This window comes from Haloferax chudinovii (assembly GCF_042663345.1).
Classification (GTDB): domain Archaea; phylum Halobacteriota; class Halobacteria; order Halobacteriales; family Haloferacaceae; genus Haloferax; species Haloferax chudinovii.
The window spans coordinates 1-56,643 of sequence record NZ_JBHTAB010000015.1 but is presented as its reverse complement, the minus strand read 5'-3'; the positions used below and the strand labels follow the sequence as shown (position 1 = coordinate 56,643).

Below are 56,643 nucleotides of genomic sequence, written 5' to 3'. Positions count from 1 at the left end.
GACGGGTGACGACATCCCTGGTCAGCCCAAGATTCGCTGGACCCTCTTCACTCCCAGTGTAGACACCGAGGAGGTGGTTCTTGACGCGGCCGAGACGTGACGTCGCGGCACCGTAGCGCTTGTTCTTCGCCGTGATCCCGAGGACGAACGCGAGTTCTTCGGGCGTTGCATCACGGAGCGTAATGACTGACGGGAATAGTGTTCCGGGTTCAAAGAAATCAGGTTCGCGGATCGTCGCTTCTGCGGTCTTCGCGTAGTCGTCGCCCGGCGCGTTCTGGAACTTCTCGTCAATCGTCACGGTCGCGTCCCGAAGCGTGTATGCGGTATCGTACATCACTCGCGACGTTATTGAAAGCTGTTGGTCGGCATCGTCGCTCGCGGCGCTCCCATAGAGGATACACTCAACGCAGTCCTGGCACATGCCGTTGACCTGCATCGTACACTCCGTCTGGAGGAGATCACGCTGCAGGGACTTCCCGAAGCGTCGGTCGCTTCCCGTCTGCTTGCGCATGAACATCAGGCCGGGTGAGTATGTCTCACGATCATCTCCTAATCCGACCGCGACGTTGGCGAGGTCGGCGCTCTGCCCGTCAGTTGTGAAGACTGCGTGGCTCTCCAGCTCACGTAGAACGAGGACATTTGTGAAATTGTTCTTCGGGGCGATCGTCATCTCGTCTCGGGAAACGGTGCCGCGCTCCAGTTCGGGGTAAGTGTCGTGGTCAAACATTGTCAGTTGGTCTCCGTCGTGTCGTTGATCGTCTCGCGCTGCAGTCGGATCGTCGCCGCGTAGAAGCCGTCCGCGAGATTGTTCGCTCGCCGTTTCAACAGGGACGGCTTCCCCTCGCATCGATCAGCGAGGAGTCGCTGTGCGAATTCGCCTGCGTACCGCTCGATGCGTTCGTTCAGTTGATCTCCACTTCTGCTTTTCTCGGCAGGAACTGGCCACACCTGTTCACTTCGCTGATGGAGCTTTTCGAGTCGGCCGGCGACGAGTAGTGCCGCCTCGTCGGCGCTCAGCCGGAACTCATTCGAATCTTTCACCGCTTTCACCGACTCGCGGAATACTCGTTCGATAGCGTACGGCTTGTCGTTCCCGTACGCGGGACGTATCGCATCGTAGGCGAGTTCCGCGAGTGCGGTCACATCGTCTTTCGTTGTGTTCGTCATTTGTTGATTGCTGTTGTTGTATCCGCGTCGTTTGTCAGGTTTCCATACCGGTCGAGGTAATCTGCTTCTTCGAGCAGGTACCGCGAAGTCCCACCGTCATCGGAATCCAGTACTGCCCGCTTCAACAGGTACGATCCCGGAAGCGGCTTGTTCCGGACGGTCCGAAGATACTTCGCGAATCGGGCATCGTCGCGGGCGAGTGCATAGCCGAGTTGGATTAGGGCAGCAGCGGCACCGAGTCGGGTCCGAAGCTTCGAAAGTGGGATCTCTCGTCCGTAGAACTCGTTTACCGTCGTGAAACCAGCGTCGAGCCTCACCATCTCAGAGTAGTCACGACCCCGAACCTCCGGAATTGGGGACTGTGAGACGTACGCTCGCAGTCCCATCGTCGACGCAACCGCAAGTCCGACAAAGACGCCAAAGAACTGGAATTCTGTCTCGTTATCCTTGGGCTTATAAAATGAGAGCGTCTGCGACCCGAAGCCAGCACTGGGGTCAAACCCGTTCTGGAGTTGCTCGATCATCGAACGCCCGCCCCCATCTTCAGCACGTGTCGCCTCGCGGAGGACCGTCGATACTGACTCGGAAATCTTCGTCTCCACCCTTCGGTCACAGTCTTCCTCGGCAGTTGCGATATCAAACATCGCAGAGGCGAGACGACCAATCCGGGTCATTGCCTCACCCGTGAATCGTGCGAAGATTTCATCCGAGTAGAGATCCCACATCGTTGGCGTGTAGAAGTAATCCGGCACGAGATGAACGAATATTCGGCCAGCATTGCGTCGACTCGAACCGGTCTCGCGGAGGGAAAACTCGATCTGACACGGTGTACAGACGAGGAGTTTTTCGGGCTGGCCAGCGTCGGCGGGGATCCGGTTCGAATAGCCCGCTTGGAGCGTCGTGAGCGACTTTGGAGCCTTCATATCGCTCTTCCGGTTACTCGTTGTCCCACGATTACAGAATGTACACGTCTTTCCCCGGCGAGTGGCGTGATGTTCTTCGAATGGGTCGGAGAGTTCGTCCATCTCTGCCGTCGGAGGAGATGCATTCCCACTAATTCGAAGGGTGTCGCCGATATACGCCCGGATTTCGGTCTCAAACTGTCCCGTGTGTGCGTCCATGACGATATCCTCCCACCCCTCGTCGAGCGCGTCGAGGTTTGTGATCAGGAGCTTCGCGACTTCGCCCGGAACATCCTGCCAGTGGTCACGACGCGCTCGGTCTGCGACGTGCTGACCGACTGCGTACGCGTAGTCCCACTTCCCGCCAGCCGTGAGATCAATGTTCTCGTCATCGCGTGTCTCCTGAAGTCTGTCGAGGACACTTCCATCGACATCGAAGAGCCGACACGTGACGGTGAGGGCATCTTCGTCTGTCAAGCCGGCATCGACGAGTGGGTCAACAAACGCGCGTTTGAACGTGTACACCAGCCGGGCGTATCCCGGAGCGACTCGAGTCGTCGCATCGATATCGATTGGAAGGCGCTCATTCAGTGATTCCATCGTCTCCGCCATACTATCTGTCGGGTCTGAATCAGGATCGGCATCCTGTTTCGCCTTCACCGCAACCGCGTAGAGAAGGTTCCGCGCCCCTGCGTAGAAGAAGTCTTGATCGTTAATCGTGTAGAAACCTTGCGACTGCGTCGAGAGGTTATCCGCGAGCGCGTCATGGTCGTCATATGCAGGGTGTGAGTCCCCAATTTCGGACTGTAGGCGATCATAGACATCGCCGATCAACTCGTCGTCGATTGTCACCTCAGTATACCCACTAGTCAGATAAACGCAACCATCTTGGTAGATGAGAAGTCGCTCGTACCCGAAGCGCTCTTTGAGGACGTTGCTGACCGCACCGCTAAGGAGGTTCGTGAACACACCTTTCACGTCGTCAAGCGTGTGGTGTTGAAGCTCGAGGTCGGTTCCGGGGTATGCCACTTCCAACCCCTTCTGGTTCCGCTCGACTGTCGCTGATTCCGGCGTTTGGCAAGACGCAAACGCATCGGCGAGGCGAACGTAGGGCCGGAGTTGGTCATACGTCCGCGTGGAGTGCTCTGGATTTGAGTTCCACGTATTCGCATGGTCGACCGCGCACGCGTGGAACGTCTCAATTCGAAGATCAGGGGCAAACGAACCGACACCGAGCGCATCGACGAGAGTAGCTACCTCATCCACGTTGATATCATACTCCTCGTCAATCCCCTGCTTATCTCGGAGCTTGTGGAGGTCGTGAACGGTGAACAGCGCGACGACCTTCCGAAGCTCGTCATCGCTCAGCTCGTGAGCACCAAACGAAGGTGCAATATCGTTCAGTCGTACGATAGCGAACACGCCGTTCCGGACGTGGTTGAGCATTGACTGGTCGGTCAGGCCATACTCAACGCTTTTCGCTGACTCGAAAGACCACCCGATGTCGAGAAGGTAGGGATCGAGGTCAACAAGATACTGCGCGAGGACTGGATGGGTATCTCGATTTCCCCAAATCGATTCGGGAGTAGACATTACCGTCCAACCTCCACAGAGACTGTCCCACACCCTCTGGAGACGAATCCACCAACGCCGGCATAGTCGCTGAAAAGTGCAAGTGCCGTGACTGCGGTCCGGGTGGCTTCGCTCGCATCCTTGAACTTGTACGTACAGTCGATTGTGAATCCCTGACGAAGGATTGGTCCGCCGTCTTCACCACGATTAACGAGGACACTGTGTGTCTCGTACGTGCCCGCATCGGGTTTCTCAATAAGATTTGCCTCGAAGTCTTCGCGCGTCATTGCGAGTTCGAGTTCGTCGGCCCGCTTATCTGGGATTGTCGAGGACCACTTTCGCAAGAGTGAGCGAAAGACGCTCCCACGGTGGGGAAACATCGTGGTGATTTCTCCACTCTCCTTGACACAGGTCGGTGTCTCAAAGCGAACCTCAATCTCGAAGGTATCGTCGTGCTGTGTGACGATCTCTGAAGCATCTTCGAGGATTTCCGCGTGGGTCGTGTTCGTGCTCGCGAAGTCTCGCACCCGAAAGTCACCGTCCGCAAGTTCGAGTGTATCATCGCTGAAAACAAACGCATCGGCAAGCGCTTGGAAGACCTCTTGGTCGCGAGAGTCAGCGACACCCATCTTGAGGTTGTACGTCTCGTCGCAGATTACGCGTTTGTGGTGATCACGACGGCTCCCGTCAAATGTTCCGAGGAGGCCGCTGTTCGTCAGACTCCCAATCGAGGAATCATGGACACGTGTGCTGATGTCCTTATTGACGTCATCGAGTGCTGAGAGGATCGCACTGTAGATCTGGTAGCCATTCGCCGTCGGTACCGGGAATGAGCCCTCTGGCTCAAGCGTCAAGTCGACCCGACGCATAACACCTCACAACCGTAGGCTTTGGTATGTCGGTTCACAATCACATTTGCGTTGGTTACCCCCTTGAATCTTTTTACGATTTTGGAGATGTATTCAGTTATCCGCAAATATACAGGGACAATAACACGAAAACGAAGCCAAACCATTTAGTCGAACTCGACTGCAATCGGATACATGCGAACGTACGTCTCCACAATTGGGCACTACAGCCCGCGGGTGATGCGTCCAATACTCGATAATGGCCTCAACGCCAACGACGTCGTCGTACTCCTCCGACCGCACGGCGATACAAGCGATAGAGCCAAAAGTGCGATCCAAGACGTCAACCAGACTGTCAACGAGCTCGGTCCCGGATCAGACATCGTTATCGAAAAGATCAGCTACAAGTCGTTTGAATCTGCAGTCGTTGAATGCGTCGACATCCTTGAAGCCGCCGAAGGAACGGTGGTACTGAACTTCGCAGGGGGTCCACGGGAAATTTTCCTCCCGCTGACCATCGCTGCAATTGCGCGGTCAGACATTGTCGATCTCGCACTCCAGTTCAGGGACATTGACGAAGAAATTGAAGAAATCACTCTCCCGAACCTGATGAGTCGCCCGTCCGACGCGACCCTCGACACACTCCGGTCCCTCGTCACTATCAACGGAAATACGACACTCCCTCAAATCGCCGACGAGACGGGGAAGTCGAGAAGTACTGTTGGACGACATCTTGATGCGCTGGAATCCGATGGTGCCGTCAAAACGTGGAAGGAAGGCAAAACCCGCCACGTCGAACCAACACTCGCCGGTCAGCTTCGTGTGTGAGTGTAACTCTTCATCGACCTTTTTCAAAGCTGTGTACAGCGGGGGTCCACGAACGACACCCGCGTTCTTGTTCCACCAGAGAAAGATATAGATGCTCTCGACGAATATACACCCCCTGTCGCGATGCGGTAGAAACCCAGAACGGGATTGAAACACATGAGCTCGAGGCTCTGGCGGAGTGTGTGGATAAGGTCGCGATGCGGTAGAAACCCAGAACGGGATTGAAACAAGAAAAGGGATTAGTGAGAGTGCCGCCGCTAGGGTCGCGATGCGGTAGAAACCCAGAACGGGATTGAAACGCCAAGATTTCGCTGGTTTCGATTTCAGTCGTGCGTCGCGATGCGGTAGAAACCCAGAACGGGATTGAAACTCACGTCCCCTTTTTCGAGCTCGTCGGAGGCCCGGACGTCGCGATGCGGTAGAAACCCAGAACGGGATTGAAACCGATGACCATCGGTCAACTGGAGACCGAACTCGGGGTCGCGATGCGGTAGAAACCCAGAACGGGATTGAAACGTCAGTGCGCCCGCGCCGCCGGGGAGTTGCGCCGCGGGTCGCGATGCGGTAGAAACCCAGAACGGGATTGAAACGAACGGTAGATGTCGTTCAGACCTCTGATGTCTACGTCGTCGCGATGCGGTAGAAACCCAGAACGGGATTGAAACTAGTGGACCGCGGGGTCTGTACTGGAGGTCTGCGGGTCGCGATGCGGTAGAAACCCAGAACGGGATTGAAACTCGAGTTCCCCCGTCTCGGGGTCGATGCCGATGTCTTGTCGCGATGCGGTAGAAACCCAGAACGGGATTGAAACAGGACGAGAATCGCCGTCCAGTTCGGACCTCCCGGCGTCGCGATGCGGTAGAAACCCAGAACGGGATTGAAACGAGACGGGGGCACTGGCTGTCACGGTGTGCGTTCTGTCGCGATGCGGTAGAAACCCAGAACGGGATTGAAACAGGGCGAACTTCTTGCCCGAGCCAGAGGGGTCGTCGGGTCGCGATGCGGTAGAAACCCAGAACGGGATTGAAACATGACTGTCGCGGAGTGAGACTCACGGGAAATTGGTCGCGATGCGGTAGAAACCCAGAACGGGATTGAAACAGTACGGCCTGATGGTGATTGGCCTTGCAGACGGGTCGCGATGCGGTAGAAACCCAGAACGGGATTGAAACATGGTCCCGGCGTCGCTATACGTCGCCGCGCCGGGTCGCGATGCGGTAGAAACCCAGAACGGGATTGAAACCTGTAGCTCGTCCCGACGCTGTTGGTCGCACCGATGCGGTCGCGATGCGGTAGAAACCCAGAACGGGATTGAAACAACCATGTTTTGAGCTCGTCGGAGAGTTCGCTCCGTCGCGATGCGGTAGAAACCCAGAACGGGATTGAAACGCGTCGGCGGCCGCTCTCAAGGTGTTCTGGCAGTCACGTCGCGATGCGGTAGAAACCCAGAACGGGATTGAAACTTGGCGATGAGGTCCTCGTCGAGGTCGTCTTTCGCGTCGCGATGCGGTAGAAACCCAGAACGGGATTGAAACTCCATCACTTGTCGGTGCTCCGTCTCGGTTACTCCGCGTCGCGATGCGGTAGAAACCCAGAACGGGATTGAAACTTCTCGAGGCTCTCGAGGACCGACGGCCACCGCCGCATGTCGCGATGCGGTAGAAACCCAGAACGGGATTGAAACGGTACCTGCCGCGTTGTGTTGCCCTCCGAGACGGGTTGTCGCGATGCGGTAGAAACCCAGAACGGGATTGAAACACCGTTGCGTACACCGTCGAGAGCGGCTATGGCGCGTCGCGATGCGGTAGAAACCCAGAACGGGATTGAAACTGAAGGTCGTCATCGGTTCGCAGGACCCGCAGGACTGTCGCGATGCGGTAGAAACCCAGAACGGGATTGAAACTCCCAGTCGGCTTTCATCGCCTGCCGACCGAGGTGTCGCGATGCGGTAGAAACCCAGAACGGGATTGAAACACGGTGCAGACGGTGACGGCACGACCGCGTCCGGGCTGTCGCGATGCGGTAGAAACCCAGAACGGGATTGAAACACGACAACGTTATTGCCATGCAACAGGCCGAGGACGGTCGCGATGCGGTAGAAACCCAGAACGGGATTGAAACACTCGTCGAGCGGCCTGCTCGCGATGGGCGCGGCCGCGTCGCGATGCGGTAGAAACCCAGAACGGGATTGAAACATTACTGCCGCGGTGTGCAGTCTGTCGACTCGTCAGTCGCGATGCGGTAGAAACCCAGAACGGGGTTGAACCTCAAAGATCTCCGACTCGACGGCACCGATTGACTCGATCGCAACCACTAGATCGGGATACCCATTAAAGTGAATTTGTAACTTGCTAGCGTTCTACTCTAACTATGCTCCTGCAGCCCCTGCTGAGTGTAACTTCTCTCAGTCGTAGTTGAGCAACTGATTTACGAGAGCTGTGAGTTCTGCCGTCTCATCAACGGCCGCCGTCCATGGTCGAGGAAGCTGTGACTGACCAAATCGAGCACCTGCGACTGCCCCAGCGATGGCACCAATCGTATCCGCGTCACCACCGCGGTTGACCGCGGTTACAATCGCGTCCTCAAGCGTCGCTGCACCAAGTGCGTCGTGAAGTGCAGTCTGCAGCGAAGACACGACGTATCCAGGGGTTTTCAATGCGTCCGGAGACTCTCCACAAGCAATCGGTTCGAGCGCATCAGTAAGCGCCACAGGAGCATCACTACCAACGAAGTCAAGTGCGTCACGTAGCGGTGTCTCAGCGTCTTCAAGAAGGCCAGCGATTGTGAGGTTCAACACGGCACATCCCCACGTACATCGGGGATCAGCGTGTGTGATTTGGGAGGATTGTCGGCTCACATCTACGAGAGTGTCCCAATCAGCCGCATACCGAATTGCTAGTGGTGGACATCGCATCACGCTGCCGTTCCCAGCGTTTTGCCCTTCCGGGCTCAACTCCCAGACTGCTTGCCCGGCCTCGTCCCATGCTGCACCGTGTTTGAGTCGGCTTAGTGCCCGGAGTGTCATCCGTCCAATGTCAAATGGTTCGCTATCGTACCACGCTACAAATCGGTCAGCGATGTCTCCTGGAGAGAACCCGCCATGTTCTGCAAGACTTCGTGCGATACACAAGGCCTGCTCAGTGTCATCAGTAATTGTCCCGGCTGGTTGGTTCCAAGTTCCGTACCCAACCATGTCGGTCAGGCGTCCGTGCTCAGCAGCAATCGCCTCTGCAGACGTGAACTCGACTGGCCGACCCAGTGCGTCCCCACACGCGAGTCCCAGCAACACACCACCGGCCCGATTAGAATCCATGTCCAAGGCTCCGGTGCAAATCAGAAATATTTTCGCACAGATGCCGTCACTGGCAAAGACCTTGCCATCGGAATTGATCCTCACACAACGTCGTGGGGATGTACGATCCACTTCTCTTTGGAGACGTCTAACAGCGCAACACCGTGTTTTTCGAAGCTTGCCTTCATCATCTCGTATTCAATTCTAATACTCCCGACGGCTAATACAGGGATTACTCTTTGTTCAGTTGCGATTGATGGGTAGTCCTCAATAAAACAGTCCGCGTAAAATAGAGATTGGCCGAGGTGCTGGTAGACATCAGAAACAGACCGAATAGGTTGACTCCCGGTCTTTAACTCGGTTACATAGACTGTTTTTGGCCCAGCGATAACAAGGTCGACCTGAGCAGCACCAGAGGAAGTCCCAGAGCCGAAACTCTGTGTGATTTCTGCTTCCGTCCAGAACCCCTTCGGAAGTTTTCTGCGTCCGCTTGGCTTGAGTACTTCCGAAACCGTTCGATCGGTAATAATCTCCCTATCTAAAGTCGCCGCAGATCGCTGTATTCCAACTGGAACCTCCTGTTGAGCGAACACAAAGCCATTCTCTTGCGTCTCTAACCATCTGAGCAACCTCCCAGCCAATGCGTCCTCCTCAGCAGTGGTTCCAGAGGCTGCACGGACTGTGATGTCACGTTCTTCAGGCGTGAACTCGCTTTGTCTTTGTTCGTATCGCTCAATTAGTGCAGTGTCGAGAGAATCTACCTCTGCGTCTCGCTGAATCAGGTATTCTAGCAATTCACGTGCTTGTCCCAACCGTCCGTCTACAGCCTGAGTAAACGCAACATCACAATTGAGTGGTAGTTGTGCCGATGGTGTATCTACCGAAGGAGACTCATTTTCATCGTAGCCGCATAGTTGACCCAAGTAGAATTGTGGCTGTTCAGCGGGATTATCTCTGATAACCTCAAGTGGATTATCAACATCAACCTCACTCAATAATTGGTCTTTAGATAACGGTGTCAGTATATGATGTGCAAGTGCCAAATCACCCGGCGTCAGAGTCTGAGAACCATTGGTTCTCTCGTACAGGAGGCGCAAAGGCACTTCAAATGCTTTCATCAGCCTAGACGAGAGTCAGTCAAAGTAATAACATAATGGGGTGACTGCAGTATAGTGGCCATCCTGACCGGTATTCGTCTGTGTTTTTTGAGGATAACGAGCAATTAGATCGTTCTCTTAGACCCCGTTCGACAAGCCCTGTCCCTTAAATTCAAAGAGCAAAATCAATCCTGAAACATCGTCTAGTACGGACTAATGTCCAAATGTGGGTCCCGGTTGTTACAACAATCCCGTTGTACTAGCACTTTTCCAGCTAAGCGAGGCTATCAAGGCAATCTACTCGTTTGTACGGCAAACGTGAGGTTTCAATCAGCCTTCCCAGAATGCACGCTGCCTGGCTTCAATCTCGACAAGAGCCATTGAGAGGACATCGCGCCAATCGCTAGGATGTGATGAATCATCACCAGGGGTCGGTGCATCTGGACCGGGATGGATATGGTCGCGAGCGTTGTGCTCCGACGGGTGGCGGTCCCATCGATGATCGAACGTTCTCTCAATGTGATCCTCGTGGTAATGGGGCGAGAAGTCCCCGTTCTCGAACCAGACAATCTCTACTCGAGCATTTTGAACACTCGATGGGTAGAACCGTGTATCGTACACGCAGACCAGCCGCTCAGGGGCGAATTCAGGTCGGTCGACTATCTGATCGAACCGCTCGTCGGTAGCAAATCGGTTTCGGATGACGTCCAAGCGGTCAAAATCAACTGGGGCACCGGAAACTGAATGGGACCCACTACTCTCATCCCACCCTGTCATACCGCCGTTCGCTGATCAGCAGCGTCACCCGACTCGGTTGCTAATGCCCGCTCAAGCAGAACAACCCGGTGGCGAGCCGTCTTCCACGCAGAAACAGCCTCCCAAACAGCTTCTATCGATTGTTCAGTAGCCGATGCGTGCTTTGAGAGAGAGACCGCTTCCGGCAACGCGACATCGAACTCCTCGGACAACTCCTCTGCCCGTGCTGCTTCGTCTTTCAAGAAGTCAAGGAGCTCCGCCGTTGAGTATTCATCTTGGAGCGCTTGGACCCGTCGCCAGTTCAAGTATGATTGGTTGCGTACATACGTGGCCGGCGACTCGGTAACCTGCTTCACGATACCCATCTGTTCGAACCACTCAAGGTACTCTCTCGCGGCGTCGACGCCGTGGCCTGCGAGGTCTGCAACTTCGCTGGCGGTCGCTGTTGAGCCCAAGCACAGCGTCAAAGAAGTCGTCTCGCGTCCGCTCCCCACGAACAAGCTCCTCCGGTGAGGTTAGCGCATCGAAATCCGGAGAGTTAGTTCGCTCCTCGGCATCAGCCTGGAGTTCAGAGCGTGGTTCATCCATACTCACACTACGTGAGTAACAGGAATAAATCTTGCTCGCACGGATTATTCCGTCTACATGATCCGGGAGGCTGTATTAACCAACAGACCGGCTAGATACACCCAGTTGTTGGTTAACATAGTTGTCGATGTCTCATATCAGGTGTAGTGCTTTATTACAAGTACATCGAAAATGAGACATCTGGGGTTGAAACCAAGTAGCGTTAGGTCGTACTTTGGACGGACAACCTCGTTGCAGGAAGTAGTATGACAATTTGCGAGCCGATTCATTCAACGTGACGACTGACGTGTTCATCGAGGTCGAGATTGAAAACCCTCCCCCCCCGTCATCGATGTGTAAAACTGTGAGAAGGGAGTGGGGGGAAGAGACGGAATGAGGGTAAACCGAACGTAACAGCCGTATATCCGCGCGAGAGGCTGTAACGGTCCAGAAATAACCTAGAACTCATGACTATTGTCTGACGAAGTTTTATGTATTCACCAAGTTAACCATATCCGTAGTGGAGCTAAACTAATTATCGGATGAGTGACACTCTAGCTGACCAAACAAGATCTCCCGGTTTGAATGATCGTTGTTTTGATCCCTCTTTACTTTGGTATCACCAGTGTTAGACGTTTTCTTCTTGATTGAGTCCGTTCGCTTTGTCATCTCTACCCATCGTCTATCGGTGATTTACACATCGATGGCGGGGGGAGGGGGTTGCGTTATTGACTCGAGATAACTCGTCAAAGCCTTCCTTCCTCGTTTGGGCGAGCGACCTTCAAAATCAGACAAGAATGCCTGCAGTATTGGCGATTTGAACTCCTCGTTCAGTAATACTGAACAGCCTTGATCGGTTTCGTATAACCAGTCACTCTGTCGATATCAGTTACACTTCGATGACGGGGGGAGGGGTTGAGATCTTACACATCGACGACGGGGGTGTGTCTACACTCGTCTTCCACGAAAAGCGTCCTCCTTGCCTAATAGAAGTCCTTCAGTTGTGCATTGACCACCGTTCGGAGAAGTTCCTCTTGCTCGGCAATACTCTCCAAACGAGTATCCTCCGTGATCCGTTTCATGATTCCTGTGGGGTCGCCCGTGAAGGTGAACTCCATGTACATCCCGCCACCGCGACCTCGACTCTTCCTTGACGTCGAAATCAATCCATACGTGGAAAGCTCTTTGACGTACTTGACGTACGTTTCCCGAGTCATCTGATCCGCGTCGAGTTCATCCGTTACCCACTGATACACTTTGAATCCGACGGGGCTCGGAACGGAACTTCCTGAGCGCTTCGCGTAATGTGCGATGGCAGCAGTAGCATACAAGGAGATCTTTTTCTGTGTCGTGAGTCCCTCGACTGGCACTCTCCTGCACATACCGCACCCCCCATCATCGATGTGTAAAAGTCGCTTCCTGCGTACAGATATACAACAAAGAAACTAGGGCTCACTCCGGTCGAACAACGTCATCACACGAGTAGCACTCCGCGAACACGCCAGTTGTACCATCTGCTTCTTCAAATTCAATCAGCAATTGATGCGGCGCAAGTTCGTCACCACAGTCAGGACACCGACCAAGTATCGTTGAATCAGTCGTCATGGGGGAGTTGTGGAGACGTGTGTGACACAAATTGTCTCCAGTAGTAGCCACGTGGTGTCACAGCAAAGATGTTTGGCCAAGCACCAACATGGTGTCCACCCAAGGCCGTTTACTAAATCGCGATATACTACGTCTCAACAAGTCATCTCAGGTCGTATCCCCACTCACGAAGGACTTCTGCGATTAGCTCGGGGTTCCGCTGGGCAACAACCATCGCAGCCTCTCGGTAGTCTGATTTGTATACCTTCTCATCCAGTAACTCTTCGAGTGTATCCTGAAGCTCGTCCTCGCCATCAATTACCTCTTCACGAAGGAAGTACGGAACCTGCTCGCGACCCTCATTCACCTTATCACGGCGGAGCTTGTACGGGAGTGAATCCATCGTCGGCCGCTGAGATTCGGATTTGTGGTCTAACTTATCTTTTGACTCCGTCTCGGTCTCTTCGGGTTCGATAGACAGGGGTTCAGTTGTGGTGTCGTCTACTGTTTCGTTGATCCCTTGTTCTTCAGGTTGCTCAACATCTTCAGAATCGTCGAGACCAGCATCTCGTGAGCCAGATTTGAGTCCCATTACGCAGTCACCTCGGGAGCTTCAAGCTCAGCTTGTTTCTCGAGATATCGGGCGAGTTCATCGAATTGGTTGAGTGTCTTAAGTTCGTAGTCACGCTTTCGGTCGCGATGTTCCTCCACGTATCTGTATGGGCTACACTGCTGTTTCCAACACCCTTCCATCAGAGAGCCACGTTCCCCGATTACGACCGGGACAGGGAAGCCACTTTCACGAAGTTCTTCGAGGATCTCCCGCTGGTCACGTGTGTCTTTGTATCCGATAGGGAGGACTGACAGAACACCTACATCGACGTCGATGCTCTGTTCCAGTCCGTCGACGAGGTCGTCGAGCCCTTCAATCGACTTTTGTCCTTTTGCAGTCGCCTCAAACGGTATCACGACGTTTCTGACAGCAACTAGAGCGTTGTAGAGGATGGGACCAGCCTTACCAGCAGAGTCGACGATGATTACATCGTATTCATCTCGGACGTTCGCTTCACGGAGGACACGATGCAGCTGGTGGTACATACTGTAAGACTCTCCGAAGTTCTCGGCCTGCTGTTTCTCGTTGAGGAGGAACTCATGGAGGTCCTCGAGCATGTTGTGCGAGGGAATGAGGTCGATCCCACTCTCGACTTCGATGGTGAGATCGTGAAGATCACCTTTCGGACGGCCGACGAGATGTCGGACGAGGTTGTCGACTTCTGGGTCACCGCGATCGTAGTCAGGGCCGAAGAAGTACGTGAGGCTCCCGTTTTGTGTATCCATATCGATTACGAGGACATCATGTCCTGCGCGTGCATGACTCGCTGCAAGCGTCGCGGCAGTCGTCGTTTTACCGACGCCGCCAGCCTCTGAGACGGGGGCGTAAGTGAGCATTACGAGAGTATTCAGTAGACATGAATATAAATCTAGGTCAGACATTGTAGCGATATCATCTGACTATACTGTATAGCTATAGTATATGACTATACCTTCTGGTTCTGCTGATCATTGATGATCCGAACCATACCCCGTGGACTAAATCGGAAATTTCGGCGTTAAGAATCCTAACAGTAGGGATTCGCTGGTCACCTATACACTAGCCTGACTATATCCCCCGTGATTCTTGACTGGGGTTAACGAGTGGGTAGGCCAGACACCACTTCTGATATAGCTATAGCTTATGTCTATACTATCTAGCTATACTTATTATACAATCAATGCCACCCTGAATGGCGATCATAGACAAGAGCAGTTGCAGACATAGTTGTATTTCCCACCTATACTCTTCAGCGATAGTTACTCACTATCCTATAGACACTCACAGTTCCATGCTCAAATGAGGCTCTGGAGAAGATTATCAAGTGGGTGGTCGTGCGAGATCGGCGTCAAGAATAGGCGCACTCACCAGCAGCACACGTCAATCGGCCAGATTAGAGGCATCAACAGAATAGCTCAGCAGAAGCATCTAGACTACAACTATAACTCATAACTATAGTATACACCTGTATTTCAAAGTCATAGTACTAAATCACCCCAATGAGGAGACTTAACGAGACCAACTCAGTTGTCGTTGACTGGGCCTTTATATTTGGACTTGATTTTGTCACCTTCTCGCCACTGCCAGTAGTAGTAGCGATTGTCGTTGATCTCCTTGATCGTAATCGTCGCCTTCGTGGGGACATCGTCTGGAAGATCGTCGGGCCGTTTTTCGAGTTCCCCTTCCGGTGACTCGTCTTCAAGACGAGCCTCACGCTCCTTGTGTTCGGCCAACTCCTCGGCATAGCGGGCAACGTTTCGAAGACAGTTCGGTAATGATTTATTCAGGGCGTTGACGACTTCTCTGGGGAGATTCGTCGGTGGTGTCGGTGGTTCGTCAGACATCGGCTGCTGCCTCGTGTTAACCAACAAGAGACGCTAATCAATAATTTTTGTTGGTTAATAGCAATTCTGAACCCCTGTTCTTCTCTGTTTGTAACGCCCCTCGAAACTGGTGGATAGGTGTGTTTTCGATCGTAATTTGTCGGATGCTCCGTCGGTCTTACCTCAGAAGAGTACTCTGGACCGACTACTCCGGCAAGCCTATTACTCTCCGTTACATACTGTTACATATGCCCGTCGACTTCGAAAACTACCAGCCATCGGACCTTCCTGGACCGAATACGAATGGACGGACCATTCTTCGCTTCCTCGCAGCGACTCCAGAAACAGGGTATCGAGCAGGTGAGATAGCTGAGGCACTCGACATCCCACGTGGAAGTGTTGGGACGACACTTAGCCGACTCCATAATCAGGGGTTTGTGCGTCATAAGGGCGAGTATTGGGCGATCAATCCCGACGCCTACGATGCACATACTGCGAGCTTGATTGGCTTGGCCGCCGTGAGCGAGCAGTTTGCAGGCGACTACTACGACGAGAATCCGGACTGGGATGCAAATCTCCCTGATCTCGATGAGTATGAAGATGCAGACTCGGGTACGGAGTAGATCTGATGTATGAGCGTGGGGTAATTGTCGTCGCCGCAGATCCGTTCGGGCATACTCCTCGACGTCCGTATCTTATCCTCAGCGACTCGAGTCATCCATTTGCCGGCAACCAGTATATTGCACTCGGGATTTCGACGAAGGAGTACTCGGACAGTCTTCCGCTTGCTGGCGCATACGAGACCGGAACGCTAGACCGTGAGTCGTTTGTTTCGCCGTGGGCCATCGTCTCGCTGATGGATAGTGATATCGAGCGTGCAGTTGCTCAGGTGACTTCAGAGTTCACAGATAGCGCTGCTGCTCGACAGACACAATATGTCGAGTGACATCCCTCTGCATCGTTAGGTAGGTGGGTTGTCGGTGTTCTAATTCAGCCAGATAATATAGTACCTCGTTTGGCATGCTACCACACTTCATATCGGCCAGTAAATATATACTATTCCATCAGTCTGATTGACATGTACGCACCGCAAGACAATCGGTGTGGAACGATACCGAACCCATGATCTCCCGCTCAGTCACCGTCGAAGACATCGATGAGTTGTTCCTCAGGTGGAACGACCATCTCAACGCATCGGCCCTCTATCGGCAAGCCCTCCGCGACGAGATGCAACTTCGCGACGTTGAGCCGCACGAACTCCGCGCACAACTCAGCGAAGCGCGTGAATTGGGCTACTCGATCGATGAGATTGCAACCATGACGAGTCGCTACGCCGACCTCCAAGCGCTCGTGTACGACCACACCGAGTGACCTTATGTCTGACTCACACTCCCCTACTGACGCTCAGTCCGCCGGTCAGCAACGGCCCTCCCGATCCATCCTTCGACACACCGCTATCGGCGGCATCCTGTTCGCGCTCGTTGCCGTCCAGCCAGTTGCCGCACAAGACAGCGTGGTCTGCAGCGCTGAGAAATTGCCGGGGATGGTTGAGGGCTTCTTCCAGATTACGACGACGCTCGGCTTCATTGGGTTAGCAGTCATCTGGCAGGCCGACTCCCTCGCTGAGATCTTCACCGCCAGCCCCGAACAGAAAAAGCGACTCAAAGTCCACAAGCGTGCGGCACTCAAATCCGCCCTCATCTTGGCGGTGCTCGGCCCGCTGTATACCGTCGTGGCGTCGATTATGGGCCTCCCACTCGGCGACTGCGTGAACCTCACTCCCTGGTAAGCGCCCCACCAATCCACCTTTACCCTCCCATGGAGCATCGAGTGCCCTCCGTACTGGTAGCCGCTTTGCTCGTGTCGAGTTCCATTATCGGCCTCGCCACGGCACAGCCCCCGAGACCAGGGACTGAAATAAACGGCCTCACGGAAAACGAGTCGGCGACGCTCTGGTCTCGCGATAGCGACCGCTACGTCAGCCAACAGGCCTACCAGCAGTAGTACGGCGACGATCGAACGGCACTCCACCAACTCGCTAACGGGACTGACATCACGTTCACGCGCCCGCCGGACACGGCCGCGACGTGGACGCGTAACGACTTCGCTGATCTCGACGCCGGCGGACCCGAGACGTCGACCTACCCACCCCACGCATCACTCGAAGATGGGACGTTCATCGACGATGCGCACGCGACGATTTTCGCGGTCACGCCATCGACGCGCGGGCATCTCGACGCAGGTGAGACACCGCTCTATATCGCTCCCAACGGGACGGTTCGTGGCCTCGTCGATTATCGTGTTCGCGTTCCAACTGGGACCGAAACGGGTAATCGGACTACCGACTGGGCACTCGTCTCCCACGAGATTGAGAACATCCGTCTGAAAATCGACGGCATTCCAGTCGCAACTGCAAGCGGCACTCACACGCCAACGCTGCAGTATCACACCACCCACTCGTGGGGTGCGAATCTCACGCTCGAAGCGACCATCTCCGTTCGCCTCAAGAAGACCATCGAGACAACGGTTGGTTGCCAGTCTGAGACGACAGTCAACTATCGGACGGAGACACGAACCGTCTCGGACACACTCGACACCGAGATTTACGACCTCGCGGCGTACCCCTACTACGCACAGTATCCGAACGGCGATACTGGCGTCGCAGTTTTCCAATCCCGCCCGTGGCAGGGGTATACGTTCACCAATGAAGGAACCTCACGCGTTCGTGGTGTCTGGCGGTTCTACACCGCTCGGAACACGAACTGGGACACACTCGTTACGTCGACCGGCGCGTCGACGACCACGGCACAGTCGGATGCGATTCCCGTCCGAGTACACGCCTATCCGTCACAGATCGGGCCGCGGGCAGAGCCGGTTCGCGATGGGCCGGATATCATCGATACGTGGGGAACTGACCGGGCGTCACCTCGCCGGACGATCGGCGAGAACGTAACCGTCGAGGTCGTCAACGAGTCGTACACGCCGACCTACGGACTGGCGGTCCGTGCGGGGGCCGTCGATCGGGAGGCACTTCGGGTAGGGGGGATTGTTCGCGGCGTGAATGCCACGATTGTCGACCCTCAAGTCGGGTCGGCACGACAACTTCGCGAGAGTAACCTCTCTGCTGAGCTCGTTTCGCAGACGACGTCGAACGCGACGCTCCGAGTCAAATTACGCGATAATCAAACCGGTTCGCCAATCGCGTCGAATGGAAGCGACCGACAGTACCCGATCGGCGGGTCGGCACACAGCGGGTACATCACAGTGGGTGACCAGCGCGTTGAGACCAACGAGAGTGGCATCGCGATCGTCACGCTCGACGAGCCGGGGATCTACACCGCCCGCTACCACCCCGGCACGTGGCTCGGCCACGACCCAGCATATGTGGGCGATACGGCCTCCGTTCGCTGGCATCCACTCGGGACTCTCGAGGGTTGGGTTGCGTTCGTGTTCGAAGTCGGCTGGCAGGCGATCCCGTTCGTCGTGACGTTCTACGCCGGTCGCCGACTCCTCCGCATGTTTGGCCCGACAGATAGCTACTACCGAAACCAATGATTCCAACCGATTCACCGCTTGATCGACGTACCGTCCTTCGAACACTTGGTGGGGCCGCCCTCGCCAGCGTTGCCGGCTGCCTCGATGGTAGTCGCGGCTCCGGAACAACGGCATCTGACCAGACGTCGGCGGCGACTGAGCGTGCAGGTCCGCTTTCACACATCGCTGTCGAGGAGCAAGCCATTGTTGTTGAGGTTGATGCTGACGCGCCCGTTGAGCAGGTGAACCTCATTCAACCGAATGGGGAACTGTTCGGGAAACGTGGGCTTGCCGCCGGCGCACGACAAGTCTCGTTCGAAATCGGGACTGCCTACGATCCCGGCGAGTACAATGTCGTTGCGTTAGATGGTGAGGAGACGGTTGCTGAGGGTACTCTTGAGATTAGCCCCCAGATCGAGATTCAGGACGTTGGACTATTTCGTAATGTTCCGGACAAGTCGTGGGATGAGGTCTATGGAGATACTGAGACAGACCGTCTCAAAAACGGTGAAGCAGTAGTCACTGTGGAGAATCGTGGAACTGGTCCTGACGCAGTTGTTGAATTGATCTTTGCTGAAGACGTTCCGAATCCTATTTCGGATCCTCGTGGAAGCGGAATGTACGAAACTGAACAAGTCGTTGTCGCGCCGGGAGAGACAGTTGACCTGTTCAGTAACTCATTCCCATTCGGTTCAGAATCAGAGACAGGCATGGGTTGTTCCTCTGAGGGGAACTCTGGACAATTTAGAACCATCATTGAGACCCGAGTTGATGCAGACCAGGTCTCGAAATCGTTCGATGTGACGTACTCTGGGTCCAGCAGTATGAGTGAGTGTGAGGTCACTATCACGGAGGCCTGACCAATGGTTGACTTAATCGATGTCGTACTAGAAGGGTTCAAAGACATCGTTGAGTGGATTATCTCTTCGTTCATGGACGGTTTGCGGTCTGGATACCGAACGTTGTCTGAGGGCATGTTTGGAACCCCGACGCCTCAGACCGATGGTGTGTTCATCTTCGGTGACCCAACCAATACGCCTTGGCCAGCGATTCGCGATGGACTCATTGGTGGCGAAATAACGCTTATTGCACTCTTATTGCTCATAATGAGCGTTCAGGGTCGTCATACGATCCGAATATTCAATATCGGTAGTGCGTACGAAGCACGAAAAACCAAGAAGACTGCCTGGGCTGGTGCAGTCTTGATTGTCTCTTGGTACTGGATTAGTACCCTCTCACTATTCCTCATTGATGGATTCACCATCGCTCTACTTCCGGATGTCTCTTCAGTATCCAAAGCGATGCTACGTTTTCTAGGAGGCTCCATCACCAATCCGAGCTTGGGCCTGCTATTCGCGTTTCTGGGTGGTGTCTCTATGTGGGCCTTGGAAGCGTTGTTCTACATCCGGAGGATTCTACTCTTCGTCTATCTGTATGGGATGCCGATTGCATTCGCTCTTGCCTATGGAAACATCCCGGTTGTCTCAGATGTCGCAATGGGATTTGCTAAACGCTTCGTCCCGTTGGTTGTTCTCCCGCTTCCAGCTGCAATCATATTCAAAGGATACGATCTCTTGTACGTCGGTGCGTCACTAACACCCGATTCAGCATTTCTCAGCTATCTGGTCTCAGTATCTCTCCCACTCGTCACACTCTATGTGACCTGGAAGACGTTCACGTACGCGACGCCGCTCACCGCGAAGGTGATCGGTGGTGCAACGCGAGGCGCTGCACTCATCGGTGGCGTCGCAGCCGGCGCGTACATCGGCGGTGCTGGCGTTGCGACAACCGCCGCCCGGTGGGGACCGAAAGCCGCCGCCGGCCAAGCACTCGCCCAGCGAGCAGCCGCACAGCGTGACTCAACTGATGACAGCGACGGACTGCCATCGTACCGTCGGACCGAAAACGAACCCCGCACCCGCTAACCATGTCGACAGACCAAGACACAGCCGCCCGGCGTATCATGGACCAGTTCGGCGAAGCGAGTCGCATCCCCTACCTCAACATCGAAGAGGGTGACGTCGGCGTTCTCATCGCTCTCCCAATCTGTGGGTTGCTCCTCGCTGGCCTTACTGGGGTTGAATCACTTGCCGTGCCGTGTATCGCAAGTGGCCTCGGGATTGGCGCGGCCATTGTCTACGTCGCCCCCGACCATCTGAACGCGTGGACGTGGACGAAAGACGTCTATCGGTACGCCAAACGTCCCCGCATCACGTTGAGCGCACCGGAGAACCCAGATAGCCAGACGAACGAGACCGTACGCAACGAGGGCGGACTCGCGAACTACACGCCGTTCACGCCAGACGAGCGAACCCAAGACCTCACGAATATCGAGCGAGCGTGGCCCGGAGCCGGCGCGATTCAGCGGACTGACGGTGCGATGGAAGCGTTCATCGAAATCGACCCGGGGAACATGGACTTCGCGATGGCTGACGACTGGGCGCAACTCCAGGATGCAGGTGCCGAGTTCGCCAACAAAGAACTCGATTCGAAGCTCAAACTCCACGCGACAACCCGTTCATTCCCGGTCGAGCAGATCACCGAGACGATCGAGGAGCGACTCAACGACGAAGACGTCACACAAAACCCGATCTTCCGGGAACTCCTCGAAGAGTACCGAGAGACACGGCCCAAAGAGATGCGTGACCGCGGTATTCAGCAAGTTCGGTACTACATCGGCGTAGAAGTCTCACCACTCGAAGTCTACGACCGATACCGCGACGAAGGAACGCCGGCTGAAAAGCTGACGCAGTTCCCCGTGATTGGGATTCTTTTCAACCCGTTCGTCACGCGGCGTGCGGACCTTTCTGACGTGGAACGTCGCGCCCAGATGTTCGAGAAGCTGGACGACCGGATTGCCGACATCCGCTCTGAGTTCATCCAGCAGGCATCCGGCTGGTCTGCCCACCGACTCAGCACCGTCGAACTGTTCGTCCTGAACATGGACTTCTGGAACGGCGAGGAACACGACTTCGAGACCGACGCAGACGTAGTTCGCGAACAGCCGATTCTCGGCCGATCACGCCGGGAGGAGGCGTTCGATGCGTAATCTGCCGTTACAGTCGAACAGCGATGTGCTCACCCAACTCACTCAATGGGCCCAACAGCCGACGTCACCCGGGGGTGCGGCGCTCTATCTGGGGGTTATTGTGTTCTTCAGCGTCGGCGGGACAGTTCTCTGGCAACGATATCGTCCCGACGACGAGCCGGAAGTCGATTTTTCGGATGTCCTCGACGAAGAGACCCTCGAAGCGGGTGACGCAGAGGGCCAACTCCTCGACGACATCTCGGAGTCACACAAGACAGCGACGGCCCCAGCAGCGATCGAATGGGAAACGCGAGCCGCCCGTGTCGGTGACCAATGGACGTCGACGCTGTACATCGCTGATTACGCTGACTACCCGAACGACGGCTATCTGAGCGATCTCTTCGAGTTGACCGACGTCGAGTTCGACCTCACAGCACACATCACGCCGAAGAACCAGCAGCGTGCCCGAAACGAACTGCAGGATATCGCGGACGACTTGCAAGTCGATGCGGATTTAGAACAGAGCGTCCGAAGCGAGTACCTCCAAGAGCGAGCCAACGAAGCGGCGGCGACGTACAAGGCCGTCGAGAGTGGGGCGAGTGTGTTCGACCAAGGCCTGTTCGTCACCGTCCGTGCCGACGACACGGACGAGCTCCAGGACGCCGTCAGAGCAGTCAAAAGCGCGCTCCGTGACGAACCGGCGAACCTCACACCGAAGACGGCTATCTGCCGGCAGGACCTCGCACTCCAGTCTGCCGCCCCAATCGGCGACAACATCTTTGGTCGGGAGTCGATTGCCCTCGGTGGCGCTGTCGGGTCGCTTCTGGCGTCACCACATAACGCGACGATTCTCGAAGAAGGGGGCGTCGAATTCGGGATCCACAAGGACAATCAGAGTCCGGTCGTCATCGACCCGTTCGCCCGCGATAACGGCTATGCGATGTTTACTGTCGGCGACACGGGCTCTGGCAAATCGTTCGGTGCGAAGGAGAACTTCATCCGGTCGATCGAACAGAGCAAGGACCGCATCGGTATCATTCTCGAACCGCTCAACAACTGGGCGGGCGTCTCCGAAGCACTCGACGCCAAGCGAATTACCGTCGGTGGGACGCTCGGACTAAACCCGCTCGAAATCCGCCAAACGCCCGAACACGTCCAACGGGCAATGGGTGAAGACGCGAGTCCGTTCAACGAGAAACTCGACGACGCGATGAGCTTCCTCACGAATTTCTTCGCTCTCCGTGGCATCTCACTCGGCGACCGCCGAACAACACTCGAACTCGGGCTCAGACAGGCCTACGAGCGTCATGGCATTACGGATGATATCACGACGCACGGCAACCCGAGCCCGACGATTCGAGATATGTTGGATGTCTTCGAAGAAATGGTCGATAATCCCGAGTCGTTCGTCGTTCGGTCGGACGCAGAAGCCGAGAAGCTTAGCGATGATGCAACGTGGTTGATCGATCAACTGCGGCCATTCGAGGACGCAGGCCGCTACGCAAACCTCGGGAAAGAATCGGAGTTCGACATCCGCGACGAGAAAGTCATCTATCTCGATCTCGCCCAGCAGGAGGGCAGCGTCGACAGCAGTACGGCGCTGACGATGCAGTTACTCATCTCGCTCGTCTACGAGCGGGCGAAAGAGACGGACAAGGAGGTCGTGTTCGTTATCGATGAAGCGCAGTATATCATGCAGGACGCCGCGAGTCTGGCGTTCCTCGAGACGGTGTTCCGACACCACCGCCACCACGACCTCTCGATTCGACTCGTCACCCAGACGGTCGACGAGTTCTTCGAGCACGCTGAAAGTGAGGCTATCCTCGACCAGTGTGCAGTCAAGCAGTTCCATCGGCTGGATGGGATGGACGCGGAGTGGGCCGACGAGTTCGGACTGAACCACGCCCAGATGCGGTATGTGCAGGACGCGGTTCCTGGAAATGAAGACGCCAGCTTTTCAGAAGCCTTGGTCGGCGTCGACGGCGAGTGGCGTGGTATCAGAGTCGAAGCGATGCCCAAGGAGAAGCAAGTCATCGACTTCGACCCGACCGAGCAGCGGCGGGCGTCGCTACCCGGGGCTGGTGAGACGGCAGTCTCGACGGATATTGAGACCTTTCGGACGGAGTTAGCGCAGCACGCAAACGGTGAGTCACAAGACATGCAGACTGATTCAACAGCAGTTGACAACGGCCGGCTAGGAGGTAACGACGATGCGTGAGCGTGCGTATCTCCGCGTAACGCCCACTTCAGAGGAACTCACAGCACGTGGCATCCCGCAGACGCTCGAGAGTCTCCACAAACTGACCCCTGACAGTTCGGGCCTGCGGTCGAAACTCAACCCGTTTACATCCGCGACACCACCGTGCTTCGAGTTCCTCGCACTCAGTACGGGACAAGATGCGCCGGTTGAGTTCTACTATGGTGCTGACGACTATCTCGGAACACTCGAAGAGCGGCTTCGGTCGATCTATCCGAAGACGTTCGACATCGAGCGTGTCGAGGTGGACGTCGCGTCGAAGCTGGTTCATCCGGTTGCATTGTCTCAAGAGGAGTTTGTCGAACGCTACCAGCAGGGAGACCTGCAGTATGAGTTCGCCGACGACGAGCAGTATTCGGCTGCAGATGTCGACGTCGACGCGGATGCGACGCCCGACGGCGGCGAAAGCGCTGTACACGTGTCTGGGGATTCACCGACGGGCGCTGCCGACGAGATGGGTGGCAGAACGGCGGACGGACTGGTGTCGGTTGGAGAGACAGTTGTCGAACTCGAAACGACTGATTCGCTAGCAGACGAGATTCCACCCACGTCGGTTGAGAAACCGATGCTGACCGCAGATGGGACGATTCTCGCCCGCCCTGCGGTCGACGCCGTCTCACCACGGGGCGTGCGGTGGTGTGGGTCGGCAGTACGGAAGCAGGACTGGATGTCGTCGTTGACACCGCTGACGGCGACGCCCGACGAGAGCACGCTGCCGGCAGTCGACGAACCGGGAGCTGTGCTCGCATCGCTGATCGATCATCTGAACGATGCGCGCGAACCGCTCGCGTTCCAAGTCGTGTTTCAGCGCCGGGAGAGCTGGCAAGCGGATGCGGAACTCCGCAAAGAGGACTTGAATGATGGCCGGGATACGCTGTCGCAGAAGATCCTTGGCGACTTGCTTGACCCCGAACTGGAGTATGAACGGCGAACCCGCGACGAGTTGAGCGACATCGTTGTCAAGCGGCTTGATGCGATTGATGCGGTCAATCCCAAGCGCTCGTACACGACGAATATCCGGGCAATTGGCGTCCCAACGAATGAGGCTGGTCGCGACGCCCTTGATGACCGACTGTCGTCACTCGCGCCGGTATTCGACCCACTCGACGGTCCGTTCTACGAGATCGAAGCGACACGGCTTCGAGACCGTGGTTTCCGGCAATCGAACAAACAACAGCATGTGCGATCAGAGCTCAAGCGACTCCTCTCGCGGGAGGTGACGACTGGACGTGGTAAGACTCGGCCGGAGTTAGTTCTCTGTGGGGCCGAGCTTGCGAACTTCATTTTAGTACCATCGTCGGACCAACTGACAGTCGAGGGAACGCGAGGGACGCGTGCTGAACAGCAGAGTCGTGATCCGCTTCCGTGGCCCAACCCCGACTTAGTCCAGCAGTTCCGGAAGGGAATGGCCATCGGGTATGCACTCGATGAGAACGGTTCGCCGCAACAGCGTCCGATTCGGATTCCCCCGAAACTCCTGACGACCCACTACGGTCGGTTCGCCTCAACTGGAAGCGGGAAGTCGAAAGCGATCATCAACGATGCGCTGTCCCTCCGTGCGACGACCGGTGGTCCCGTCGTCATCGTCGACCCGAAGGGCGATGGGATGTGTGCCAACTACCTTCGGAGTCATTACGAGCGCTTCAACGGGCTCGGCGATGTCTACCAGTTCCGCGTCCCCGAGACGATTCCCGCGTTTTCCTTTTTCGACATTCGGCCAGCACTCGACGCTGGACGAAATCGGGCGGACGCGATTCAGGACAAGGTCGACCACTTCCACGATATCATGCGGATGATCATGGGCCGCGAGCAGTACGGACAAGCGTTCGTTGCCAACGAGATTCTCAGCTACCTCATCAAGGCGCTGTTCGACGAGGAGTACGGGAACGATGTCTTCGGGTTGGACGACCTTTTCACGGCCGCACTCGAGATGCAGCGGGAACGAACAGTGCCGCCGGTTTCGGCGGACAACCGAAGCGTCGAGGAGTCGCTTACGCGGCACTTCGCGAAGGACGACCACCAGTTCCAAGTGTCGATGGACGCTGTCGGGAATCGCCTCGATAAACTCAGAGAAGACGCCCACCTGCGACGGATCTTCAGCCACGTTCCGGAACGGGACGACAACGGCGAATACGTCGATAACAGATTCGACTTCCGTGAGTTCCTCGACGAAGACGTCACGGTCCTGTTCGACTTAGGTGACCTCCGTCCGGAGGCACAGCGAGCGATCACACTCCTCCTGTTGAGTAACCTCTGGGACGCGGTGCAGGTGCGTCGACGTGACGGGAATACGGACTACGAGAACCTTACCAATCTCATCATCGAAGAGGCCGCTCCTGTTGCAGCAACGAAACTCGTTTCCGAGCAACTGCTTCCACAGGGGCGGTCGTTCGGTCTGAGCATGGGACTGGTGATGCAGTTCCCCGGGCAGGTTCGAAATCGGAACGAGCGTGCCTACGACGAGGTCCTCAACAATATCAAGACGAAACTCATCGGGAACATCTCCATCGAGCGCAACCTCGCGGAGTCACTGGCCCACGAAGACTTGAGCCCGACCGACCTTCGAAATCGAATCAACACGCTCCCCAGCGGGGAGTGGATCGCCCAACTCCCGAGTCCGTCATTCGGGGAGACAGGTCCGGCCCCGCTCTCGGTGAAGCCACTCCCGATAGCAGCCGGCCATCCAGAGAGCGACGAGCCACTCTCTGTCGAACAGGAGGACCACTTCGAGACCGTGGCCCTCCCACGGCTTTCGGAGCGAACACAGGCCCGATATGGGCTTGCAGAAACTACCAGCGAATCGGAGACTGCCGAAGACGAGGGCTGGGGAAGTAGACCGAACGACGAAGGTTCGACATCCGCAGACTCGACTAGCCCTACGGACTCGACGCAGTCGTCGTTCATCGGACAGGCAACCAGTCGTTCGGCGGCCGCTGAGGAGGAGAAAGAAAGAGACGCGGACACCACCTCGCTATTTGGAAATTCCGGGGCAACTGAGCCGGAAGAACCAGTCAGTGAAGAAGCGGAGACAACTGTCGAAGATAATGAGTCGTCACCAGTACAGGCAGGTGGTGTAACCGTTCCAGATGACGAACTCCAGCGGCGCGGACTCACGCACGACGACGCCCGGTTCCTAACCCGCGTTCTCGACGTGATGAACAGAGATGCACCACATCACACGCTCCTGAATTATATGAGTGCGTTCAAGAGCGATTTTGGGAATCTGGACGTACAACGACTTGCCGAGGAAAATCTGCTGGAAGAAGGGCGAGCCTGCAGTCGGAAATACTATACTGTCCTCCCAGCAGGGCGTGAACTCCTCGGTCAGAAGCTCAAGGTCGGTCCTGGTCAGGGGGACATCGGTGAGAAGACACCGCACAAGGTCGGTGTGAAGTTGCTCGAACGGTGGTTAGACTCCCGCGACGACGTCGCACAGGTCAAGCCGTACTACGAATACGATGAGGAGACGGTGTTCGACGTCGCCGGTCTCGACGCTGACGGGGAACTCGTGTGGGTCGGTGAAGCCGAACTCCCGAGTAACAACAAACACGCACCGGTGGACGACTATGACAAGCAGAGTGCGGTGGATGCGAACGCTGTCTGGGCGTTCAACAGGCGCGAGACAGCCGTTGAGGTGTTGGACTGTCTTGCAGAAGCCGACCGGATAGAGCATAGCGTAGGTGGGCGCGCCGCGCGTCGGTTCTCGGATATTCGAGAAGCCGTTGAATCGCTAAACGCAGAAGGGATGACGACGATTCGGAGCTTCAACAAGCTTGACGAGGAGTTCAATTCATGAGTTGGCGCCACGCAACCCGCGAGGAGATCTACAGGTACTACACGGAGGAGTTTCCCTCGTACGTCGACGAACTTCCGTCGTTCATCACCGCGAAGGGGCCGAAACAGTACGCACTCGCGTTTCGAGAACCACACCCGGTACGGAAAGACGGAGTCCCAGACAAGGACTTCATCCGTCGAGAGACGTGGCAGACGAACGTCTCAGGTGACCGAACCACGGCAGCGTTCCACGACTTCGACGACGCCCTCGAATTCATCCGCCATCCAGCACGGAACGATCCACTTGGGCGGAGCGACTTCGCACTCGTCGATCCTGATCTACTCGACAAACCAGACCCGCGTCCTAATGCGGTCTACTACGCCCTCGATCACTGGGAACGACCGTGGGTGCTCCTGATCGATATCGACGCGAAAACGATCGCTCGGGAGCGAGCAACACGGGTAGTATCGGATGAGGATACTACGGAAGACAGTGAGGAACTGCTCGATTCCGCGGGTATTCTCGACGCAGACCCGGCAGGCTACCCGTATGCTTTCGAGGATATCGATCAGGCCATCGAGTACGGTTTCGAGGTGCGGGGCATCTTCGAGGACGACTTCAACGCCGAGGAGACGATGGTAGTCTACAGCGGTCAGGGCGTTCATGTCTACCTTCTCGATACCGATCTTCCCCATCGATATGACGCCAAGAGCCGGGAAGTGCTGAACGACCTTCTGCAAGACACCTACGAGGTTCCCATCGACCCAGTAGTTACCGCCGACCGTCGCCGGGTTGCTCGGCTCCCCTACTCGTTGCATACTGACGTCTGTCGTATCGTCACGCCAATCGAGAGCCCGAACTTCGACGTTCGGTCTGCGAGACCGGAGGTGCTCAGAGAATGACTCAGTCGACGCCTGTCGAGGACGAGCGGACCGCCTATCGCGTTGCGACGCTTCCGCCCGAATATGGTACGACGCGAATCAACCAACTGTTCTCCCGGGGCTACAATCGCTACATCGTCGACGGCGAAGAGCAACCAGGAGATCTAGTGACCGACCTCGAACGGTTTGGGACGGCGGCGTTCAAAGAAGACGTCAGAGCCAACACCGCAGAGGAGCCCTTCGTCGATAAACCTGGAATACTCGCTGTCCTCGCGACGTTGAGTGCTATCTGCGTCAAGGCACACCCGAAGTTCGAACACGCCCCACCGCGAACGGTGCAGGTCCTCTACGATATTCGTGAGCTCTACGTCAACAATCTCGCCTCTCTTCTTCGAGAATTCGGTGATGGGAGTCTCCAACAGGATATCGCAGAGGTTCTGTACGCGAAAGACCCCGGAGAGGACGGACCACACCCCGGTCGCGTTTGTACAGGGATCAAAGAGATGCCCGAGTTCGGTGACGGGTTGTATCTCGAAATCCCGATGGCCGCAGCATCGAGGAAGTGCCTTGTTCACGCCGAAACTGAGACCGGAGAAGCCGGGGAACTGCTCACTCACGTCGAGAACAACTGTCTCTATGTGCCCGTCGGTGACTTCGACACAAAGTATCGCGAGTACGCCAGACGTGCGTTCAAGAAGCTCCTGCGGGTCCAGGAGGAGAACCTCTCTGAAGACCAGCTGACGTGGCTAACGACGAATGAGTCGGCCATCACAGAGCACATCGACCGCTTCATCGAGACGGGACACCACGAACGAATCTGGCGAGATTGGAACCCTGGTGAACGGACCATCCGTGTGCTCAGAGACGCGATTCGAGACGCTCCAGACGAGGTCGTCTCACTGGGGGAGTTCCACTCGGCGAAGGAGATGTTTGAAGCAGTGGAGGCGTACGATCCGGAAGCGGGCTGGAAGCGAGACGTGTGTAATCGCATCTCGAGTCCTCGGAGTCTCGGAAACCTTCTCGCATCCCAGCGCGACCACCGGAGTCTAACCATTCGAGAGCACGGAAGTACGAACCATTATCGGATTCAGGAGTCTTCGCGTGGCGTCCAGCCCCTCGACGTCGAGGCAATCGAAGACCTGTTCGAACTACCCTGTATGGCCAATATGGCCGAGCGCCTCCACGAGAAGAAGCCGGTCCGAAAGGACCTGTACAACTTCGCCCGGATGGTGATGTGGCTTCCACAGTATCAGGACAGCGACCTCGAGACGATTGTCACAGACCTCAAGGACGTCTTCTCGCGATGGCCTTGGTACGACGAACAGGTCACCGACTACCAGATTCGCTACGAGTTCTCGAACACCATTGGAGGCGACACCCCACTTCCGATGAACTGCGACAATGACGATATGCAGCGGTACTGCATCGGTCAGGAGCAGTGCCCCTACTCGATCTGGGGAAGTCTCCCATTCCCAGACGAGATGTATGACCAACTAAGTGGAACGGAGGGTAACGGAAACGAGTTCTAACGAAGACAGACAAATATCAGGTAGATTACTATTCTCGGCGGACAGCGATGTGACGGAGATTGAAAACCCGTCATGCACTTTTCAGGCTTTCAGTCGACCAATTTGGACAAGAATGGGTATCGTGCTGGAAGCATAGTCTCGCAACTCATCAGTTGGGGTCGGTCAGTTCTGCTAGGGTCGATTCTAATTTGACTCCAATTCTCTCGAATACGGCGCCTTTAACACCTCTTCAAGCACAATCTCGCCGTCACCATATTTCGGAACTCGTCGAGGACATTAGTAACGGCTGAGAAATCCCCGACGTCCCTGTTACTAAATCTAAGGGCGTTTCAACCCTCTCTGTACCTCCAAAATCATCCAAAGGAAGGCTAGGGTACACGGGTGCAAACGCCGCTGGCTCTCTCCGGTTGAAGGGCCATCAAACGACGGCTGCCTCTAGCCGATATATCAGAATTTACTCACTGGATGGGAGTGCGGTCCGCGGTGGAGTTTGTCGCCCCCGAGAGGGGCGAGGGGGCCGTTGTAGGTACCCACTCAACAACCATGTCTTCCGAACACGAGCAACAGCGATCACGACTCTCTGGCGAGCACACTGAACAACCGAACGAAGAACCGTGGGCAGATGTCGAACTGTCGCTCCCCCACGGCAGAAGTCCAACTGGCATCGTCTCATTTGTCGAGCGTGTACTCGTCGAACTCACCCACGAAGACGTCGGAGCCGAGTTCGTCTCGACGAACCTAGCGGGCGTAAAGCGGACACAGTTCATCGCCGTTGATGACGTCGACGAGCGGTTCAAGAAGAGGTATTTCGATGAGCGTCTCGGCTGGCACGAAACGACAGTCAGCCGTGAAACGGTTCGTGAGGAGTTGGTCCACCGGCTCTCGCGGTCGTCGTTGAATCGAACCAGTGAGACGCCGAACACTGACGCAGATACGTTCCGCGTGAAGCCCGTTCATCAGTTCTGAACCCCCACGAGTTAACCAACACAGAACCGCAGTCTTTCGCAGTGTTGGTTAACGACGTGGCAGCGGTAGTAGTTTGTCCGCGCCCGAGAGGCCGAGGCGCGTCAATACGCGCCGACGTGATTCCCATGCCCGGGACAGACGCACTCGACGATGCACCAGCCGACCATGAACGGTTTGAAGCGGAACTCGTCGCACAGGACCAAGATGCCGCCCGCGTTGCGGTAGCGGATATTGACGAGAGGAGAGCCCATTCTCTCGTCAATGACCTCGTCGACGACGGCGAGAGTCGTCGGGTCGTTTCAGTTGTCTGCGTCGGCTGTCGTCTCGGTCTCTAAGTCGGCTGAAACGGGGGACAGACCGTGGGCGAGTGCCTCGCCCGACGCCGTCTCAAAGAGGTGGACGTTCCCCCGGTCTATCACGACTTCGGCGTCCGTGTCTTCTCGAATCGTCGAGTCGGGGTCAACACTCATCAGCAGCTGGTCATCGGCTCTCGACTGGTCCATCGATGTACGGCGTTCGCCCAACAACATGTATGCGAATATCTCGTCGCCCATCGGTTCGAGAATATCAACACGCGTGGAGATGAGCGAAGAAGGGTCTTCCACTTCGACGCGCATTCTGCCGGGATAGATATCTTCGGGACGAATTCCGACAGTCACCTCGTCACCCACGTCCACAGCCTCGACAGACGCCGGATCGAACGCAAGCGAGAAGTACGCTGTCGAAAGCGAGTCCTCTGTGACCGTCGCCTCGGCGAAGTTCATCGAGGGCGAGCCGATGAAGCCCGCGACGAACAGGTTCGCCGGCTCGTTGTAACAGACGAGTGGCGGGTCGATCTGCTGGAGCCGTCCGGAGTCGAGGACGGCGATACGGTCCGAAAGCGTCATCGCTTCCTCTTGGTCGTGGGTGACGTAGATGATGGTCGTGTCCAGTTCCTTGTGCAGGCGCTGGAGTTCAGTCCGCATGTGCACCTTGAGCTTCGCGTCGAGGTTCGCGAGCGGCTCGTCCATGAGAAAGACATCGGGCTCACGGACGATGGCACGGGCGATGGCGACGCGCTGTCGCTGCCCGCCGGACATCTCGTCGGGCATACGGTCGAGCATTCCCTCCAGTTGGACGATTTCGGCGGCGCGCTCGACGCGGCGCTCGATTTCCTCCTTGTCGTAGTTGCGGAGGCGGAGCCCGAAAGAGATGTTGTCGTAGACGTCCATGTGGGGGAACAGCGCGATGTTCTGGAACACCATCGCCACCCCGCGGTCCTTCGGCGGGAGGTTCGTCACCTCGCGGTCGCCGATGTGGATCTCGCCCTCACTCGGCTTCGTGAGTCCAGCGATACTTTCCATCGTCGTCGACTTCCCACATCCTGACGGGCCGACAAAGCAAATGAATTCTCCGTGGTCGATGTCGAGGTTCATGTCGTCGACCGCCGTTACGTCGTCGTAGTGCTTGCTTACGTGTTCGAGTCGTACTCGTGCCATTGTTATTCTTTAAGTGCTCCTGCGGTCAGTCCGCTGACGATGCGTTCCTGTGCGATGATGACGAGGACGACGACGGGGATGACTCCTACAACACTCGCTGCGGCCATGAGGTTGTACTGCGTCGTGTACTGAGTCTGGTAGCTGAGAATCCCGCCGACGATTGGCGACCACTTGGACGCTTCAGGTGAAGTCGCCATAATCGAGCTGAAGAAGTACTCGTTGTAAACGCTGATGAACGTGAGCACGCCCGCGGTCGCCACACCGGGTGCCGAAAGCGGCACGATGACGCGGAACAGCGCGCCCAGTCGGGTCGTCCCCTCCACCCGCGCCGCGTCCTCCAACCCGTCTGGAATCTGCCCGTAAAAGGTCGTGAGGATGAATATCGACAGCGGCAGGAACAGCGCGCTGAACGGCATGACCATCGATCCCGGGGTGTTCAGCAGTCGGGGTGGTGTGAATAGCGGGACGCCTATGAACGGAATCGTTATCGGGGCGTTACCGGCGAACGCCTGAAACAGCGGGATGACGAACGCTGCGGGAGGGAAGTAACTGATAGCGAGGATACCGAGCATCAACAGCGCGCGCCCGGGGAACTCAATCCGTCCGAACACGTAGCCTGCGAGGCTCGCGACAACGAGGACGATAACTGTCGTCGTAGCAGCTAGCACGAAGCTATTCAGCACGTACAGGTGGAACGGGACCTGCTCGAAGACGGTAACGAACGCTGTCGGATTGAACCCCTTCGGTACGGGGAGCGGGAACGTACCCCTGACGCCGAATAGGTCGACTGTCGGGAGGAAACTCCCGGAAAGCAGGTTCCCCTGCGGCGTCACCGCGAGGACGAGTAACCAGTAGAACGGGAACACTGTCGTGACCATGAAAAACGCCATCGCGACGTAGAACAACGCTCGATACACGCGACGTGGGTTGTGGATCGCGTTCCGTGCCCACCGTGCGAGCGGTCCGGTGTCGTCTGACGCGCCGTCGGTTTCGCTGGACATTATATCGCGTCCTCCCCTTGCCACAGGATGATTCCCATCACGACGACGCCGATGATGGCCGCTGTCACGAACGCAATGGCGGCAGACGTCCCCTCGTGCGTGTTGAACGTCGAAACGACCATGCAGGAGAGTGAGGGGACAACGGTACAACTCGAGACAGTGTCGATGATACCGTACACGCGCATCGCCTGCACCGAGCGGAATAACACCGCAACCCCGATGGTCGGCAGGATGAGCGGGAGAGTGATGTATCTGAACTGTTGCCACTTGCTCGCACCGGCGACGCGGGCCACGTCGTACAGGCTGCGATTGATACTCTGGAGCCCGGCAAGGATGAGTAGCGCCATGAACGCCGAGGTCTTCCAGATGTCTGCGACGATAATAATGAACGTCGCGCTGACCGTGTCGTTCAGTGTGTTGGTCGGCGCTACTACTCCGAGATCGGCGAGAATCGGCGTCGCGAACCCGACGTTCGAGTCGAACATCAAGAAGAACATCATCCCCTGGATGACAATTGGGACGGCCCACGGAATGATAATCGCCGCACGGACCCACCGCCGGCCGTAGAAGTCTTGATCTAAGACGAGCGCTTGACCAAGTCCGATGAGGGTCTCGAACAGTACGCTGCCCACGGCGAAGACGAGGGTGATTACGAGGGCGCTATCGAGGAGATTCGCGGCGTCGAGCCCGGTCGGGAGGAACGTCGTCCCGCCGGGGAGGAACCGATTTTTCTCCCCGGTGAACAGCGCGACGTAGTTGTCGAGACCAACGAAACGGACATTAGAGAGGTCGGTCGAGACGGCGTACAGTGACAGCTCGAACGTCCGCAAGAGCGGGTAGATAGCCACGATACCGAGCAGGACGAAAACCGGGGTCAACAGCAGGTACGCGTACTGCGTGTCGCTCAGGTTCTCCAGCCACCGCAAGAAGCCGACGACTGGCCCCGACTGCCGTGACTCGCGTGCCGGCTTCGAAGTCGTATCGGCGCTCATACTATCCCTCCGAGAGGTGTGGGACTCATGATTTGATCTGTTGAGTGTGGAGCTCTCAGCTCGTCAGTTGTTTCTCTCAGTCTCTTCGAGACTGGACTGGAGCGTCGCCATCGCTTCGGACGAAGACACCTCTTGTCCAACCGCGCGATTGGCCTGCTCCGCGATTTTACTCGATTGGTTGTTCCAGACCGCTGTAACCGGTCGAGCCATCGTGTTCTCACCGGCGACGCGGAGCGTGTCCATGTAGTCGCCGGCCGGTTCGAGCTCCGCGGCCGTCTCGGAGTTAAACAGGCTCGCCCGCGGCGGTAACCACCCCTCGATCTCTAGGAGGAACAGCTGGAACTCCTCGCGCATCGACGCTTGGATGACCTGTGTGACAGCGTCGAGCTTCTGGCTGTTCGGATTGACAGTGATGTGCCAGCCACCGAGTGCGGAGGTGGACCCACCGGTTCCGGGGAACTGCGCCTCGCTTTCGGGGACACCGTAGGGAAGCGGCATCGTCCCGAGGTCGTCACCGAATTCCGACGCTGCTTGGTTAATCGCGTACGGCCAGTTTCGGTGGAACACGGCGTTCCCGTCGATGAACGGTGCGAGCGAACTGTCTTCGATCCACCCGAGGATGTTTGTCGGTGTGAAGCCACCGCCGTAATCGCTGAACTCCCCGCCGAAGCTCTCGCCGTGGACGAACTTTCGCATCATATTCAACGAGTTGACCACTGGGTCCGAATCGACGGTGACGGGGCGTTCGCCGACGGGGCCGAACAGGTTCTCGCGACCACCGAAGTAGGCGCCGCCCCACGAAGACAGCACCTCGTTGAAGGTACAACAGGCGGTGCCGACGTAGATGTCCCACTGGGTGGTAAAGCCGTAATCGACGCCCGAGACGTCCTGTGCCTCGGCAGCGATGTTCGACCACCGTTTCCACGTCATCGGCTCGGTGGCCCAGTTCTCCTCGGTCGGGTTGTAACCCGCCTCTTCGACGAGGTCTTTCCGGTACAGCATCGTCGGGTAGTCGGGGTACAGCGGAACACCGAACAGGTCCCCGCTGGCGGGGTCGATGGCCGTCTCGGTGAATCCGCCGAAGTACTCGTTTTCGATGGTTGAAAGCGCGCTCTCGGGGAGAACCTCCGAGAGGTTAGCGAGCTGTCCCCGCTGAATGAAGATGTTCACCCAGCCGTTGTCCATCATGAACATATCCGGCGTCGTCTCCTGAGAGCTCAAGAGCCGGTTGTACGTTGACCGACGCTTCCCGCTGTCCGGCTGGCCCGGCTGGAACTCGACGCGGATGTCATCCGACAGCCCTCCTTTCTCGTGTAGCGCTGTGCGGAGCTGGTCCGCGTGGTCCTGTGCGACAGTCGCGTCAAAGCCCCAGACAACGGTCGTTCCGCCGCTTTCGGACTCACCGACCTGTGCACCGGTGTCGGAGCCGTTGCCAAACATACTCGCACAGCCGGAGAGGCCCGCTGTGGCCCCCGTCGCACCAGCAGCGGTGATAAACCGCCGTCGTGAGACGCTCTTCGTCGTCTTGCTCGTCTCTGGGTTCGCTGTCATCGTCCGAATTGTTCATCAAAATAGGGCCACTTATACTTTAGGGATTAGCTTTGAGATATCACAAGAACTTTATCTGAACTCTGTGGCCAGTAGGTGTATGGGACTCCGACGGTCACTCGACGATTACAAGCAGAACGAAGACGCGACCGACGTATTTCCGGGCGAACGGCGCACGCGGCGAGGCAGATTCAGCGGGTCGGACCAACGCCTCGTTCACGTTTCACCAGCCGGGTCGCTCCGAGACTACTCGTACCCACTTTCGGGACTCGGCGGCATCGTGTCCTCTCGATTCGGCATCTGTGTCGGCGACGCCGTCGAGTGGTTCGATGCGCTCGACACGGGGAGCCAGACGTACCGAGCGGGTCGCTCGCTCGTCGAGACGACGCACCGTCTCGACGGATTCGACGTGGTACAACGCGACGTTACTGACGGGCTCGCCCACACGACGGCGTTTGAGCTTGGCGACGGTGCACCCGAAGATATCGAACTGGCCGGGTTCGTCGAGATCAGCCCGGAGGGGCGAGATGGGCGCGTTGGGCAGCTCGTCCACGACGACGCCGTCGAGGTGTATCACAACCGAGAACACGACTACCTCGGTACCTCGACTGAGTTCGTGGAGTGTATGCCCCAAGTTCTCGAGCGATTCGGCGAGATACTCGCCGCGGAATCGCGGTCGTTTCCGGAGTTCGGTGCGTCCGAAGAGTATGAGGAGAGTCGCCTCACCGGCGGTGTTGGTGTCCGCGTCGCTTTCGAGGATGGTGAGACCAGTCTCGTCACCCTGCTGTCGGACATCGAAACGCAGTCGCGCTCGGATGCGCTCTCTGCGGTCGCGACCCGGACGCGACGACCCAACAGCGATTCAGCCGCGCTCCTCGCGACGGCACGGCAGGCCGGACAGTACCCCACGGTCACAGACCGGCTCGTCGCGACTGACCTTTCGGTCCTTGAGTTACTTTCCGCACCGACCGGGGCCCGAATTGCGGGACCGGACTTCGACCCGTTCTACCAGTACTCCGGCGGCTATGGCTACACGTGGTTTCGAGACGACGGAGAAGTTTCGACGTTTCTCTTGGAAGCCGACGAGTCGCTCGGGTTCGACGCAGCCGAGGCACACCGACAGAGCGCCGAGTTCTACTTGCGGACGCAGTTACCCGACGGTCGGTGGCCTCACCGAGTGTGGCCGATGAACGGCCGGCTCGCGCCGGGGTGGGCGAACGGCCACATCGAAGGTACGGAAACGCAGTACCAAGCCGACCAGACTGCGAGCGTCCTCGTTTTCCTCGCCGAGTACCTCTCGGCACACCGACAGTCGCTCCAAAACGTCACTGTCGAGGCCATCGAGAGCGCATTACAGTCGGGAGTAGATGGGCTCGACAGCTCGCTGGAAGACGATTGCTTTCCGACGGTATGCGAAAACGCGTGGGAGAATACGAATGGTCGTTTCACGCACACCGCTGCGAAGTTCGTTCAGGCCTACAGTACGATTGCGGCCGTCACGTGCGATGCAACCACCAGAGAGCGCGCAGCGACGCGGGCAACGCAGGTCTTCGACGCGCTCGATATGGCGTGGGCCCCCGACGAGGGCATCTACGCGCTCCGATTAGACGACGGGGACGGTGACTTGGACGATCGAGTCGACAGCACTACCTTCTCACTCGTCGACGCCCATCTCGCCTATCGGGACATCGAGGACATCGGCGACACGCGATTGCGGCGGCTCGAACGTCATCTCCACACCGCGTTCTCCAGGCTCTGGAAAGAGTCCGGCGACATCTCCGGACTCACGCGATTCGAGGGCGACACGTGGCGGCAGCGGGGGCAGGGAAGCGAGAAGGTTTGGAGCGTCTCGACTGGCTGGGGCGCGTACGCGGCCGAGAAGTCGACTCGACTCTTCTCGTCGACCGACGAATACGACCCCGAGAAGTGGGCGGACCGGTTGTTCGACGAAATTGACCTCGATGGCAGTCTGTGCCTTCCATCGGGCTATCTCCCAGAGCAGTTCTTCGACACCGGCGCGCCGGACAGCGCGACGCCATTGGGTTGGTCCCACGCCATTCGACTGGCAACGCACGCGTCCCGTGTTACCCGAGGTGCCCGCACCGAGTAGGATTGTTACATTCGAACAACGGGTTCGAGGCAGTCACACGCCGGACAGCACCCTGTCTGTGCTCTCATACTAAGATTTATCCCCCGCCTTGGCCGAACACTTGGGTATGGTGGAAGACGAGGTGGTGGACAGCCTCATGAGGATCGGGCTCTCGGACAAGGAGTCGCGAGCATACGTGACGATACTCCGTAACGGGGCCACGACAATCCGTGTCGTCTCCGAAGAGGCTGACATCTCTAAGAGTTACGCGTACGATATCGTCGGAAAACTCGAGGAGCGCGACCTCATCGAAATCGACGACCACGTCCAACCGACGCAGTTACGAGCGATTCCGCCCGCAGAGGGCATCGACAATCTCGTTTCCCAACTACATACCGTCGAGTCCCAGTTAGAGGACCTGTTTGATTCCGAGAGCTACGAACAGCAGAAGTTCAGTATCATCAAATCCCGACGGACGATACTCGCTCAGCTCAACAAGCTGATCGACGCCGCTGAATCGGAACTCGTTCTGGCACTTCCCGCATCGGTTCTTCATCGGGTCGAGGACTCTCTCAGAGAGGCGCAGAGTCGGGGAGTATTTTGTATGCTCCTCGTCACGGAGTACGACGGCACGAGTTCAATCGACGGTGCGACCGCGAGTATCATCCAGACGTGGAGCGCTCCGGCACCAGTGACGCTTACCGTTGACCGGGGTGACGGTATCATCGCCTCGGCAGATGCGATACTGAACTCGAACTCCGATGAGTACGCCATCTACCACGCTGAGGAGCATATCGTGTCCTCGTTGTTTGACTCGTTTATCGCCAACTACTGGCCGATGGGCGAGCAGGTGCACGTCGGGTCGAAAAGCCAACTGCCGGCGACATTCACGAGCTTCCGTCATGCGGTGTTCGACGCGACGCTACATCTGATGGACGGAGCTGTCGTCACGGCCGAGATGGATATCCGTCCCACCCAGAGCAACGCGGCATTCGAGACGACAACTGGGACAATCGTGGGGGTAAAACAGAGCCTCGTTCGACCCTTCTCAAACGACTTTCCGACCCAGGAGTCGTTCGTCGTTGAGACGTCTGATGACACGTTTACCGTCGGTGGCTCGAAGGCGTTCTTAGAGGATTTCGAGGCTCGGCGCGTCGTCTTTCGGTCAGTCAGCGATGCGGAACAGGATTAGGTTTCCTGCACTTGCTCACCGACCGGTCGCGAGTGGGCTGCCGCGCGTGGGACACCTCGTTTTCCTCCCGGTCGGGTCGACCCAACCGCCTTCGATGTCACTCAAGTATCACGAACGTCTGTTTTGCTCGTCCACGAATGGGTCTCCCGCTCCAAGATGGAGCTTTGACGCCGGGCACGTCAGATACTCATCCCTATCGAACTCGTCGAGAGAGCCAGTTTCTTTACTGGAAATTGTGGTGTGGTACTGGCAGTGCGAGTCTCAATGAATTGTCGACGAATGAACTAGAAAATCCGTTCACGACCAGTAATCGGTTCAGCACTCTCGCTGTTTCACGATCAAATCACCTATTGGTATCTCAAGGATAGGTGCAACTGCTAAATTAAATACACACGTGAATGACTATAATCGTGTTGAGTGCCTCTAAACCACCAGCATTGACGTGGACCAGGGCGCTCGGCCTGATACACATCAGACGGTTTTCTCTTTCCATTTCACTCCGAAGTAGCGTAGTCATCGACCCCTCTCTGAAGTAATGGGTCTGTCTGTAGATTCCTGGACCTCTCCGAAGTGGAGAGGCCGGCATAATCGAGGTTCTCGTGTACTCTCTCAGACTCATAAACCAGAGTATGCGGATTGTTATCGGGGATGCTCGTCAAACCTTGGATACTCGTGGATCGTCCAGATAGACGGCCAACAGCTCTTAACGGAGCCCAATTTGAGGTCACCAGTAAGTGATTGGACTGACCGTTTGACAGGTATACAATCAGCCTCGCAGTACTATCCTGAAAAACGCTTAACTGTTGAACAGTATGAGTAATCTTCTATGACGGACGCTCAGCCACCTCCAATTTCCGCTGACGATTTCTACCAGACACTTGTCGAAAATGCCGCAGAGGGGATGTTGACAATCGATTCGGACAGCAATATCGTGTATGCCAATCCGGCCGTTGAGGATATCCTCGGATATGCTCCGGCGGAGTTGATTGGGAGTTCGAAGATGAAAATCATCCCAGAGCGCTTAGAACCAGTCCACGCGGCTGCATTAGCGTCGTATGTGGCGACAGGAGAGCGCAATATCGACTGGGATGGTATCGAGCTCCCGGCGCTGCACAAGGACGGACACGAAGTTCCGACGCTTATCAGCCTTCGTGAGCACGAACACAATGGTGAACAGTACTTTACTGGCATTATCCGGGATATCACCGAGCAGCGACGGCGCGAATCCCAGCTTCAAGACCAGAAGGACCGGCTGAATGAGTTCGCCGATATCTTAACACATGATATTCGAAACCCACTCTCTATCGCGTACGGGTATACTGAGATTGCGCATGAACAGTACGAGAGTCCTGAATTAGAGCGGGTCTTAGCGTCTCTCGATCGGATCGATACTCTCGTCAGCAACATTCTTGATCTCTCAAAAAAGGGCGAAGTCGTCGGTGAGACCGAGTCGATTGATATCGTTGAGTGTCTCCATGCGTCGTGGAGTAGTGTTGAGACACAGCAAGCGACGCTCCAACTAGAAGATAATCTCGGAGTGATAACCGCGGATAAGAGTCGCTTTCAGGAACTGCTAGAGAATTTGTTCCGCAACGCAATTGAACATGCTGGTGCTGAGGCGACTGTGACTGTTGGCAGTCTCTCTGACGATACGGGACTCTATATCGAAGATGATGGCCCCGGAATCGCTGAGCCGATTCGGTCAGAGATATTTAAACGCGGATATTCGACAGCTGCTGATGGAACTGGCTATGGGCTCTCGATCGTCTCTCAAATTGTGGAGGGTCATGGTTGGGAGATCACGGTTACAGCGGGTTCCGAAGGCGGGGCACGATTCGAAATCACGTGGTGAGAGTTGGACGACGACACTTGCTGAGCTGATTTTTGAAGAGGGTTCTGGTGAATCGCCATACGGCGGTTAATTTCACGGTGTCGCGGCACGCTTGATGTTGTGAACGACACATTTCACGACGAGTTCACGAAATTCTCGGTACCACGTTCGCGCTCGCACGGCGTCGCCGTGCGTGCGCTTGATCGACGAGAAGACGGTCTCACACATCGATCGTTGGCGGTAGCGATGGGCCGGAAGATGCGATGCTTAATCAGCGGTCTCACGCCCTCTTCGCGGATTTTCTCGCGTGAATTCATCCAGTCCTAGCTTTGTCAGCGGCGAGGCTGTGCGGGTCGCCTGCGTTGCGGCAGGCGACCTGCCAGCCGAGCTGTGTATCGTGCGTTTTCTCGGTCGTACAGTGAACGTCGAGGATCGCTTGAGTTTCTGTATCGACGAGAGCGGTCGCTTCCAGTGTTTGAACGCGATAATTCGTCCGGCGGCAGTAGTGCTTACTGGCGTTCTCACGGTCGAAAGACTGGCATCGATAGCGGCGTGACCCGAGAGGTCCTGTAGCTCCGACGAGAGTCGGAGCAGCACTCGCCAGACCTTCATATCGAAGCTATCAAACGCCTTAACCAGCGTCGAGTGGTCAGGGAAATCGCCCTCTTCGAGGCCGATCTCCCCACGAATATGCGGCATCTCGCTCAGCAGATCGAGTGCGTTGCGGTACGATTCATCGAGGTAAACCCGCAGACAGTGCAGCGATACGAGGGCGTAGTCGGCGAAGTCGCCTCGATCACCAACAACATTTTTAGCTAACGTGACCGCTTTGCTCGTGAAGCGGGAGATTTTCGACATGGATCATCGGCAATCTTCCGCTTCAACTCCTTTGAACTACCGGACGAATCCGACGCTGTCTAGTGATGCACCAGAGCCGAGCTCAGGATTTTTCTGTGTGAATACAGATGTGTGTCGTAGCGCTTCATGGCCCTCACCGATTCCTCGCCTGGATTGCAGCGGTTGGCTTGGGCCACCTCAGCTATTGGGGCTTCGTTTGTCTCGACGGTGCTCCTCCAACGGGGCGTGTACGTCTTCGGTGGGCTCCAATTGTTGGAGTACCTCTCGCCGTTGGTGCTCGGCGGCGTGTACGGGTTGGTGTGGATCGGATTCAATCTAGTTACGGTCGCGGCCCGGGACGCGACGCTCGTTTTCTCCTTGGCGCCGGTCGTGGCTAGGGACGTCGATCGGAAGGGCGACCGTGCGAAGTATCTCGGGACGGTCTTCGCCTACTCGTTGTTGGGGGTCGGCGTTGCTGTGTCGCTCTTCGAGGTTGCGCTGTTAGCAATATTGTACGGTGCGGTCGTGGGTGGGGCGCTTGGCGACCGGCTGAGTACGAAGCCGTTTCAGGCCGAGATGTTGCAGTTCGGCTTGCGCCACGTCGTGGTCGTCGCGTTGGGCGTTGTCGGGAGTTATGTCGCGCTTCGTGGGCCGGCCCAACTCCTCGTTCGTAGTGAGCACCTTGTTGGGGTGGCACTACGGACGTGGCCCGCTGGATTGCAGTTTGCGATTGATTTTGTACTTGGGGTGCTTCTCGGCGTGGTTCTTGGGGCCGTGATGATGCCGCTGGGGTTGTTTCACCCGTTTATGTTTGTTGTGAAGCGACTTGACTAGAGGATATGCTGTGCGCTCATTTGGCTGGATACCGCCGTCGTTCTGTGTGGGTTCACTGCCGACGTAGTAGGTCAGCATCGTAAACAGGCGTGTCAGTGGGTGGGACCGCAGCAACAGTAACCCGGAAAGACAACTCCTCGTGCGGGAATGGCCTGACCGTCTTTGCCTCTATTGCATAGAGGTCGTTCGTCACATCGAACGCTTGTGGCACTGTTACGTTTCGACCCGGATGGGGTTTTTTCCCGCGTTGTAACGCTGACGGCGCCACGGTCAAGATGTACCCCTTCATGTTTTATCCCCGGTGTGGGTTTCTAGCGCGTTGCAACACGCCCTTTGTGTCCTCACGATGGCTTCGGAACAACGCAGCAAGACACGGGCAGCCCATCAAGCGGCATGTACCCTAGACGTCGAGGCACCGTGGGCAGACCTCGAGGTGTCGGTCCCGACCGACCGAGATCACACGCCGGTCGTTGCCCTCGTGGAGTGTCCTCTCGTCGAACTCACGCACGAGGCCGTGGCCACCGCCTTCGTCTCCCGGGAGGTCGGACGGTCGGCGCGGATGCAGTACGTCGCAGCCGACGACGTCGGCGAGCAGTTTCAGAAGCGGCATTTCGACGGCCGGCTGGGCTGGCACAAGACCACCGTTCCTCGACGAGCCGTTCGCGACGAGCTCATCACCCAGCTCACGCGGTTGCTCCCGATAACGGTGGAGCGCCAAAATGGAAGGATAGCCAGCGAACCAGACACGTTCGTGGTAAAGCCAGTTCAAGATCTCTAGACGCCATAGCGACCGGTCTTAACCAACAATGTCCACTAGTACTGATACTTGGTCTTTTCAGACGAAATGCAACAGGACCGTTTCTGACGGGACCAGTGGTGGTAGAACAGTAGCATGTTCAACGTCGCCGTCTCGTTGTGACCTGAAAAGACCAAACAGCGTTGGTTAATACGAGGTCGTTATGGGGACGTTCGAAACGGTTGTCGGAGGTCGTTTCTGGGAACTCCCATAGGTGGTCCACAGATGTTTAAGTCACCACGGAGCAATCGTTTACCCATGGCCACGGATCTCACTGAGCGGGTGCAAGAAATCGCCGAAGCGCGGGGTATCCCCGAATCAGAGATCCTTGAACAGGCGTTGGAACGCGGTGTCGAAGATCTCTGGGTTGACCTCGTTCTCTCGCGATACATAGACGACGAAATCGATCGCGAGACCGCAATCAACCTCATCGGTCGAGACCGCGTCAAGCGAGCAGACCAGGAAGTACAGGCTATCGAAGACGACGTTCGGTGGGGACTGAATGCGTGATTCTCGCGGTTGCTGATGCGGGCCCCATTATTCATCTCGACGAGATCGATTCGCTTGCATTGCTCTCGGTCGTTGATGAGCTGCTGATTCCACAGACTGTCTACCAAGAACTCGAGGCGGGGACGGTCCCACCTGGGCTCGAGACCATTGAGTACGAACTGGTCGAAAGCGACGCAACCGATCTTGGCGTCGAGTTGGACCCCGGGGAAACAGCTGCACTCGCCGTCGCATCTGAACGCGCTGCCGTGCTCCTGACTGACGACCTTGCAGCACGAGATGCTGCGAACGACCGCGATGTCGAAGTTCATGGCTCGATTGGCGTTCTCGTGCTTGCGTTCACACGGGGAGAACTCGATAAATCAGCGGCGGCTGAGCTGATGCGAGCACTCCAGACTGAAACGAGTCTCTTCATTACTGACGCTGTGGTTGAGCACGGTATCTCACTCCTCGATGAGAGCTAATTTATCGGCCACGAGCGTACGTCTGACAACGACAACAGCGACACAGTGAACGAGCTATTACTGAGCGTCGTCCCTCGTTGAATGGTGGGCCCACCCCCATCACCGCATTCTTCCTTCCGGTAAGTAGACGGGACCTCTTGTCGAGTGCGCATTCGTCGAACTCACCTACGAATTCGTCGAAGCAGAGTTCGTCTCGACGAGCGTCTCGGCTGGCACGAAACGACAGTCAGCCGTGAAGCGGTTCGCGACGGACTGGTCAACCGACTCACACAGTGGTCGTCACTAGACAGTGATGTAGGTCAGCATGGCGTCGTCGACGATCAAGACAAATTCCAGGTGATGTCAGTTCGGGAGCTGTGAGTTCAGGAGTGACGTCTTACCCAACAATAGCACAAGAGAATAAGATCTGTTGGTTACAATTGTGGTCTGCTGGTGGATTCCGTCCCGTCCAAGTCAAGAAACTATTCCTCGAAGCAAGAAATATCTCTTGTGCCACGCAAGAACAAGTATGTCCAACAGCGAGTCTCCAGATAGCCCGCCCCCATTCGACGATGCGTTTCGTGGCGACGACGTTGAGCAACGCATCTACGGGACGATGCTCCAGACTCGTGAGCCGACAACAGCGAGCGCCATCGCCAAGGTCGCCGACTGTGACCCAAAAACAGCTCGGAAGTATCTGGGCTGGTTCAGTGAACTCGGTATCGTCACGCGCCACGACGGCCATCCGGCCACCTACGAGCGCAACGACGCCTACTTCGAGTGGCGGCGAATCAACCAGCTCGCTGCCGACCACTCCGTCGAAGATCTCCAGCAGCGCGTTCGGGACCTGACCTCACAAATCGAGGAGTACGAAGACACGTATGGTGCGCCGACGCCAGCGGCCGTCGACGCCGTCGCCACTGCAGAATCGAGCGACGACCGGACGATCGATGACGTGTACGGTGACCTCGGCGACTCGGCGACCGCTCGGGACGAGCGAACACGCTACGAACGTGCCCGTCAGCAACGCGCGAGCACTGAGACCGAACAGGTCTCCGGGTAGCCACATCGATGGTGCCGCCCACAGGTGACGGCGGAAGCCCTGCGCCTATCGATCGCCCGATACTCGAGTTCCTGCAGACGCGTCTTCAAGCAACGGGTCAGGTTGCAACAGCACACATCACCGACGCGGGCGGCCATCTCGAACTTCGTGTGATACTCACACCATCGTACTATCCAGACTCCGTCGAGGAGGCGACGCTGGCTGTTCGCTGGTACACGAACGACGACTTCAAAATTCACTACCGGGAGATTCAGTCAGGCCGCTCCTGGGACTGTCGGTGGGACCAGCACTCCAACCCTCACAATACCCGAGACCACTTCCAGCCTCCACCGGCTGCTCCCCCCCCCCCCGGCGACGACGCTTCCTGGCCGACCGACCATCGCGACGTGCTTCGGCTCGTCCTCGACGAAATTGAAGACCGGATAGCGGCCCTGTGGGGTGAGTAAGGGATGTCCCAAAGGTGAGCCTGTCTCACGAACGATTTTGTCACCCCATTGTGAATGAGTAGGTAGAATGGTCGTCGTTGAGCACGTCACTCGCCTGAGCGACCGGCGCTCACAGACCTCTTCGGAGACGTTTCCGGACGACACATTGGAAGCGATCCGGTCAGCCGTCGAAGCTGTTTCAACGAGTGTCTTTGAGGATACGGCAAAGCACAAAGAGATCGGGGCATTTGATGCTTCGATTGCTGACGCACTACCACGGTACGAGTACGAGGGAGATGCCGCCGGCGGCTACAACCCGAACTGCAAGCTCTGGTCGCATCTGGGGTTCAACTACAGCGTCGATCTGTACAACGCTGACGAGCGTATTGCCATCGAGGTCGAGAAGAGTGAGCGGAAGAACATCAGCGACGACCTGCTCAAGTTCCAGAAAGGCTACCGCACGAAGAAGGGCGGCCGGCCAAAGATCGAGTTCGGCTGTCTGGTGGTGCCGGTGAACTATCTCGGCCGGCATAACCTCTACCGGCATAGCCTGACCAAGCTCGACTTCATGAAGGGCGTCTTGTTTATCGACGACGTCGCCGTCATCGGCTATCGCGACCCGCGACCGGACTGACGCTTTTCGCGCAGACAGTTTATCTGCGCCAAGAGGCGTGCAGCGCGCGACAGAGTGCGCGGCGTAACTCACCATGCCTAGTCCCGATCCTCACGACGACACGAGTGCCGACTACGAACAGTCCGAGAAGGAACAGCTCGCCCAGGACCGCGACGCCGCCAGCGTCGACACGGCGGACGTCGAGGACGCGACGGCCCAACGTCTGGTTAATGACCTCGTCGACGCGGACGTCGTCACTCTGGTTCCCGAGGACCACGTTCTGATTCACGAGCCGAGCGGCGCCATATTCGACTCTTCGACGCAGCTGGCCGTCTTCCACGGTGGTTGGGTGGCCGGCCGCGACGCCGACGCGGAGGGAGAGTGATGCAGCAGACGCTTACTGGCTGTGCGTTCTGCGATGCCCCGCCGGGTACCGAGACTGGCGAGGCGCATACCTGGGGACAGGACGAGCGAGTCACCCACCCGACCTGTGTCGACTGTGCGATTCAGACGGAGCCGGATCCCGACGAGTGCGATCACGTCTGTGACGGCTGTGGACTGGTCGTCGACACGCTCGCAGCGCTCACGCGATTCCCGGTCAAATTGGGGCACCTCGAAGGCCCGTTACAGTTGTGCGCCCGCTGTAGTTCGGGCGGGCGCGCGACCTACTGGACGCGTGATCTTGAGGAGCATCTCGTCGCGACGCGGTCGAAGTGACCCTCTCCGGCATTTCTGGGCACCGAAATGTCCCTTCCATCAAAGTAACAAACATACCAAACACCTATGTTCCAACATCCCCAACATTAGTCCATGTCGAGTGGTACTATCGATATCGACGAGTTCGAAAACGCTGACGCCGACGAACTCGAGGACCGGAATGACACCGAGCGAATCGTACTGTTTCTCGACAAGAATGACGACCGTGCGTGGAAGGCAGCGACGATCGCTGAGCGACTCGGGTTGGACACGGACGCTGTCAGTGCGATCCTCTCCCGACTGAAGGAACGTGGGCTCGTGCGGCACAAGCGCCCATACTGGGCGATTACGGACAACAAGGAACGACTCCAGTCAGCTTACCGGCTTCACCGACATCACAAGACGGCAGACGAGCAGTACGGCGAAGAGCGTCTCGAAGATATCCGGACCGACGAGATGGAAGACGTACAGTGACTGCGTTCGAGGACCTGGAACGCGGTGACATCGTGTGGGCGGCCGACCCGCTCTCGGAGAAAGGTCGCCCGATGCTCGTGCTGGGGACTCCCCAATTCCCGAACCACGGCGTGCAACTCATCATGGTTCTGATTTCCACGAAGACATACCACGAGGAGTCACTAACACTCCGGGACGACGACTACGCAGGCGACCCGCTCGGGGAACGTAGTTTCGTCCTCCCCTGGTCGCTTGCGACACTCAACAATGCTGCGGATGTCGAGTACTATCTGACCTCGCTCGTCGACGACCGCGCAGAAGATGTAGTGGGTCAGTTGATTGGCTACATCACCGACTGATACTGCCTTGTCCGGCCCGAGTGAGGCTCACATCGTACACACGAAAACGGCTAAGTGCGTTGGCTCACAATGTACACATCATGAGTACCGATAAGAAACGCGTGCAGTTTCGGGCCCCCAATCGGCTCATCGACCGGGCGGATGCACTGGCCGCAGTCCTCGGGGAAGACCGAACAGACGTCCTCGTGACCGCGCTTCGGGAGTACCTCCAAGACGCCGCTCACGACGACACGCTCGTCCAAGAGATTGCTGCCGCCTATTACGACGACGAGATCACTTTCCAGCAACTCAAAGCGCTCGTCGGCGCCGAAGAGGCGGCCAACCTCCGGGTGTTGAAACAACAGTTAGACGAGGACTTCATCGACGAGGTCGCTGACGCATAGATGCCACAGCTAATCGCAGACGCCTCCGCCCTCGTCAGTCTCGGGATCGTTACTGGCGACGATCCTGATCCACTCGCACTTTGTCTATCGCAGTACGACGTCGTCGTCCCAACGGAGGTTATCAATGAACTCCGTGAGATTGCCTCCTACGATGACGTCCACGGGCACGCTGCGTCCGCCGTCCTCGATCAAGCGGAGTCGTTCACAACACAGTCGGTCGAGCTCGATGCAGAGTTTCCGCTCGATGATGGTGAGAACGCGGCGGTCATCCTCGCGAACGAACTCGATGCTGCGCTCTTCCTCTGCGACGAGTTCAACCAACTTGGTTTGATCCACGCCTCACTCGCTGACACCCGACTCGTCACCACACCGACGCTGCTCTCGGTGTTCGTTCGAACTGGGCAGCTCTCAGCTGCGGATGCACGCCTGCTCCTCGACGACATCAGCGACGCTCGTAGCTGGGACGCGAACAGTTACGTGCAGCGAGCTCGCTCGTTGCTCGACGAGTCCTGATCTCCTCGGTGGCACAGTACGCCATCGATTGTGGAATTAATTGATCAATCCTTCTTGAGTTTAACCGTTACAATACTCCCTTGTGGGTCGTTGTCTGTGACTGTGATGGTTCCCTCAGAAAGACGGACAACCCAATACACGAGGACGAGGCCGAGGCCGGAACCGTGCTGCAGTTCGTTGATCTCCTTATCTAATTGGAGGTAGCTCTGCTCGATCTCTGGAATTCCGGGTCCGTTATCTGTGATACGGATGACGCCGTTTTTTCTCGTGGCGTCTTCGACTTCTATCATCACCTCGGGGTCCTCAGCGTCATTATGAATGATCGCGTTCTTGACGAGTTCTCGGATAGCGGTATCGAGTTCTCCTATTGCATCGGCGTGGAACGGCTCTATTGTGGGGACTCTGATGTTCGTGTCGGGATAGTCCTCGCAGGCATCGTCGACCACCTGGGCCACGATGTCGTCGACAGCCACCGATACATGGGTCTGCTTTCGGTCCGACTCAAGGAGTCGGATAATCTGTCGCTCGTGATCCGCTTGCTGAACCAGCGTATCCGTCTGTTCTTGGATCTTACGGGCACTGTCGGCCACATCGTCGACACGGTCTGCCTGGATGTCTTCCGCCAGTCCCCTGATAACGGCCATTTTATTTCGAATGTTGTGCCGCAACCAGTTATCCAGCACTTTCAGCTGGCGCTCCCGTTCGATACGGCTTGTCTCGTCGATAGCAATCGCCTGTCCGATGTTCCCCCCGAGGAATTCCCCGATGGCCGTAGAGACGCGGATATACCGGACGTGCCCATCATCGCGACGGAGTCTCATTCGCGTTGGTCCCACCGATTGTTTCTCCTCGATAACGGAGAGGATCTCCGCTTGGGCTCGTTCTCGGTCGTCGGGATGAATCATCTCGAGGATTGACCGTCCGAGGAACTCCTCTCGGTCGTCCAGCCCAAATATCTCAACCACCGCGTTATTACACCAGATTGAGCGCCCATCACTATCGAAAATGTTGATGGGTGCGGGGGACATCTCGATCAGATGTTTATACCGTTGAAGTCCCTCCATATTACCGTTCATCAGCCCTCTCAGTTCCGAGACGACAGCTCCGGGTGCGGTGTCATCGACCACGGCACCGCTCACGGCTGAGGTCACATCATCCTGTACGGATTCTTCTGAAGAGGAGAGCAAGAGTACAGGGAGACATGGTTTGGAGATTCGGATTGAACGGAGTAGCGTTGTTCCGTCCATATCGGGGAGGTTTTGCCGACTAATCACTCCATCAATCGCAGTTTGTTTGACGGACACTACACACTCCGCTGCCGATGTCACCGTTCGAATCCCGAAGCCGGCCGACGTGAGTGCCTCCGAGAGATGTGCCTTGAGACTCCCGTCTGGGTCGACAAGAAGTACTTGCTGTTTCTCTCCCGGAGAAGAGGTCATTACGTTACCTTTCGATTCAATGACTATTAATGTGCTCCAAGCCATCGGTTCCGATCTCAAAGTGATCGAAAGGGCGGTGAGTGGAGTTTCCCCCAACAACATAGCTGATCTGTTACTGAGACACGTCTAATCGACTCAAACTAAGTCCGAATCTGGTAGCTGTCAGGTGGTCAATTAATTCATAGTGGACTGATAGCTCCATACCGTTTATTGGCGCCGGGAAGCGTGCAGCGCGCGACAGCGTGCGCGGCGTGACTCACCATGCCTAGTCACGATCCTCACGACGACACGAGTGCCGACTACCAACGGTTCGAGAAAGTACAGCTCGCTCAGGACCGAGACGGCGCCGGATCCCGACGAGTGCGATCACGTCTGTGACGGCTGTGGGCTGGTCGTCGATACGCTCGCCGCGCTGACGCGGTTCCGTGTCGAACTGGGGCATCTGGAAGGCCCGTTACAGTTGTGTGAGCGCTGTAGTCCGGGTGGGCTCGCGACGTACTGGACGCGCAACCTCGAGGAACACCTCGTCGCGACGCCGGCGGAGTGATCCCAAACACACTTTACTGATTCGCTGTAAACTGTAATCAAGAACGGCCCATGTCACGCACCTCAAATCGCGCCGACGGCGACATCGTTCGCGACTTCCTCGCGGTCGCGGACCTCCTTGAGGAGCCACAGCTAGCTCAGCTGTACGCGTATCTCGCCCAGGAGGGGGAGGCGACCGTCCAGGACGTAATGGACGACCTCGAGCTCGCCCAGGGGACGGCCTACAGCTACGTCAACCGGCTCGTCGACGCCGGCGCCGTCGACGTCACCGACGACGGGCAGCCACGTCGGTACGCCGCCCGGGAAATCGACCTGACCGTGACAGCGGCCGCCGGTGACCGCGAGTACACGATCACGCCGGCGCTCATCGACGCCGTCGGCCGCCGGGAGACGAACGCAGATATCGACACCTACATCGACCGCCACGGTGTCGCCGGGCTCGCGACGGCGCTCACGTACGCAGTTGCCCGCGAGCGCGGCGAGGTGACCCACCGCCTGATGGCCGAGGATCTCGAAATCTCGCCGCTGGCCGCGGAGATGATCCTCCAGGCACTCCGGCTCGTCGTCCACGAGCACTACGACATCGAGGAGGGTGGGGCATCTCTGGATGAGGTGAACGTCGGCGACGGTGACACGGTCGACGACGCGTGAGCCGGCTCCACATCGCCGACACCGGCCTGTTCGTCGCGATGGGACAGCCCTCGAACAGCTGCTATCAGGCCGTTCGGCGGTTCGCTCGCCGAAACGACATCGCCTTCGTCCTCCCCGAACGAGTGTACGAGGAGCTGACCGTCGACGATCCGGACGTCGAGTGGCCGCCCATCGACGCCGCGATCGACGAGGGCTGGGCGACGGTTGCGGCGCCGCTGGAGTTCTCCGAACCTGTCGTCTCTCGGGTGATGGACGGGATCCAACGATACATCGCGAACGCCGACGACCGGCCCGCCGACGAAGTAGAGCGTGCGGACGCCGCCCTCGCCGCCCTCGCCGCCCTCGCTGCCCAGCATCTCAGTGCGGGGACCGCGACTGAGGTCTACATCTCCACGACGGATATCGCGGCCGGCGAGGGGGCCGAAACCGTGCTCGGGAGCGAGGGCTACGGGGATTCAGTGACGTTCGTCAACGGCTTCCGGTTCATTGAGGACCTAGTCGCCGGCGACAGCTGACCGATTGCTATCTTGATACAGGCGAGAGAATCCCGCCGTAAACGGCGGGAGTGAATCGCCGTTTTCGGTAGCATTAATTGTCTGAGGTTTATATCGGGTGCTACCCGACGCAAAACAAGATAGATAACTCCGAATCAGCGGGGCAGAACCACAGAACCCACCGCAGGATAGGAGTAACGGCAGCGTGGCCCTGCCAGCACCCCGTCGGTGTGTAAACGTAAGTTCCCAAACCAGCGGGCTTCGGCTTGTGGGAAGCCCCGTCGTTTACGACGGGGAGGAGGTCACCGGAAGCGGTCGCGCCGGCGCGATCACGCCGTGAACGCGCTCCTTCGTGATCTGGTCGAGCGACTCTACAACGACGGCGTCGAAACCATCTACCACGGCGATCTCACCGGTGTCCTTGGCAAGTACTGGTCAGTCGAGGCGAACCTCAAAGCGCGTACCTTCTGGGCGCACCGGCAGTGTCTCGACCAGCTCGCAAACGTCTGCGAGGAGTACGGCATCGAGGTGGCCTCATTCTCCGAGGCGTGGACCTCCCAGACGTGTCCGGAGTGTGGTGAGCGCGAGCGGACGCGCCGGCATCGTGAGACGCTGCGGTGTCCGTGTGGCTTCGAGGGTCACGCTGATCTCGTCGCGTCGCGGACGCTGCTCGAACAGGCGACGAACACTGCGGTCAGGCCGACGGCACGGCCCGTGCGGTTCCAGTGGGACGACCACCAGTGGTACCCCATTGAGGGGGACGCGGTGGCTCCCAACGAATTGCGCACAGACCCGCAAGGTGCCCGCCGTGGTGTCGCCGTGACGCCAGCGAGCGGACGCTCCGTGAACGCGGAGTGGATGTCGATCCGCTGGTCGCTCGCTTTTCGAGCAGATAAGAACTCGGTTAGCCCTGAACCAGCTGTTCGGACAGACGTGTAGTCCATAATGGATAAGCGCCCTGCGGTGACTTTTGAGAATATGCCCTCCGAACTAGGTCCACTTGCTCGAGAATTATCGCGCTCATATTACGAGGCCGCCTTCCCCGCACACGACATTTTCCATGCAAAGCGAGTACACGATATTTCGCAACAGCTTGCGGACAAACACCCCAAGGAAGTTGACCGAAACGTACTAGCCGCAGCTGCGTGGTTTCACGATATCGGACGGCCACTCGAACGTGTCGGAGAGATTGATGACCACGACAAATGGGCAGCTAACGAAGCCACAAGCCTGCTCGAAACTGAAGACGTGAAGACGGACCAGATTACAGCCATCGAGCACTGCCTCCGAGCACACAGCATCCGAGCAAGCTCTCCGGACCCAGAAACAATCGAAGCAAAGCTTCTCTTCGATGCTGATAAGCTCGATGCGACTGGTGCAGTCGGACTCATTCGACTCGCCTGTATCGTCGGTGAACGCTCAGGGCGTACTGGCGATCAGTATGCCGTCATCGATGACGCATCCACGCTCAGCATAAACCGCCCTGACTTGCCGGACATCGAACTCTTACGTGAATAGGCACGTGAGCGACTTGATGCGCTATATACTGACCAAGGCCGACGCCTTGGAGAAGCCCGATGGGACTTTATGGAATCCTTCTTTGAACAGTTTGCTCTCGAAACCAACGCGGATGCAGAGGAGTAAAATAGTGGTATTGAGGAGGGCATTTTTCTGATTCACGGGTGAATTTCAGCACGAGGAGCTTTCAGATAGGCGGGCAACCGGACTCCGCTTTTCCCGTGTTATCGTTACGGCTCGCACCGCTCGCCGCATTCCGCCCTCCGCGTCGCTCGCGACCGACCATTCCGGGCGGTCTGCCTGCAGTAGCGGGCGGACTGCCGGGCTAAAGTGAATCTGCTCTCGGCGCCAGCATTAAGCGCGTTTTCGGTTGCGCCCCTCGCGGGCTTTCGCGTTCCAGCGCTTGGTGCCGCCTGCGCTGTCGCGCGCCACACCGCGGCGCGCGTTCTCGGCGACAGTCGCGCTGGACACAGACCCGCAGTCCGGGCCGGACGCGAGAAACGGCTTAAAAGCTGGCCGCTCGCTCTGGGCGGGTCATCGGGTCACTCGCTTCGCTCGTGCCCCGAGCCTCACCTCGCTAACGCTCGGTGAGGCGGCGCGCGGTGCTGGTGGGGCCACCTCATGCAGGCGCGCTCTCGCTCGCGCCCGGTAGGGCGCTCGCGAAGGCGCGAGCGAGAGCGCGCAGATGGTTCTGTCGGTCGTTGTCGTCGGAAAACCGCGATGTAGTAGCATCGCGGTGTCGGCGCGTGAGCGCCTTCACAGGTACGGTGAGTACCCAATGTCTAGTACCAACTCGAGTCGCAAGGTCGTTACGGTGGATGAACAGGCATTCGAAAAAACGGACGAGCAGGCGGTCGATGAAGACGGTTTCCCGGTCGTCGACGAGACGCCAGAGTTCGAGGCGGCGGTCGAGCAGGAGACGCAGGCGAAGGTGGATGCGAACCACCCGGACGGGATCGCGGACACGAGCGAGGACCGGATTCACGGCGTCACCCTCGAACAGGAAGAGCGCATTCAGGCGCGGGAAGCCGAACTGGAGCGTATTAGTGCCCAGGCTGAACTGGGGACGCAAGACGGTCGGGCAAAGCGGACGCGAGACATCGCGGCGAAGCGGAGTGCTGAGCGGCGTGCAGAGTTCCAGAAGCGGGCGGCGAGCGTGAACCCGATGGCTGACCCGGAACGAGGCGATCCTCGTGCAGAACTCACGCAGGAGCAGTTGGCGGCGGTGAACAAGCAGTCGATGCGGCTGGCGAAGAAGCTGGATGGCTGGTCACGAGCGGCGATTGGTCGGCGGCTGGGTGAAGCCGTCGTTGGTGGGAAAGACCTGATGAGCGCGGTCGTCGGGGTGTTCGAGGAGTTGCAGACGGCGCCGGGGCAGGTGGTTCCCATCGGAAAGCTCGAGGACGTCAATCGCAAAGAGGTGAGTATTGAGGGTCGTGTGACACAGCTTTGGGAACCTTCCAGTCCGAGCATCGCTCAAGTTGGGCTCATCGCGGACGAGAGCGGTCGTACAAAACTGACGAGCTGGAAGGCATCGGATGCTCCGTGGATCGAAGAGGGCGAGCGCGTGCGGATTCACGGGGCGGCACGGAACTGGTACGAGGGACGTGTCTCACTCGCCGTCACTGGGTGGTCGTCCTTGCATTTCCCTGAGCGCGGTCGCTGGTGGGAAGCGTAGCCAGCGTACGCAGCCTTCTTTTTTGCTACGTGCCGGACCGACCCAGACCCCACCCCCGACCCGTTCTCGTCTTCGCTGCGCACGCAGCCACAAACGGGGTGACAACTGGTGACCAGAACAAGGGCGAATTGTGGTGTACGTTGCTAGATGGGACCATCTGAGCTACCGTCTCGAACGCGTAACTCCAGATTGACTCCGAACTGAAACCTGCTCTGCTTGCTGGCGATACGAGTGAAACATGTCGGTTGCCCATGTTACTGCAGCAGGACTATCATTGATGATCGTCCCCTTGAGGCAGCCATCCTCGTCGTAGACGGCGAACCATACGGTGTCCTCATCAATTAATACGAAGCCAAATGGTAGCTTCTGGTCGAGGCACCACGCCGCACCGTTATCAGACTCGATGACAGCACGCGTCTTCTCTGCGTGATCATCCCAGAGATACTCAACGAGCTCGCTCTCGAGAACGAGATCAGTCTTCGTATCTCGCTCGATTGTTCGGTCATGGAAAAGTGGGATGTATTTTGGCAGGACAACCGACGAGACGCCCTGGATTTGGTCACTCCCGTTGAGCAACTCTTCGAGGCGAGCCGTCGGCATATGTGGTGCTGGGGGTTCCGCAAGTAGAAGTTCTGCGTCAACGAGGAGTCGCCCGTCGACCGGTGTTCTTGGTGGGAGATGGGAGAGCAATGTTTGGGCAGTAGTAAGACCCTCATATCTCACTGTGAGTCGTTCATACTCTTCGTACGCGAGTCGCCCGAGTAGGGTAACTTCCCACCGACCGTCTTGGTGGGTTATACATTCTGCGTTACTGAGTCTCCTGACGGCTCGGTCGACAGTTGTCCGTGAGACGTCGAGGGCTGACTCTAGTTCTCGCTTGTCCGCAGGTCCTTCCAGTAAACACTCGATGAGAGATGCACGGCGGGCGACGGTTTCGAGGAGAGGCGGGGAAATTGTACCGCTCATGACCATCTGGGCTTTGCTATTGGTTTTCTATAAGATTTGTCCCACGGTAAAAAAACAAGCTATCGGTAGCCCCGAACCATATTTTTCATCCTTGCACAGAATAACGGGGGCCGTTTAGATTCCCAGTACCCATGCATATCCTCAATATCCTAAAAATTACAATTAGGATAAAGCGGCACCGTCTAGTTAAGGAACGAACAGGTCGAAGAGTGAGTGATCTATGCTACTCTCAGACCTGCTCAAGGAGAGTTTGGACACCGCTACGCTTGAATGTTGGCAGCGTGAGCGGACGGCGACGCC

The 56,643-nt window shown here is 57.2% G+C and carries 52 protein-coding genes, 8 pseudogenes and 1 CRISPR repeat array (1 of these 61 only partly in view); of the genes and pseudogenes, 40 read left to right on the top strand and 20 right to left on the bottom strand.

All coding sequences use genetic code 11. The features are described 5' to 3' along the window. The 4 genes in view from cas7d to cas6 are tightly spaced (at most 2 nt apart) and all read right to left on the bottom strand, a layout consistent with a single transcriptional unit that may run on beyond the window. A protein-coding gene (cas7d, locus tag ACFQI8_RS18955) for a type I-D CRISPR-associated protein Cas7/Csc2 (RefSeq protein WP_390247580.1) crosses the window boundary here: on the bottom strand, nt 1–727 show its 5' portion. Its footprint begins 260 nt before the window's first position; the window shows 727 of its 987 coding nt (coding positions 1–727); its start codon is at nt 725–727; its stop codon lies beyond the left edge, outside the window. A 2-nt stretch (nt 728–729) separates the two neighbouring features. After that, nucleotides 730–1,167: a type I-D CRISPR-associated protein Cas10d/Csc3 gene (gene cas10d, locus ACFQI8_RS18950; protein WP_049896053.1), complete on the bottom strand. Its 438-nt coding sequence runs from the start codon at nt 1,165–1,167 to the stop codon at nt 730–732. Next, entirely contained in the window at nt 1,164–3,662 is a 2,499-nt protein-coding gene (gene cas10d, locus ACFQI8_RS18945; RefSeq protein WP_390247578.1) for a type I-D CRISPR-associated protein Cas10d/Csc3, read from the bottom strand. Before cas10d (ACFQI8_RS18945) ends, cas10d (ACFQI8_RS18950) begins: the two co-directional genes overlap by 4 nt. Next, nucleotides 3,662–4,510 (bottom strand): CRISPR system precrRNA processing endoribonuclease RAMP protein Cas6, encoded by an 849-nt coding sequence (gene cas6 / locus ACFQI8_RS18940; protein WP_390247576.1) that lies wholly within the window; start codon nt 4,508–4,510, stop codon nt 3,662–3,664. The genes cas10d (ACFQI8_RS18945) and cas6 overlap by 1 nt, the downstream gene beginning before the upstream one ends. A gap of 174 nt (nt 4,511–4,684) precedes the next feature. On the opposite strand from cas6, the gene csa3 reads away from it, so the two are divergent. After that, a complete protein-coding gene (csa3, locus tag ACFQI8_RS18935; RefSeq protein ID WP_006600199.1) occupies nt 4,685–5,317 on the top strand; it encodes a CRISPR-associated CARF protein Csa3 in 633 nt (210 codons plus the stop codon). Nucleotides 5,318–5,434: 117 nt separating this feature from the next. Further along, a CRISPR array of direct repeats spans nt 5,435–7,584; the repeat unit is 37 nt; unit sequence GTCGCGATGCGGTAGAAACCCAGAACGGGATTGAAAC. Between the two features lie 137 nt (nt 7,585–7,721). Here the strand turns inward: csa3 and ACFQI8_RS18930 are convergent. The 9 genes and pseudogenes from ACFQI8_RS18930 to ACFQI8_RS18895 form a co-directional block, all read right to left on the bottom strand. Continuing rightward, nucleotides 7,722–8,630, bottom strand: a complete 909-nt coding sequence (locus ACFQI8_RS18930) for an ADP-ribosylglycohydrolase family protein (protein ID WP_390247623.1) — start codon at nt 8,628–8,630, stop codon at nt 7,722–7,724. An 80-nt stretch (nt 8,631–8,710) separates the two neighbouring features. Next, nucleotides 8,711–9,727 carry a PD-(D/E)XK nuclease family protein gene (locus ACFQI8_RS18925; RefSeq protein WP_390247574.1) on the bottom strand — a complete coding sequence of 339 codons (1,017 nt, stop codon included), beginning with the start codon at nt 9,725–9,727 and terminating at the stop codon, nt 8,711–8,713. 309 nt (nt 9,728–10,036) lie between these two features. Continuing rightward, on the bottom strand, nt 10,037–10,483 hold the full coding sequence (locus ACFQI8_RS18920; protein WP_390247572.1) for a toxin-antitoxin system TumE family protein: 447 nt from the start codon (nt 10,481–10,483) through the stop codon (nt 10,037–10,039). Continuing rightward, nucleotides 10,480–11,050 (bottom strand): annotated as a pseudogene (locus tag ACFQI8_RS18915) (DUF7342 family protein). The gene ACFQI8_RS18920 and the pseudogene ACFQI8_RS18915 overlap by 4 nt, the downstream one beginning before the upstream one ends. A gap of 962 nt (nt 11,051–12,012) precedes the next feature. Further along, nucleotides 12,013–12,393, bottom strand: a pseudogene (locus ACFQI8_RS18910) (cell division control protein Cdc6); the annotation flags it as partial. Nucleotides 12,394–12,481: 88 nt separating this feature from the next. Next, on the bottom strand, nt 12,482–12,634 hold the full coding sequence (locus tag ACFQI8_RS19565; RefSeq protein ID WP_439650168.1) for a DUF7837 family putative zinc-binding protein: 153 nt from the start codon (nt 12,632–12,634) through the stop codon (nt 12,482–12,484). A gap of 142 nt (nt 12,635–12,776) precedes the next feature. Then, complete coding sequence (locus ACFQI8_RS18905) at nt 12,777–13,205, bottom strand: DUF7970 domain-containing protein (protein WP_390247570.1); 429 nt, start codon at nt 13,203–13,205, stop codon at nt 12,777–12,779. Then, nucleotides 13,205–14,062: a ParA family protein gene (locus ACFQI8_RS18900; protein ID WP_390247568.1), complete on the bottom strand. Its 858-nt coding sequence runs from the start codon at nt 14,060–14,062 to the stop codon at nt 13,205–13,207. Before ACFQI8_RS18900 ends, ACFQI8_RS18905 begins: the two co-directional genes overlap by 1 nt. Before the next feature lie 666 nt (nt 14,063–14,728). Then, on the bottom strand, nt 14,729–15,049 hold the full coding sequence (locus ACFQI8_RS18895; RefSeq protein ID WP_390247566.1) for a DUF6788 family protein: 321 nt from the start codon (nt 15,047–15,049) through the stop codon (nt 14,729–14,731). Nucleotides 15,050–15,276: 227 nt separating this feature from the next. Here ACFQI8_RS18895 and ACFQI8_RS18890 point away from each other — a divergent pair, with 227 nt between their 5' ends. The 14 genes and pseudogenes from ACFQI8_RS18890 to ACFQI8_RS19560 all read left to right on the top strand — a co-directional run bounded on the left by ACFQI8_RS18890 (nt 15,277) and on the right by ACFQI8_RS19560 (nt 31,333). Further along, nucleotides 15,277–15,651, top strand: coding sequence for a helix-turn-helix domain-containing protein (locus ACFQI8_RS18890; protein WP_390247564.1), 375 nt, complete (start codon nt 15,277–15,279; stop codon nt 15,649–15,651). 5 nt (nt 15,652–15,656) lie between these two features. Then, complete coding sequence (locus ACFQI8_RS18885; protein WP_390247562.1) at nt 15,657–15,974, top strand: hypothetical protein; 318 nt, start codon at nt 15,657–15,659, stop codon at nt 15,972–15,974. 176 nt (nt 15,975–16,150) lie between these two features. Further along, on the top strand, nt 16,151–16,399 hold the full coding sequence (locus ACFQI8_RS18880; RefSeq protein WP_390247560.1) for a hypothetical protein: 249 nt from the start codon (nt 16,151–16,153) through the stop codon (nt 16,397–16,399). A 4-nt stretch (nt 16,400–16,403) separates the two neighbouring features. Next, the gene (locus ACFQI8_RS18875) at nt 16,404–16,817 is read left to right on the top strand and encodes a hypothetical protein (RefSeq protein ID WP_390247558.1); all 414 of its coding nucleotides are present in this window, start codon (nt 16,404–16,406) and stop codon (nt 16,815–16,817) included. Between the two features lie 29 nt (nt 16,818–16,846). Then, nucleotides 16,847–18,583: pseudogene (locus ACFQI8_RS18870) on the top strand (DUF8186 domain-containing protein). Continuing rightward, entirely contained in the window at nt 18,580–19,422 is an 843-nt protein-coding gene (locus ACFQI8_RS18865) for a hypothetical protein (RefSeq protein WP_390247556.1), read from the top strand. The pseudogene ACFQI8_RS18870 and the gene ACFQI8_RS18865 overlap by 4 nt, the downstream one beginning before the upstream one ends. 3 nt (nt 19,423–19,425) lie before the next feature. Further along, complete coding sequence (locus tag ACFQI8_RS18860) at nt 19,426–20,487, top strand: hypothetical protein (RefSeq protein WP_390247554.1); 1,062 nt, start codon at nt 19,426–19,428, stop codon at nt 20,485–20,487. A 2-nt stretch (nt 20,488–20,489) separates the two neighbouring features. Continuing rightward, nucleotides 20,490–21,611 carry a hypothetical protein gene (locus tag ACFQI8_RS18855; RefSeq protein WP_390247552.1) on the top strand — a complete coding sequence of 374 codons (1,122 nt, stop codon included), beginning with the start codon at nt 20,490–20,492 and terminating at the stop codon, nt 21,609–21,611. Beyond that, nucleotides 21,604–23,808 carry a VirB4 family type IV secretion system protein gene (locus ACFQI8_RS18850; RefSeq protein ID WP_390247550.1) on the top strand — a complete coding sequence of 735 codons (2,205 nt, stop codon included), beginning with the start codon at nt 21,604–21,606 and terminating at the stop codon, nt 23,806–23,808. Before ACFQI8_RS18855 ends, ACFQI8_RS18850 begins: the two co-directional genes overlap by 8 nt. Continuing rightward, nucleotides 23,801–27,643: an ATP-binding protein gene (locus ACFQI8_RS18845; protein ID WP_390247548.1), complete on the top strand. Its 3,843-nt coding sequence runs from the start codon at nt 23,801–23,803 to the stop codon at nt 27,641–27,643. Before ACFQI8_RS18850 ends, ACFQI8_RS18845 begins: the two co-directional genes overlap by 8 nt. Beyond that, nucleotides 27,640–28,524: a bifunctional DNA primase/polymerase gene (locus tag ACFQI8_RS18840; RefSeq protein WP_390247546.1), complete on the top strand. Its 885-nt coding sequence runs from the start codon at nt 27,640–27,642 to the stop codon at nt 28,522–28,524. Before ACFQI8_RS18845 ends, ACFQI8_RS18840 begins: the two co-directional genes overlap by 4 nt. Then, a complete protein-coding gene (locus tag ACFQI8_RS18835; protein WP_390247544.1) occupies nt 28,521–30,032 on the top strand; it encodes a primase-associated protein in 1,512 nt (503 codons plus the stop codon). The genes ACFQI8_RS18840 and ACFQI8_RS18835 overlap by 4 nt, the downstream gene beginning before the upstream one ends. Nucleotides 30,033–30,575: 543 nt before the next feature. Beyond that, complete coding sequence (locus ACFQI8_RS18830; protein WP_390247621.1) at nt 30,576–30,998, top strand: hypothetical protein; 423 nt, start codon at nt 30,576–30,578, stop codon at nt 30,996–30,998. Nucleotides 30,999–31,123: 125 nt separating this feature from the next. Then, on the top strand, nt 31,124–31,333 hold the full coding sequence (locus ACFQI8_RS19560; protein ID WP_465261731.1) for a DUF8069 family protein: 210 nt from the start codon (nt 31,124–31,126) through the stop codon (nt 31,331–31,333). Here the strand turns inward: ACFQI8_RS19560 and ACFQI8_RS18825 are convergent. The 4 genes from ACFQI8_RS18825 to ACFQI8_RS18810 form a co-directional block, all read right to left on the bottom strand. Continuing rightward, nucleotides 31,298–32,476, bottom strand: coding sequence for an ABC transporter ATP-binding protein (locus ACFQI8_RS18825; RefSeq protein WP_390247542.1), 1,179 nt, complete (start codon nt 32,474–32,476; stop codon nt 31,298–31,300). The genes ACFQI8_RS19560 and ACFQI8_RS18825 overlap by 36 nt on opposite strands. Nucleotides 32,477–32,478: 2 nt before the next feature. Next, on the bottom strand, nt 32,479–33,477 hold the full coding sequence (locus ACFQI8_RS18820) for a carbohydrate ABC transporter permease (RefSeq protein ID WP_390247540.1): 999 nt from the start codon (nt 33,475–33,477) through the stop codon (nt 32,479–32,481). After that, on the bottom strand, nt 33,477–34,469 hold the full coding sequence (locus ACFQI8_RS18815) for a carbohydrate ABC transporter permease (RefSeq protein ID WP_390247538.1): 993 nt from the start codon (nt 34,467–34,469) through the stop codon (nt 33,477–33,479). The genes ACFQI8_RS18820 and ACFQI8_RS18815 overlap by 1 nt, the downstream gene beginning before the upstream one ends. A gap of 63 nt (nt 34,470–34,532) precedes the next feature. Next, the gene (locus ACFQI8_RS18810) at nt 34,533–36,020 is read right to left on the bottom strand and encodes an extracellular solute-binding protein (RefSeq protein WP_390247536.1); all 1,488 of its coding nucleotides are present in this window, start codon (nt 36,018–36,020) and stop codon (nt 34,533–34,535) included. A 97-nt stretch (nt 36,021–36,117) separates the two neighbouring features. On the opposite strand from ACFQI8_RS18810, the gene ACFQI8_RS18805 reads away from it, so the two are divergent. The 3 genes from ACFQI8_RS18805 (at nt 36,118) to ACFQI8_RS18795 (ending at nt 41,150) form a co-directional block, all read left to right on the top strand. After that, nucleotides 36,118–38,127, top strand: a complete 2,010-nt coding sequence (locus tag ACFQI8_RS18805; RefSeq protein WP_390247534.1) for a DUF7997 domain-containing protein — start codon at nt 36,118–36,120, stop codon at nt 38,125–38,127. A 106-nt stretch (nt 38,128–38,233) separates the two neighbouring features. Continuing rightward, nucleotides 38,234–39,298, top strand: coding sequence for a TrmB family transcriptional regulator (locus tag ACFQI8_RS18800; protein ID WP_390247532.1), 1,065 nt, complete (start codon nt 38,234–38,236; stop codon nt 39,296–39,298). Nucleotides 39,299–40,124: 826 nt separating this feature from the next. After that, nucleotides 40,125–41,150, top strand: a complete 1,026-nt coding sequence (locus ACFQI8_RS18795) for a two-component system sensor histidine kinase NtrB (RefSeq protein WP_390247530.1) — start codon at nt 40,125–40,127, stop codon at nt 41,148–41,150. Between the two features lie 72 nt (nt 41,151–41,222). Here ACFQI8_RS18795 and ACFQI8_RS18790 read toward each other — a convergent pair. Next, nucleotides 41,223–41,987 (bottom strand): annotated as a pseudogene (locus ACFQI8_RS18790) (IS5 family transposase). Nucleotides 41,988–42,212: 225 nt separating this feature from the next. Between ACFQI8_RS18790 and ACFQI8_RS18785 the strand changes: the two are divergent. From ACFQI8_RS18785 to ACFQI8_RS18725, 14 genes are all read left to right on the top strand, one after another. After that, nucleotides 42,213–42,800 carry a hypothetical protein gene (locus tag ACFQI8_RS18785; protein WP_390247528.1) on the top strand — a complete coding sequence of 196 codons (588 nt, stop codon included), beginning with the start codon at nt 42,213–42,215 and terminating at the stop codon, nt 42,798–42,800. A gap of 346 nt (nt 42,801–43,146) precedes the next feature. After that, nucleotides 43,147–43,578 carry a hypothetical protein gene (locus ACFQI8_RS18780; RefSeq protein WP_390247526.1) on the top strand — a complete coding sequence of 144 codons (432 nt, stop codon included), beginning with the start codon at nt 43,147–43,149 and terminating at the stop codon, nt 43,576–43,578. 276 nt (nt 43,579–43,854) lie between these two features. Further along, nucleotides 43,855–44,106, top strand: a complete 252-nt coding sequence (locus ACFQI8_RS18775) for a ribbon-helix-helix protein, CopG family (RefSeq protein WP_390247524.1) — start codon at nt 43,855–43,857, stop codon at nt 44,104–44,106. Beyond that, nucleotides 44,103–44,567, top strand: a complete 465-nt coding sequence (locus tag ACFQI8_RS18770) for a PIN domain-containing protein (protein ID WP_390247522.1) — start codon at nt 44,103–44,105, stop codon at nt 44,565–44,567. The genes ACFQI8_RS18775 and ACFQI8_RS18770 overlap by 4 nt, the downstream gene beginning before the upstream one ends. A 144-nt stretch (nt 44,568–44,711) precedes the next feature. After that, nucleotides 44,712–44,927, top strand: coding sequence for a DUF8030 family protein (locus ACFQI8_RS19555; protein ID WP_465261730.1), 216 nt, complete (start codon nt 44,712–44,714; stop codon nt 44,925–44,927). 148 nt (nt 44,928–45,075) lie between these two features. Beyond that, the gene (locus tag ACFQI8_RS18765) at nt 45,076–45,609 is read left to right on the top strand and encodes a DUF7342 family protein (RefSeq protein ID WP_390247520.1); all 534 of its coding nucleotides are present in this window, start codon (nt 45,076–45,078) and stop codon (nt 45,607–45,609) included. A gap of 8 nt (nt 45,610–45,617) precedes the next feature. Further along, nucleotides 45,618–46,055 (top strand): toxin-antitoxin system TumE family protein, encoded by a 438-nt coding sequence (locus tag ACFQI8_RS18760; protein WP_390247518.1) that lies wholly within the window; start codon nt 45,618–45,620, stop codon nt 46,053–46,055. A 67-nt stretch (nt 46,056–46,122) separates the two neighbouring features. After that, entirely contained in the window at nt 46,123–46,668 is a 546-nt protein-coding gene (locus ACFQI8_RS18755) for a hypothetical protein (protein WP_390247516.1), read from the top strand. 73 nt (nt 46,669–46,741) lie between these two features. Next, the gene (locus ACFQI8_RS18750; protein WP_390247514.1) at nt 46,742–47,032 is read left to right on the top strand and encodes a hypothetical protein; all 291 of its coding nucleotides are present in this window, start codon (nt 46,742–46,744) and stop codon (nt 47,030–47,032) included. Then, the gene (locus ACFQI8_RS18745) at nt 47,032–47,364 is read left to right on the top strand and encodes a DUF7558 family protein (protein ID WP_390247512.1); all 333 of its coding nucleotides are present in this window, start codon (nt 47,032–47,034) and stop codon (nt 47,362–47,364) included. The genes ACFQI8_RS18750 and ACFQI8_RS18745 overlap by 1 nt, the downstream gene beginning before the upstream one ends. Nucleotides 47,365–47,457: 93 nt before the next feature. After that, entirely contained in the window at nt 47,458–47,817 is a 360-nt protein-coding gene (locus ACFQI8_RS18740) for a MarR family transcriptional regulator (protein WP_390247510.1), read from the top strand. Then, complete coding sequence (locus ACFQI8_RS18735; protein WP_390247508.1) at nt 47,814–48,155, top strand: type II toxin-antitoxin system PemK/MazF family toxin; 342 nt, start codon at nt 47,814–47,816, stop codon at nt 48,153–48,155. Before ACFQI8_RS18740 ends, ACFQI8_RS18735 begins: the two co-directional genes overlap by 4 nt. A gap of 80 nt (nt 48,156–48,235) precedes the next feature. Then, nucleotides 48,236–48,538 carry a hypothetical protein gene (locus ACFQI8_RS18730; protein WP_390247506.1) on the top strand — a complete coding sequence of 101 codons (303 nt, stop codon included), beginning with the start codon at nt 48,236–48,238 and terminating at the stop codon, nt 48,536–48,538. Next, entirely contained in the window at nt 48,539–49,051 is a 513-nt protein-coding gene (locus ACFQI8_RS18725; protein ID WP_390247504.1) for a PIN domain-containing protein, read from the top strand. Nucleotides 49,052–49,095: 44 nt separating this feature from the next. Here ACFQI8_RS18725 and ACFQI8_RS18720 read toward each other — a convergent pair whose 3' ends face one another. Then, entirely contained in the window at nt 49,096–50,490 is a 1,395-nt protein-coding gene (locus ACFQI8_RS18720; protein WP_390247502.1) for an ATP-binding protein, read from the bottom strand. 261 nt (nt 50,491–50,751) lie between these two features. Between ACFQI8_RS18720 and ACFQI8_RS19550 the strand changes: the two genes are divergently transcribed. The 7 genes and pseudogenes from ACFQI8_RS19550 (at nt 50,752) to ACFQI8_RS18690 (ending at nt 55,377) form a co-directional block, all read left to right on the top strand. Beyond that, entirely contained in the window at nt 50,752–50,868 is a 117-nt protein-coding gene (locus tag ACFQI8_RS19550) for a DUF8069 family protein (protein ID WP_465261729.1), read from the top strand. Continuing rightward, a pseudogene (locus tag ACFQI8_RS18715) lies at nt 50,828–51,037 on the top strand (DUF7558 family protein); the annotation flags it as partial. The gene ACFQI8_RS19550 and the pseudogene ACFQI8_RS18715, both read left to right, overlap by 41 nt. Before the next feature lie 50 nt (nt 51,038–51,087). Next, a complete protein-coding gene (locus ACFQI8_RS18710; RefSeq protein WP_390247500.1) occupies nt 51,088–51,687 on the top strand; it encodes a DUF7437 domain-containing protein in 600 nt (199 codons plus the stop codon). Then, nucleotides 51,684–52,202: a hypothetical protein gene (locus ACFQI8_RS18705; protein ID WP_390247498.1), complete on the top strand. Its 519-nt coding sequence runs from the start codon at nt 51,684–51,686 to the stop codon at nt 52,200–52,202. The genes ACFQI8_RS18710 and ACFQI8_RS18705 overlap by 4 nt, the downstream gene beginning before the upstream one ends. 282 nt (nt 52,203–52,484) lie before the next feature. After that, nucleotides 52,485–52,961, top strand: a pseudogene (locus ACFQI8_RS18700) (zinc ribbon domain-containing protein); the annotation flags it as partial. Between the two features lie 198 nt (nt 52,962–53,159). Further along, nucleotides 53,160–53,825: pseudogene (locus ACFQI8_RS18695) on the top strand (HD domain-containing protein). Nucleotides 53,826–54,477: 652 nt separating this feature from the next. Then, entirely contained in the window at nt 54,478–55,377 is a 900-nt protein-coding gene (locus ACFQI8_RS18690) for an OB-fold nucleic acid binding domain-containing protein (RefSeq protein ID WP_390247496.1), read from the top strand. 162 nt (nt 55,378–55,539) lie between these two features. Here the strand turns inward: ACFQI8_RS18690 and ACFQI8_RS18685 are convergent, their stop codons facing one another. Beyond that, nucleotides 55,540–56,343 (bottom strand): helix-turn-helix transcriptional regulator, encoded by an 804-nt coding sequence (locus tag ACFQI8_RS18685; RefSeq protein ID WP_390247494.1) that lies wholly within the window; start codon nt 56,341–56,343, stop codon nt 55,540–55,542. A gap of 220 nt (nt 56,344–56,563) precedes the next feature. On the opposite strand from ACFQI8_RS18685, the pseudogene ACFQI8_RS18680 reads away from it, so the two are divergent. After that, nucleotides 56,564–56,643 (top strand): annotated as a pseudogene (locus ACFQI8_RS18680) (IS6 family transposase); the annotation flags it as partial.

Excerpts from the sequence above, each read along its gene's own strand:
- cas10d (WP_049896053.1), bottom strand. The coding sequence starts at position 1,167 with ATGACGAACACAACGAAAGACGATGTGACCGCACTCGCGGAACTCGCC.
- cas10d (WP_390247578.1), bottom strand. The coding sequence starts at position 3,662 with ATGTCTACTCCCGAATCGATTTGGGGAAATCGAGATACCCATCCAGTC.
- cas6 (WP_390247576.1), bottom strand. The coding sequence starts at position 4,510 with ATGCGTCGGGTCGACTTGACGCTTGAGCCAGAGGGCTCATTCCCGGTA.
- csa3 (WP_006600199.1), top strand. The coding sequence starts at position 4,685 with ATGCGAACGTACGTCTCCACAATTGGGCACTACAGCCCGCGGGTGATG.
- ACFQI8_RS18930 (WP_390247623.1), bottom strand. The coding sequence starts at position 8,630 with ATGGATTCTAATCGGGCCGGTGGTGTGTTGCTGGGACTCGCGTGTGGG.
- ACFQI8_RS18925 (WP_390247574.1), bottom strand. The coding sequence starts at position 9,727 with ATGAAAGCATTTGAAGTGCCTTTGCGCCTCCTGTACGAGAGAACCAAT.
- ACFQI8_RS18920 (WP_390247572.1), bottom strand. The coding sequence starts at position 10,483 with ATGACAGGGTGGGATGAGAGTAGTGGGTCCCATTCAGTTTCCGGTGCC.
- ACFQI8_RS19565 (WP_439650168.1), bottom strand. The coding sequence starts at position 12,634 with ATGACGACTGATTCAACGATACTTGGTCGGTGTCCTGACTGTGGTGAC.
- ACFQI8_RS18905 (WP_390247570.1), bottom strand. The coding sequence starts at position 13,205 with ATGGGACTCAAATCTGGCTCACGAGATGCTGGTCTCGACGATTCTGAA.
- ACFQI8_RS18900 (WP_390247568.1), bottom strand. The coding sequence starts at position 14,062 with ATGCTCACTTACGCCCCCGTCTCAGAGGCTGGCGGCGTCGGTAAAACG.
- ACFQI8_RS18895 (WP_390247566.1), bottom strand. The coding sequence starts at position 15,049 with ATGTCTGACGAACCACCGACACCACCGACGAATCTCCCCAGAGAAGTC.
- ACFQI8_RS18890 (WP_390247564.1), top strand. The coding sequence starts at position 15,277 with ATGCCCGTCGACTTCGAAAACTACCAGCCATCGGACCTTCCTGGACCG.
- ACFQI8_RS18885 (WP_390247562.1), top strand. The coding sequence starts at position 15,657 with ATGTATGAGCGTGGGGTAATTGTCGTCGCCGCAGATCCGTTCGGGCAT.
- ACFQI8_RS18880 (WP_390247560.1), top strand. The coding sequence starts at position 16,151 with ATGATCTCCCGCTCAGTCACCGTCGAAGACATCGATGAGTTGTTCCTC.
- ACFQI8_RS18875 (WP_390247558.1), top strand. The coding sequence starts at position 16,404 with ATGTCTGACTCACACTCCCCTACTGACGCTCAGTCCGCCGGTCAGCAA.
- ACFQI8_RS18865 (WP_390247556.1), top strand. The coding sequence starts at position 18,580 with ATGATTCCAACCGATTCACCGCTTGATCGACGTACCGTCCTTCGAACA.
- ACFQI8_RS18860 (WP_390247554.1), top strand. The coding sequence starts at position 19,426 with ATGGTTGACTTAATCGATGTCGTACTAGAAGGGTTCAAAGACATCGTT.
- ACFQI8_RS18855 (WP_390247552.1), top strand. The coding sequence starts at position 20,490 with ATGTCGACAGACCAAGACACAGCCGCCCGGCGTATCATGGACCAGTTC.
- ACFQI8_RS18850 (WP_390247550.1), top strand. The coding sequence starts at position 21,604 with ATGCGTAATCTGCCGTTACAGTCGAACAGCGATGTGCTCACCCAACTC.
- ACFQI8_RS18845 (WP_390247548.1), top strand. The coding sequence starts at position 23,801 with ATGCGTGAGCGTGCGTATCTCCGCGTAACGCCCACTTCAGAGGAACTC.
- ACFQI8_RS18840 (WP_390247546.1), top strand. The coding sequence starts at position 27,640 with ATGAGTTGGCGCCACGCAACCCGCGAGGAGATCTACAGGTACTACACG.
- ACFQI8_RS18835 (WP_390247544.1), top strand. The coding sequence starts at position 28,521 with ATGACTCAGTCGACGCCTGTCGAGGACGAGCGGACCGCCTATCGCGTT.
- ACFQI8_RS18830 (WP_390247621.1), top strand. The coding sequence starts at position 30,576 with ATGTCTTCCGAACACGAGCAACAGCGATCACGACTCTCTGGCGAGCAC.
- ACFQI8_RS19560 (WP_465261731.1), top strand. The coding sequence starts at position 31,124 with ATGCCCGGGACAGACGCACTCGACGATGCACCAGCCGACCATGAACGG.
- ACFQI8_RS18825 (WP_390247542.1), bottom strand. The coding sequence starts at position 32,476 with ATGGCACGAGTACGACTCGAACACGTAAGCAAGCACTACGACGACGTA.
- ACFQI8_RS18820 (WP_390247540.1), bottom strand. The coding sequence starts at position 33,477 with ATGTCCAGCGAAACCGACGGCGCGTCAGACGACACCGGACCGCTCGCA.
- ACFQI8_RS18815 (WP_390247538.1), bottom strand. The coding sequence starts at position 34,469 with ATGAGCGCCGATACGACTTCGAAGCCGGCACGCGAGTCACGGCAGTCG.
- ACFQI8_RS18810 (WP_390247536.1), bottom strand. The coding sequence starts at position 36,020 with ATGACAGCGAACCCAGAGACGAGCAAGACGACGAAGAGCGTCTCACGA.
- ACFQI8_RS18805 (WP_390247534.1), top strand. The coding sequence starts at position 36,118 with ATGGGACTCCGACGGTCACTCGACGATTACAAGCAGAACGAAGACGCG.
- ACFQI8_RS18800 (WP_390247532.1), top strand. The coding sequence starts at position 38,234 with ATGGTGGAAGACGAGGTGGTGGACAGCCTCATGAGGATCGGGCTCTCG.
- ACFQI8_RS18795 (WP_390247530.1), top strand. The coding sequence starts at position 40,125 with ATGACGGACGCTCAGCCACCTCCAATTTCCGCTGACGATTTCTACCAG.
- ACFQI8_RS18780 (WP_390247526.1), top strand. The coding sequence starts at position 43,147 with ATGGCTTCGGAACAACGCAGCAAGACACGGGCAGCCCATCAAGCGGCA.
- ACFQI8_RS18775 (WP_390247524.1), top strand. The coding sequence starts at position 43,855 with ATGGCCACGGATCTCACTGAGCGGGTGCAAGAAATCGCCGAAGCGCGG.
- ACFQI8_RS18765 (WP_390247520.1), top strand. The coding sequence starts at position 45,076 with ATGTCCAACAGCGAGTCTCCAGATAGCCCGCCCCCATTCGACGATGCG.
- ACFQI8_RS18760 (WP_390247518.1), top strand. The coding sequence starts at position 45,618 with ATGGTGCCGCCCACAGGTGACGGCGGAAGCCCTGCGCCTATCGATCGC.
- ACFQI8_RS18755 (WP_390247516.1), top strand. The coding sequence starts at position 46,123 with ATGGTCGTCGTTGAGCACGTCACTCGCCTGAGCGACCGGCGCTCACAG.
- ACFQI8_RS18750 (WP_390247514.1), top strand. The coding sequence starts at position 46,742 with ATGCCTAGTCCCGATCCTCACGACGACACGAGTGCCGACTACGAACAG.
- ACFQI8_RS18745 (WP_390247512.1), top strand. The coding sequence starts at position 47,032 with ATGCAGCAGACGCTTACTGGCTGTGCGTTCTGCGATGCCCCGCCGGGT.
- ACFQI8_RS18740 (WP_390247510.1), top strand. The coding sequence starts at position 47,458 with ATGTCGAGTGGTACTATCGATATCGACGAGTTCGAAAACGCTGACGCC.
- ACFQI8_RS18730 (WP_390247506.1), top strand. The coding sequence starts at position 48,236 with ATGAGTACCGATAAGAAACGCGTGCAGTTTCGGGCCCCCAATCGGCTC.
- ACFQI8_RS18725 (WP_390247504.1), top strand. The coding sequence starts at position 48,539 with ATGCCACAGCTAATCGCAGACGCCTCCGCCCTCGTCAGTCTCGGGATC.
- ACFQI8_RS18720 (WP_390247502.1), bottom strand. The coding sequence starts at position 50,490 with ATGACCTCTTCTCCGGGAGAGAAACAGCAAGTACTTCTTGTCGACCCA.
- ACFQI8_RS19550 (WP_465261729.1), top strand. The coding sequence starts at position 50,752 with ATGCCTAGTCACGATCCTCACGACGACACGAGTGCCGACTACCAACGG.
- ACFQI8_RS18710 (WP_390247500.1), top strand. The coding sequence starts at position 51,088 with ATGTCACGCACCTCAAATCGCGCCGACGGCGACATCGTTCGCGACTTC.
- ACFQI8_RS18690 (WP_390247496.1), top strand. The coding sequence starts at position 54,478 with ATGTCTAGTACCAACTCGAGTCGCAAGGTCGTTACGGTGGATGAACAG.
- ACFQI8_RS18685 (WP_390247494.1), bottom strand. The coding sequence starts at position 56,343 with ATGAGCGGTACAATTTCCCCGCCTCTCCTCGAAACCGTCGCCCGCCGT.